Raw genomic sequence first — 57,148 nt, 5'->3', positions numbered from 1 at the left:
ATTGCGCAACCGATCGATCGACAAATTCACACGATGATCGAAGACCTCGAAGCTGCTAAAGATACACTTGAAGAAAAAGTGCAGGAACGCACTCAAGAACTAGAGCAGACCTTACAAGACCTGACTCAAGCCCAACTCCAATTGATTCAAGCTGAGAAAATGTCGAGTCTTGGAGAACTTGTCGCGGGAATCGCTCATGAAATCAATAATCCCGTTTCTTTCATTTACGGAAATTTATCCTACTTGAAAGAATATACTGACAAACTTCTAGATCTTCTAAAAATTTACCAGGAGCATTACCCCGAGCCAGTGGCAGCCATTCATACTGTGGCAGAAGAATCTGACCTAGAATTCATTCAGTCAGATTTGCGAAAAATTTTGGGTTCGATGAAATCGGGAACTGAGCGAATTCGAGAGATTGTCTTATCGTTGCGAAATTTTTCCCGGCTCGACGAAGCTGAATTTAAAGCGGTCGATTTACATGAGGGGATTGAAAGTACGCTACTAATTCTGTGTCATCGTTTGAACGCATCTCCTGATCGCCCAGAAATTCACATTCAGCGCGATTATAGTGAACTCCCGAAAGTTGAGTGTCAAGCTGGGCAACTCAACCAGGCCTTTATGAATATTTTGAGTAATGCGATCGACGCACTCGAATCAACTTCCCAACCTCAAATCACGATCCGCACCTCAGTCGTTGGAGAATCGGTCGAAATTGCGATCAGCGATAACGGCACAGGAATTTCCTCAGAAATCCAGCAGAAAATTTTCAACCCATTTTTTACGACAAAGCCTGTAGGGAAAGGAACAGGAATGGGAATGTCGATTAGTTATCAATTAATTGTTGAGAAGCACCACGGCAAATTAGAGTGTTGCTCAACAGAAGGAGAGGGGACAGAATTTCTGATTCAGATTCCGATTCGACAAACTACATAAGACTCTAGCTTCGACAAGATAGTCAATAGAATTCAGACGCCCTTTAATCAAGTCCATCAGAAGCGGACTCACCATTCTTTGCCTAATACCGTCTGCTACAGATTGCGTTGAAACTCTTCCAACGTATCGATCAAGCTGACTTGGCACTGCATAGGAAGTAGATCGAGCAAGGGAATTTCGCGTTTCCCTCCGCCAACTTTCACCAGAATGCTTTGGACAATGTTCAGCACGTCATCTTCTTGAATCGCTGCCCCACTCGAGACAAGCGGAAAAAGCCGTTCTGCTAAAACCGTATGCAAATGAGCATCGTTGAGATAGAGATGCCATTTTGCAATGTCGATATACACTGATTCACCGATTTCAGCAGCTAAGGCTTCGATTGTTTCTGAAGTTGTGGAGTTTGCCATAAGACTTTTTCAGGGTTCAACTTTCAAACCATACTGAATCTACGATGCCAAATTCTCCTATCTCTTGGGTGATTTTGAGGGTTTCTCTTTAGGTTTAAACCCTTTCGGTTGAGAAGTTGCGACAACAGGTTCAGAGTAGTCTGCGATCGCAAAAATATAAATCGCATGCGCCACTAAGACACTAGCCCAAGCACCTGTCACCCAAACTGACCATGACCAATCGGCTTTTTGTAAAATTCTGAAGAACCACATGCCAGAGTTTGCAGCCGCAAATAAAGCAACATGCGTCGCAAACGTCATACGATCGTCGAGTTGGCGATAGTCTGCGTCTTTACGATCAGGGATTCGAGACCAACGAGGAGGCATAGCAATTCCACAAGCAACGCCTCTATTTTAGCGAGGTGTGCGATCGTATAGCGATCCTGTTTGAGTTGATCAGTGCATTCTACTAATTACTGAGAACTGAGCGACACGCTTCGATCGCATGAATCACCTGATGCAATTTCCGCTCCGCCTGCCCTAATTCTAAAATCGCCCGTGCTTGCGAAAATCCCGCCTCAAGACTTGTGCAAGCTCCTGCTCTCCAAAGGTAAAATCCACAATTCCAAATGGTCGCCTGCATTAATTCCGAAGGCTCACCCCTCATCGCTGCACGCATCTGATCAATCAGATCCGGATTGGGTATTAGCGGCAATTCTTTCGCGGCAAATCCATAATCGCGAGGAACCAAGGTTAAGCGATCGAACTTTTCTCCCTCTGCCATCCCAATGATCGCCGTTCGATCGCGCGGCAAATCACAACTGCCTTCTAATCCTTTGACCGTGGTAAATAATGTGGTTCCTCGCAGCGCAAAGGCATCGCGAAACATGCCTTCAGTCGGCGGATGAACATACCCACAAATCAAATGCGACTCGCCTGCATACGGATTCCACATCAATTCCAGCGTCGAAAACGGCGGACGCTTGCCAATTTGCTCTCGATACTCCACCAATCCTTGAGCCAACGGAAAATGATGCGGCAAGTAGACAAATCCTAATCCAGTTTGCTGCAAAATTGCGTGAATCTGCTCCAGCGACACGGTTTTCCAATTCACGCCTAACCCATCCCAAAGCTCAATCAACGGAACGCCTTCTTTGGTTGGCATGCGATCTCCGCCGTGCAGTACAACTGGAACTCCTGCTGCTGCTAAAACGATCGCAACAAGCGGACTTAAAGGCGCAGTTCTCGATCGACCATCATAGGGGTTACACATCACCATCACTGGGATCTTGGATGCGATCGGGGGCAGCTTTTTACCTAACGCATCATAGGCATCTAACATCCCGGCTAGTTCTTCACCCGTTGGGCGCTTGATGCGATGAGAAATCATAAATGCCCCAATCTGAGCCGGGGTTGCTTCTTGCAGCAGCATCAAGCGAGCCGCAGTTTCTGACTCTTGGCGCGTCAAATTTTCGCTTGTATGCGGCCCACTGCCAACTTTTTTAAGTAACTCCCGGAACTCGTAACTCATAGTGCTTGCCTACAGAATGAATGAACCGCTGCAACCTTCCAAAGGGTTCCACAATACCAGATTGTTTCCTGCTCAAACGCCTTCACACGATCGCACTCGGACTTCGCTTCAGAAATGCAGGATGCATGATTTCCTGCACCAATGCCCGAAATCGTTGAATCGGTGGAATTTGCAATCGATCTTGCGTCGTCACCAACACCACTTGTCGCACTAAAACCGGATCGCTCGTCGATCGAATCACTAAAGTCGAATCTAAATGCACATCCTGAATCGCGCCTTGCGGTAACAAAGCAATCAATTCTCCCTGCCGCACAACACCGCGAAATGCATCTAAAGTATTCAGCTCCAAAGCTGCTTTCAACGTAACTCCTTGACGCTGAAACTGCTCTTGGACAAGCCGTTGCATTCCGTATCCATCTTTGAAAACAACTTGCGGATAGCGAACCAATTCTGACCAAGGCACTTGATCAAATTTCGTCAAAGGATGATCGGCTGCCATCAGAACCCGAACAGGCTCGTCGTAAAGAACATCTACAACCATTTCTGGACTCGCAGTGAGAAAGCGGTTATTCATCACGATCGCCAAATCTACCAAGCCATCTTTCAGGACTTTTAACGCGCGATCGCTCCCTAACGAAGTGACGCGAAGCTGAACGTCAGGATAGTCCTGACAAAATTGCTGCAACACAGGCGGCAAATGAAACGCACAGACCGAATGAATGGCTGCAACACATAGTTCTGGCTGTTTGCCGCATCGCAACTCTTCCAACTCACTGATGGCATTCTGCCATTCCTGGCAAATTTTGCGGGCGTGAGGTAGAAACTGTTCTCCCGCGATCGTTAATTTTGCCTGAGTCGTCCGATGAAACAGCGGCATCCCTAAATCAGCTTCCAATGCCTGGAGTTGACGGCTAATAGTCGATTGAGTGACCGCACATTTTCGGGCAGCCTGTTGAAAACTTCCGGTTTCAACGATCGCCAAAAACGCCTGCAATTGCTCTAGACGCATGACTTCTAACCTGAGTCACAGTTCTGTGACCTTAGCGGATCTAGATACGAAGTTTAGTAAGAGTTGATACCGTAACAAGATTGAATCTGCATTTCTTTTAGTTCTGCTATTTTACCGTTCAAGACGACAAAGAAAGTTGGTGCTTTTGCCAATAAAGACGCTCAACATCTGCACGGCGATACAACGGTGTTCCGGTTCGAGAAATATAGGGTTCAGCACCCGCTTGCTCAAGCCGCGATCGCACTGATTTTTGCGAGCCGCCAATCAGTTTGGCAGCCTCACTCGTCGAAAGAAGCTGCTGTCCAATTTTCGCTAAAACCGCTTCATCATCTTCATTTGCAATCTCTTTCAAGAGCATTTCTGCAAGTAGCCAACATGCCATCGTGTCTGCTTCCGCGCGATGCGATGCGCCAACTGGAAACTGAAAATGTTTAACCAAGTTCGGCAAACTCCGAGAAGGCAACTCTGAGAGCATCAAGCGTGCAAATTGAACAGTGCAAAACTGCTCGGATTGCGATCGATAAAATGGAATCCCCAACCGCGCATATTCTGCTCGAATAAACGGATAGTCAAATCCAATATTGTGAGCCGTTAAAGTTCCCTGCTCGAACAAGGGCAAACACTTGAGCCACACCTCATCCGGCGGCGGTGCACTATCCACCATGTCTTGCGTGATGCCCGTAATATTCGTAATGATCGGCGGAATCAACACGCCAGGATTGATCAAATACGTTTCTTGATTCAGAATGCCGTCTTTCAAATTTGCATTCAGAACCGACACCTCGATCGCTCGACTGCGAGGCGGTTTATGCCCAGAGGTTTCCAGATCAACGACGGTGAGAGTCCGCTGGCTCAGGTCACGATAGAAGGCAAGCAAATCTGTAGAAAGAACAACTGGCATAAAGAAGGTTCAAAAGCTCTAAAACTCCGACTTCTTAAAGAAGTCGGAGTCTTTTATACACAGGAATCTATTGTAGATTACTTCGATCGTGCCGCAGGATGACGACGCTGACCAGAACTACCTGAAGCAGAATGTCCTCCAGAAGGTCTAGAACGCTTCACAGGCTTCTGCTTCGCACCGCCTCTCGAAGAAGCTTCTTCTTCAGGAGTCGGATCAGTCCCGATGGTAATCCAAGCGGGACGAGTGCGATCGTAGATCATCTGCAATGCCGCAGCCGCGATCGTATGCGGTTCGTAATCTTCTGCCAACTGAGACACAATCGGCAAGAACGATGCGACTCGCTCTCCTGCTAGCGTCTCGCGCACTTGAGCTTGCAGCTTATCTAAGTAGCGAGCTTCAATTTCCGCACGAGTCGGAACTGGCTTAATCTCTAAGCGTTGGCGAACGTGATTTTCGATATCGCGCAGTTTGCGACGATCCAGCGGATGCACCAGCGAAATTGCCGTGCCTTCTTTACCCGCACGACCTGTCCGACCAATCCGGTGCACATAGCTTTCAACGCTATCCGGCAAGTCGTAGTTGATCACATGGGTCAAGTTATCCACGTGGATTCCTCGTGCCGCGATGTCGGTCGCGACCACCCATTTGATCTGCTGCTGGCGGAACCGGAGCAATAGCCGTTCACGTTGGCTTTGGCTCAAATCACCGTGGTATTCATCCACACTATGTCCAGCGGCTTGTAATTGGCTGGTCAATTCTGCGGCTGCCCGACGAGTTCTCACGAAGATAATTGCGGCTTCGGGATCTTCCAATTCGAGAATCGGTAGAATTGCCCGAGCTTTTGTCCATCCGCGAGGAATCGTGTAAGCAACTTGATTAATGCGAGAAGGAGCGGCTTTGGGTTGTTCGATCGTCACCGTCACCGGAGAGCGCAAGAACTTGGTGACCAACTTGCGGATCGAAGGTTCCATCGTTGCCGAGAAGAACGTCGTTTGACGTTCAACAGGCGCTTGATTCAAGATCTTCTCAACATCCTGAATAAAGCCCATGTTCAGCATCTCATCTGCTTCGTCGAGAACGAGCCAGCTGAGATTATCGAGTCTTAGATCACCACGACCGAGCAAATCAATCACTCGACCGGGAGTTCCGACGACAATTTGAGCGCCACGACGTAAGCGATCAACTTGTAGATCGATCGATTGTCCGCCATAGATCGTGACGACTTTAACTCGACGATCGTCTGTAAACGTACGAATCGCTTGGCAAACTTGCATCGCCAATTCGCGAGTCGGAGTCAGAATCAGCGCTTGGACTGTGGGGGATTTTGTATCAATCCGCTCCAGAATCGGAAGCCCGAACGCCGCAGTTTTCCCGGTTCCGGTTTGTGCTTGACCGACGACATCACGCCCAGCGAGTAGATGAGGAATGGCTTGGGCTTGGATGGCAGTCGGAGCAGTAAATCCGAGTTCTTCGAGATGGCGAATCCGGTCTTCAGACAGTCCGAGGCTATGAAAAGAAAGGGTCATTGAGTCTCCTGTAAAAGTCATGGTCGTGCGCCATCAGAGGCAACATTCTCGACCTCAAGACGGTCTTTTCATAAACCAAAACCGTCTGAATCGGGTCGCAGTTCGAGCCGAACTACGTGTTAATTGCCAACTTTAAAGGCGCGGGGAAAAGAGATGAAAAGCTAGAAACAGTGAAGGTCTAACATTTCGGTCAGTCTATGCGACAACGGGAACATCGTCGTTTCAACACAGCGATTAAACAGTCATTGCAGGCAGTTGGATCAAGTCCGCAGCCGTGGCAATTCGACCATACAAGTCGTAAATGTCTGCATCCACGATCGTCACTGGCACAATCGTGCCCAACGCCGCTTCGCCTTCGACATATACGAGTCCGTCCACATCAGGAGAAAATCGAGCCGATCGCCCAATTCGTTCTCCGGTCTGCGGATTTTCTTGTTCGATCAAGACATCTACGACTTTGCCAATCTGCGCACGATTCTGTTTAAGAGAAATCGCTTGCTGGAGTTGCATCAAGGCATCTCGACGCGCATCCATTACCTCTTGGGGCAACTGATTGGGCAAGTCGTAGGCGGGAGTACCTTCTTCAGGAGAGAAGGTAAACACTCCAACGTGATCAAATTCGTGACGCTGAATAAACTGCTTGAGATGTTCAAAATGTTCATCGGTTTCTCCAGGAAATCCGACAATCAGAGTAGTTCTCAAAACAGCATTCGGGATCTCAGCTTTGAGCCGCTCAATAATGCCGTCGTTGACCCGACCTTGCCAAGGGCGATTCATGGCTCTGAGCACTTCCGGGTGGGAATGTTGCAGAGGTAAATCGAGGTAAGGGAGAACGTTCGGCGTTTCGCGAATCGCTTCGATAACTTTCGGGGTCAATCCGGTCGGATAAGCGTAGTGCATCCGAATCCAAGGAATGTCCACTTTTCCAAGGGCGCGCAACAGTTCGGCTAACTTTGGCTCACCGTAAAGGTCAAGTCCATAGTTGGTGGTGATCTGCGAGATTAAGATAATCTCTTTCACGCCTTCAGCGGCTAAATGTTCAGCTTCTTGGACAATTGATTCAATCGTGCGCGATCGCTGATTTCCACGCAGATGCGGGATAATACAAAACGCACATCGATAGTCACATCCTTCTGAAATCCGGAGATAAGCAACGCCTTCGGTCGTAGTGCGATAGCGAGGGGTCGTCTCATCTGCGATGTAAGTCGGTTCTTGTGAAACCTCTTTCACACGCTCTCCAGCTTCTGCCCGTGCAATCACATCAACGATTTTGTGATAATCACCTGTCCCAACGAGGGCGACGGCTTCGGGCAGTTCATCTAAAAGTTGTTCCTGAAAGTGCTGCGCCATGCAGCCTGTGATCACAATTTTTTTGTCAGCTTCCGCTAATTCGACCAGTGTCCGCACTGATTCTTCCCGTGCGGCTTGAATAAAACTGCAAGTATTGACAATAACATAATCTGCCAACTCTTCGTCAGCATCAACTTGATATCCGGCCTGAGCCAGTAAGCCAAGCATATGTTCGGTATCAATTCTATTTTTTTCGCAGCCCAAATGAGAGAACGCAATAGTTGGCTTGTTGCCCATGTAACTTCGGAGGGGGTAAGTAAGTCGATCGGAATCCTGAAAAATCGCAGCGATAGCTCCTAGTCGGTTAGCTCGATCGCTCCGGGAGTTTCCTCACGCTACTTCCGCTCGAAGGTTGAGGGGAGTGGTCAGACGCAATCGTTTCGCTACACTATGGTCTATCATAGCGCAGATGTGAAATATTACGTTCTGTTAAATTAAGATTTTTTGCATATGTCTTGAAAAAACCAAAAAATCGAGGATCCAAGCAGATCCCCGATTCCTGAACCAGTCGAGAATTAGCGAACAGAGAAGGCTTCGTTAAACCGCTTCGTGACGGGTTCAGTCAAGAAAGACAGAATCGATTTCTTCCGAGTCACGATATCCGCCGCTCCCGCCATCCCTGGGGAAAGTTCCACATCTTTGCCGCGCACTTGGATCGCCTTACGATCGATTCTCACCTTAGCTGGAAAGACCGGGCCTAGATCTTGCCCATTCGCATCTTTTTCAACGACCGCATCTGGACTCACAGAAACGAGTTCGCCTTCAATGATGCCAAACTCTTGATATGGGAAAGTTGCAAGTTTGACTTTCGCTTTCATTCCCGGACGGATAAAGCCGATATCTCGGTTGAGAATCTTCACTTCCAGAATTAAGTCTTTGTCTTCAGGCACGATCGAGAGCAGTTCCTCACCTTGCTGAATCGGACCTAATGTGGCTTTCTGGTTGTACACCACACCCGTGAAAGGCGCAGTCAGAGCTTCACGATCTTTACGCTGCTGGGCTGCAACTGCGATTTCACCTTGTTTGCGGGTTAATTCTTCTCGACGCTGTTTTAACTGCTCCAAAACTTCTGATTGGCGCTGAGGCACTAAGCCCATTGCGGTACTTTTCGCAGACTCAAAAGCTTGTTGAGCTTGGCGAATTCGGTCTCGCTGCGCGTCGATTTCTTTTTCCAGCGAAACAATCTGTCCTTGGGCTTCATTAATCTGATTAACTGCACTGGTCAACTGTTGACTCGCTTGAGTGACTTGAGCGGCTGCATTCAGAATCTCTAAATGGGGAACGGCTCCCGTATTTTCGAGCGATCGTAAGCGTTGGCGGCGTTCTTGGGCAATCTCCAAATTTGCGCGCGCATCAGCTTTGCTGGCTGTCGCATTGGTCAATGTGGCACGCGCATTAACCAGATTCTCTTGAAACCGCTCTAGACGATTTTGCGCTTCAGAAATCGCTGCATTTTGCCGATTCGCTTCTGCGATCGCTGCATTTTGCTTGTCACTGAATTCACGCTGACGCGATGCGATCAGCTGATCTTGTAATTCGTTTCCAGTCGAAGCTTTCCCTTGGCTTTCTGCCTCTAAGCGGCGAATGTCTTCTTGAATTTTTCTCGCATCGTTCTGCAAACTCGCGACATTGGTTTCAGTCGCACCTGGATCAATCTCCATTAAAGTTTGCCCTTTTTGGACAATCTGTCCAGGCTTCACATTGATCTTCGTAATCGTCCCCACACTGGGAGCGCGGAAGGGTCGAACCTCAGTCGAAGGAATTAATTTACCCTGGGCATTCGCGACTTCTTCCACTTCGCTAAAGTGCGCCCACCCGATCGTGCCTAGCACAAGGACACTAATACTGCCTGCCATGAATCGCGTGTAGACCGGGGGCAGTTCTTGGACGGCTTTGCCCAACTCATAAGAGAGGGAATCTTCAGGGTGAGCAAGCTGGTGACGAAGCTGCTTAGATTGCGCGGGACTGGAGGCAAGAGAAACTCTCATAAGTAGTGTCTGTGAAGGGGCATCGCGGAACTTGGTAAATAACCCTTAAGCCAGGGATAGATGCCAGCAGGCTCTATTAATATTTATCCTAAACTGCCCGAATCGATCAGCTTTATTTTTAACTTATGCTCTTTAATTTTTTGGCGCATCTGATCATCTGGTTTCGTCCGTTTCTGGTTCCGATTTGCTTTGTGGTGGCATGGAGCTTAGTCTTGATGCTGGTCTGGCGAGTGTTCGCAGCGACTCGTGATGCCGTGAATCAAGCTAAACACATGCATCAAATTCCCTGCCCAGACTGTCAATTCTTTACAGGCGATTACAATCTCAAATGCCCAGTTCATCCAATGAGCGCACTGTCTGAAGATGCGATCGATTGCCCGGACTACTTTGAAAAACCTTGGAATTGAGTTTCTCGTCTGCTTCAGAGACACCTCGATTGCAACGAAATGAGGCGCTAAAAAAACTAAAAAGCAAAGAGAGGAAAGATTGCTCTTTCCTCTCTTGCCTTAAATTTGCCGAAGCTGAATTAGTCTTAGTCTTCGCGTTTGTCGAAGGGTGGGTTTGAGAGTTGTTCCGCTTCAGGACAATCATCGGAAACCAGGGGTTCGACACAGCCTTTTGGAACAGAGGCAAGCTTTTGAGTTACCGCCCCAATGCTTTCGAGGCGGACCATTTCTTCCCAAGAGCAATTTTCATCTTCTTCTTCGGTTTCGTAGCGCAGTGTGACCAGATCACCTTCGATATCAAGGATTTTGGCACGTTCGATCCAGCGCTGTTGATCCCGCAAGAAGATCCAGACTTCGCGACCGTCACAACAGAGTTGATAGATCTTGCGGTGTAGCATGTGCTTCTCCTGAGCGAAATAACTCTATGTAATCGAAATTAGACCGCAGTTTGATTTTCTCCGCAGTCTCGTACTGAACAGAACTTTAGGGATTTTTTGGATCGCAGGGATCGCAAGGGAGCTTTCTCATCAAAGATCGAGGATGAAGCGTAAAAAGAGAGAGGCTCGGAAGGCGAGACTGGGGAGGCGACACTCTTAAAGTCATTGTTGAAGCAGTAAAGGGACTAGGCGCAACTCTTGAATCGAGTCAGACTCATTCAAGTGGAAAGAAGACAGTGGCAACATAACATCGGCAATCCGGCAAGATTAAGAGGGGCATCGATGAATTTGCCATCTGTGGTTAGCGTTCCCGATCAGTGATAAATCAAGAGATAGAACTAATCTTTTTGAGTATTAGATTCTACCCTACTATTTTAGCGAACTACTGGTAAATTGCGTAGAACATGATTACTAATCATAAACGATTTCGCGCGTTCCTGGGTTCCTTAATAAACAAACATAGAGGGGTACGGCAATATTGCTACACCGTTTAAGAAAACTTAACTTTTCTAAACTCTGAATCAGGTTGCGAAAAGCGTAACTGAGCGCGGCAAGGATTCAATTCGATGGCACAGTAAAAGGATTCTTACGCAATGGATATTGGTGATGATGAGTTTAGTTCGGAAATCTCAGTGGCTGAGTGCTGTGCCGATCGCAGTTGGAATGATGAGCTTTGCAATGATCAGTCCTGCCTTTGCTCAGGAGAAACTCATGCGGACATTGACGGTTTCGGGTCGTGGATTTGAAGATATCCAGACGACACTGGCACAAGTGCGGTTGGGAGTTGAGGTGCAGGGTAAGACTGCGAATGAAGTACAGCAGGAAGTGGCACGCAAATCGAATTCGGTTGTCAATTTCTTGAAATCGCGTCAGGTTGAGAAGTTGGAAACGACTGGGATTAATTTGAGTCCTCGGTATGACTACGCGAATAATCGTCAGACATTGATTGGTTATACGGCTTCTAATACCGTTTCATTTCGTACGTCAAATGAGCGCGCGGGTGGAATTTTAGATGAAGCAGTGCGCGCAGGGGCGACTCGGATTGATAGCGTGAGTTTTGTGGCTTCGGATGATGCGATCGCAGCAGCCCAGAAAGTGGCGCTACGCAAAGCGACCCAAGACGCGCAGACTCAGGCAGATGCCGTCTTTAGTGCATTGAATCTGACGCGCAAAGACATCGTCAGTGTTCAGATTAATGGCGCAACGCCTCCTACTCCAGTTTTTCGGGAAGCGGCGTTAATGCAGATGCGAGATGCGAAAGTTTCAGCAGCTCCGAGTCCAGTCATCGGTGGAGAACAACGAGTAGAAGGCTCGGTGACATTGCAAATTAGTTATTAAATTCTTGAGAGAGATGAAATATTTCTATCTACATGGGTTTGCGTCGAGTCCGCGATCAACCAAAGCCCAACACCTTCGCGATCGCTTTCAATCCCTTCGTCTCTCTCTAGAAATTCCTGATCTCAATCAAGGGGATTTTCAAAATCTCACGCTGACTCGCCAAATCCGACAAGTTCGAGCCTTGATCGATGAACCTGTCACCCTAATTGGTTCGAGCTTTGGCGGATTAACAGCCGCTTGGATTGCTGAAGGCTGTGATTTCGTCGATCGCATTATTCTGCTTGCCCCAGCATTCAATTACCTCGAACATTGGCTGCCCCGATTTGATCCAAAAGAATTAGAAAAATGGAGATCGGGAAATCCACTGTCGATTTATCACTATGGCGACCAGCGATCGCGCTTCTTGAATTACGGAATTGTCGAAGATTTAGAGCAATACGACGAAGCGCAACTTCAGAAACCGATCCCGACCTTAATTTTGCATGGCATTCGGGATGAAATTATTCCGATCGCGCAGAGTCGAACCTTTGCAGAAACGCGATCGTGGGTGAAATTCATTGAACTGGAGAGCGATCACGGGTTGACGGATCAAGAACCTGAAATTTGGCAAGCCATGCTTGAGTTTTGCGCATCCCCTAATTTCCCCAAACCGATTACAGATGGGGACATACTGTAGTTTTAAGAACTAAAAGCTCGGAAAAAATAAGTGAGAATACGCGCTGAAATTACGATCGCGACATATGATAATGTCAACTGAAGCTGACTAGAACAAATTAACTATATTGTGAAACTTGACCGGACTCGAACCTTCTAGTTCAGATTCAAAATTCATCAAAAGTAGGGTTTACAGAATTCAAATTCTTAAGTCATGATCTATCCTGCTAGTGACAAGTTCCTGTCTGAACTTTCGCTATGTTTGAGAGATAGCGAAAATCAATTTTGAATTCTGCTACTGTCCGTATTACTGGGAGGTCTAGCCCAGCGAGACGAATTTAGGTTATTGTTTCCAAGGAATTTAGTATGGAACCTGAAGTGAAAGAAATGGAAACCCCCACCGCTGTCGAAACACCAACGAAAATCAAAATGGATGAGGCTGGAACTCTAGCGCCTGTGTCATCTGGTGTATCCTCTGAGCAATGGCGCGAGATCGCAGACAAAACTTATACGGTTTTGTCAACTCTGCCAGAATTGTTGGGTAAGTTTTTCTCAGAACAACGCAAACCCCTCGTGGTTGCAGGTTTGATTTTTGGTTCGATCGTGTCTGTGAAATTAACGCTTGCACTGCTTGGGGCAATTAATGAAGTGCCTTTGTTGGAGCCGACGTTTGAATTAATCGGCTTAGGATATAGCGTTTGGTTCATTTATCGCTATCTGCTCAAAGCCTCGAATCGGAGTGAGTTGGGCGAGGAGTTCAACAAGTTGAAAGATCAAGTCGTGGGTCACGTGAACAAGTAAAAACGGCGATTCGGACAAACTATGAAAAAGGAGGGAAATTGATTCTCTCCTTTTTTTTGTAATGCATAAACTTAAGCAATTGTTAAGCGCACGCTTGATCTTTTTCCACCATTCCTCCATAGTTTTTTGAAGCTGAAATTCTGATTCATTTTCTGATCTTCAAGTAAAATACGGTTTGTCGCAGGGTGGCACTTTAATCCAACCAAAATAGTCCTCAGATCCTAATTTCCATTTAATGCAAAACTTTAAAGGCGGTTATGCAATTTTGTAAGCAACTTGTAGCGCGATCAAGCTTTATCGTTGCACTAAGTCTGATCGCTGCACCTGTCTCGGCTCAGATGACGGATGCTCAGATTGTTCGGCTTGTTGAAGCCATGCGCCAAGCTTCTAAGCCAGAAAAACCTGTAACAGGTCTGTACAGTGATTGGCAGGTAAAACCTGAAAATGTCACACGTTGGTCAAAACAATGTGGAGGAAAAGAGTTATCTCCGACTGAGTTTCAAGCCAATGCAGCAGCAGCACGTTCGATTGTCACTTGTGTCATGCGCGATGCGGTTAAACAATACGCAAGAGACACGAATGAGACGACTGCGGTGCAACGCCTGGCAGCTTGGTGGATGACGGGCGACCCAACGAAGTTCAATGCGCGTGAAACGGCTCCCTATGTCCAGAAAGTTGTGAAAGCATATCAGGTGACGGAGCCTGGAAAACCCACTGCCAAGACGTTTTACGATCGCTATATGGCAGCCGGGATTGAGGCAGCGCAGCGCAAAGATCAGAAGACGGCACGGCTCTATTTTCAGCGCGCATTAGATGAGCGTCCGAGAGATCAATCTGCCTTACAAGCGATTCGCAATCTTACGCCTCCCGTGCGCGGAAGCAATCCCAATAGCCCGATTACTGAACAACCGAGTCAAAGATAATGAAAGCTGTTTTGAATTTGGCGATCGCTGGCTTAATTTGTGCAGCGATCGCTCCGGCAGCAAGTGCTGCGGAATGGACAAAAGTGACAGAAAACGAGGCAAAAGATCGGTTTTTCGTCGATACCAGCACGATTCAGCGCAATGGCAATATCGTTTGGTATTGGGAGTATCGAGAATTTCCTGAGCCGAATAATGCGTTTTTGGATACGAAGGTCGATCAACCGGTGCACGGCGCAGTAGTTCGCTGGTCGTTAGATTGTGGAGCGAAGGCGCAACGGTTACGCAAGGTGAATGCCTATACGAAGAATCGCAAACTGATTCAGAAGTTTGATTATGGCGAAGCTGGAATGATGTTTCAGCCAAGGGCGGGAAGTAGTGCTCATACAGTGATGAATTACGTCTGCAATGCACAGAAAACCTAGATCCTAGCTACAGTGCTGAGAACTCCGGGGTTTAGACTTCGGAGTTCTTTGAGTATTGAATTCAGAGCTTGATCACGGTCATGCTCCAGGAAAAGAAAGCGACGATCGCACCTGCCATGACTGCCAGCACAAGACAAGCAGTAATAATTCCAACGACAATCACTAAACCATCGCCCTCAATCAGTCCTAGACTGATAATGACGAGCGCGATCGCAGGCAAGAAATTTCCAAAGGGAATCGGCAGAACAATCACGCAAGCCAGTAGAAAGAAGAAAATTGATAATAACCGTTCTGCGATCGGAGTTGTGATCAATTTCCATCTTGGACGAATGATTTTCTCGAATCGAGCCAGATAACGTAAAACAATGTTTACACCTTTCTCAAAGTCTTTTCGTTTTATCGATCGATTCGCAATCCATTTCGGAAACCACGGGGTTGTATAGCCCAGCATTAACTGAAGCGAAACCAAAACCAAGGGCATCCCGATAAAGGCAGAGACTCCCGCGATCGGTAACGGTAAGGCTTCCGGTAAAGCACAGATCAAGAGTGTCGGTCCAAACGATCGCTTACCCAATCCTCGAATCAGATCGCCTAACCGAATGGTTTCGCCATCATGTTGTCGCAGAAAGTCTTGCAAGAGTTTTGACGTATGGAGTTCGGAACGTCGAGTGGCTAGTCTCATACGGAAATTGGCTCAAGCGATTTTCTTCAACATTACTTTCCTGACATTAAATAGGTTTGTCGGACGTGTGACGTCCCCCGGATTGCGTAATAATGAGCAGACATTGCTTGCTCAAGATTTGAAATGTCTAAACAACGACTGGATACGTTACTTGTCGATCGTGCGTTGTGTACGTCGCGCCAGCAGGCTCAGCGATTAATTCAAGCTGGGGAAGTGCGCGTGAATCAGCAATTGATTGATAAACCGGGAACGGAAGTTGAAGTCAATGCTGAAATTGAGGTAAAAGCGCGATCGCGTTTCGTCTCACGCGGAGGAGAAAAACTGATCAAAGCGCTCGAAGAATTTCAGATTAACGTCAGCGATCGAGTCTGTTTGGACGGCGGAATTTCAACCGGGGGCTTCACAGATTGCCTATTACAATCCGGCGCAAAATTGGTGTATGGAATTGATGTTGGATACGGACAAGTGGCATGGAGTTTGCGTCAAGATCCGCGCGTGATTTTACGAGAAAGAACAAACATTCGACATCTAAAAGCTGAGGAATTATATCAAGCAGATCAACCCATTCCTGATTTAGCTGTGGTTGACGTTTCGTTTATCTCGCTAACAAAAATTCTGCCCGCATTGTGGGAATTATTACAAGTTCCAAGAGAATTAGTGTTGCTGGTGAAACCCCAGTTTGAAGTAGGAAAAGATCGCATTGGTAAAAAAGGTGTCGTGCGAGATTTCAAAGATCAAGCCAGTGCGATCGTGCAAGTTTTAGACGCTGCAACATCTTTGGGTTGGTACTATCAAGGATTAACTTGGTCGCCACTTTTAGGACCTGCTGGAAATATTGAATTTCTTCTCTGGTTACAGTCTGAAACTGTAACGAATGCACCTGAATTTGAACAGGTTAAACAACTTACACAACTCGCACAGAAAACCTTATCCGGTTCTTAACCTTTGAAGCTGGGAAAGTCCGCGATCGCAGTTGTATCTCATTGCAAGGCTAGCGATTTGGGTACTTTAACTCCATCTCAATCAAAAGGTAAAAAAATATGCAATCTATGAGTTTGAATCTGCGATCGAAGATTCCGTTGATTGTTATTGCCGCGCTCCTTGGCATGGGTGGATTGATCACATTACTACGTTCTATCACAGTGATTTCGACTGGAGAAATTGGCATCGTCGATTTCTATGGTCAAGTCTCAGAACAACCGCTTACACCAGGAGTTCACCTCAAGAATCCAACGGCTCGCATGGTCACTTTTTCGACTCAAACCCGCGAATTCAAAGAGACATTACAAACGCCGACAAAAGAAGGCTTAATGCTGAATGTCGATATTAGTGTTTTGTATCGAATTGATCCAGCAAAAGCAAAACAGCTTTATCAAACGGTCGGCATGAACTATGAAGAAATCGTGCTGGTTCCCCAAGTACGATCGCTGATGCGGAGTGCAACCGCAAATTTTGAATCGAAAACGATTTACACCAGCGATCGCCAAGCCTTAGCGCAACAACTTCGGGAGAATCTCAACAAAGCGTTGAGCGATCGCGGCATCATTATCGAAGATGCACTGATCCGCAATGTGAAACTGCCAGACAGCGTAGAGAAATCAGTACAAGAAAAACTGAAAGCAGAACAAGACACACAACGAATGAAATTCGTCTTGGAGCGGGAGCGGCAGGAAGCCGATCGTAAACGCATTGAAGCACAGGGAAATGCGGATGCACAACGAATTTTGTCGCAGGGATTAAGTGAACAAGCGTTGCGCTTTAAGCAAATCGAAGCTATGCAGCAATTAGCCGCTTCGCAAAACTCGAAAGTGATTATTGTCGGAGGAGATCAAAAAGCGCCTGTACTCCTTCAGCCCTAATTCGCACAGACGCTTCATGACTTAAGCGAGACGTTTTTCCAGATACTGACCAATCATCAGTTGTTCACCTGCGCGTGAAATGATGGTCTGTCGGGTGCGGTATTTGTCACCCACCAGTTTGAGTTCTTCTTCAAACACAGAGCCTTTGTACTCTGTTCTCAGACAAAGCGTATCTGGATTGGTGAAGTAAAATCCAGCCGTAATCGGCTTAGAGGTGGCAAAACCGCGATCGCGATACAACACCGAGCCAATCACCCCAAACAGGGTCGAGCCTTTGGACTCTACACGTCCCGAAGCGCTATTTTCGCTTTCCCAACTCACTGCCGCGCCGCAAGTCATCGCGGTTTCATCGGCAAGTCCATGCAGTCGGGCAAGTTCTATCAGATCCGCATCGCCCTGTTCTAAAAAACGGATAGTCAGCAAACTGTTAACCTCTTTGACTTCGCCACCGGGCAACGTGTAATATCGTCGCTCCGATCGCCATTGCCCCTGAGATTGTCGGAAAAAAGCTGAAATCAACTGATCATCAGCCTGAGAAGAGAGTAGTAGCTCCACAGTCACAAAAACTGCTCCTTTGTGAAATGAACAACACGGTATCAGCCAAGAATCTAGACCATTTTTGTGGAATTTAGACAATACCATTTCACAAATATTAATATAATTGGGATTGCCTTATAGAAAAACAAACCAAAGACAGAAGATTGAATCTGTCATCATAGTCACAGAGCCATTTCGATTGAACATTGATGCAAGTTTTAGAAGTTGACCAGTTACAGAAAACCTACCGCAGCGGAGGCAAGACAGTCGAAGCGGTACGAAATGTATCTTTTGGAATCGAAAGCCATGAAGTGCTGGCATTTTTGGGAGCAAATGGTGCGGGCAAAACTACAACAATCAAGATGATTGCTGGGTTAGTTTTGCCCGATCGAGGACAAGTCAAAATTGCAGGACGGGATCCCCACCAACAGTCGATCGCGCTAAAGTCAGTCGGAGCCGTACTCGAAGGCAATCGCAATGTCTATTGGCGCTTAACTCCTGAAGAAAATCTGGAGTATTTTGGAGTGCTGCGCGGATTAAGCGGCTATGTGGCACGACAACGGGCGAAAGTTTTGCTCGAGCGATTTGAACTGATGCATAAGCGATCGACGATCGTGCAAAATCTCTCACGCGGTATGCAGCAAAAATTAGCGATCGCAGTTGCGCTAATTCATGAACCACAATTACTTCTTCTCGACGAACCAACATTAGGACTCGATATTGAAGCGACTCAAACTGTAAAACGATTGGTCAGAGAAATCGCTGGAGAGGGTCGAGCCATTCTCCTTACTACACACCAGCTAGACATCGCAGAAGAATTATCTAATCGAGTTGCGATTATTAAGCAGGGTGAAATTGTCGCTCAAGAACGCACAGAAACTTTGATTCAAAAGTTTTCTGGCGACTCGTATCGAATTGAATTAGAGCAGGAATTAGACCCTGATTGCAGAAGTAAATTAGCCGCGATCGATGCCGTGATTGAAGGAAAAACGATTTATATCCGGCAAATCGACTTGCTGTATCAAGGCTTAGAGATTTTAAAACCAAGCGCGATCGTGCGAATCGAAAAAGATCAAGCCAACCTCGCAGATGTGTTCTTGAAATTGGTAAAGAAATAAATGCTGGAATTATTTGTTGCACAACTCAAATGGAGTTGGATTCAGTACAAGCGCTATGCTCATGAAGTTCTAGGCGGCGTCATCGCACTCAGTATTACCTTCTACGGGCTTTTCCTCAGTGTTGGATACATTGCAGGATCAGGATTTCGATTCGGAGATCGCTTAGATGCTGTAATTGTCGGCTATACCTTGTGGTCGCTGGTCATTTTCATCATGAATGGTATCAATGCAACGTTACAGCGCGAAGCCCAAGTCGGAACCTTAGAGCAGCTATTCATCTCGCCGTTCAATATCACGAAGATCCTGTTGCTCAGAGCAGTTTCAGATCTGTTACTTCAATGCGGTGTCATTACGATCGTCCTTTTCATCATCATGGCACTCACGGGACGATGGCTATCATTCTCAGCAGCGTTGATTCTGCCATTAATCACTGTGATTCTCGGTGCCTATGGATTAGCATTTGCGATCGGAAGTTTGGCACTGATTTTCAAAACAGTTCAGCAGATTGCAGGCATTTTCAATTTCTCACTGCTCTTCGTGTTGACAATTCCTACTGAAACTTGGGCAGGAGCGCAAAAGATTTTAGGCTATTTGATTCCGATGACCACAGGTGCAGGTTTAATGCGGGATATGATGGCGCGGCAAGCAGGATTGAATTGGGGAACTTTCGCGATCGCCTTGATCAATGGACTCATCTATTTTGTGATTGGCATTACTCTCTTTCGCTGGTCAGAACGCGAAACCAAACGCCGCGGCAGACTTAGTGGGTATTAACCAACTTAAAGATTTTGCACTATTAATTTCATTAGTTCAAACATCAGGATTGGTTAACAGAATAATAGGTGGTGCATCAGTTTTGATTGCACTTCTTTAGAAACCACGAATCAGCAGCGCATTCTCACCACCCATTCGAGAACCAGGAGCAATACCCATAATTCCAGTTCTTGTTTCCGGGATACAATTGTCATATCTTCAAGGCGATGAAGCAAAGATGGATAAGCTTGCAGAATCTGAGCAGCAATTACTAGAAAAAATTCGCCAACTTCCCCAAGAGAAACTGGTTGAAGTCGAGGACTTCGTTGATTTTCTGATGCAACGCGCTCAGAAAGTATTACAGCGCTCAGTTTGGGATCAAGAAATTACTGCAATGGCAGATGACCCAGACATTCAGACCGAGCTTGCTGCAATCAATACAGAATTTGCAGTGACCGAAATGGATGGTCTTGCAGATTCATGAGTATCCAGCGAGGGCAAATTTATTTTGTCGATCTCAATCCCGTAAAAGGAAGAGAGCAATCGGGTAAGCGTCCTGTTCTCGTTTTATCGATCAATGCGATTAATCAGGCAAATCTTGTTGCGACAGTCGTAGTTGGAACAAAAGGAGAAAATGTTCGCCGTGATTATCCAACAAATGTTCGTGTTTCCTCAGCAGAAAGCGGACTTCCTCTAGAAACAGTTTTTCTTTGCTTTCAAATGAGATCGATTGATCCAACCCGATTCCCGCCTGAATCATCTGGACAACTCTCTACCGAAAAAATGCAGCAAATTGAAGCTACAGTTCGATATTGTTTAGGTTTATAGAATTTCCAGGCATCTATTATATTTCCTTCCCAAGCAAGATCTAAGACTGCCAAAGCTTAGCTTTCTTTTTTTGCCAATTTCGCTTTTGCCTGCTGCCAGAACTGTTCTAATTCATCCAGCGAATACTCTGATAAAGGTCGATCGACGACCCCTTCCATCTGCACCAAGCGCTGAATAAATCGATCGTTTGTCCCCTGAAGGGCGGCATCTGGATCGAGATTCGCCCATCGCGCCAAATTAATCACGGTAAACAACAGATCGCCCAGTTCTGCCTGCTGATTTTCTTTACTCTCATACTGGAGCGCGTGTTGAAATTCTGCTAATTCTTCTTGAAACTTTTCCCAAACGCCATCCATCGATTCCCATTCAAATCCAGCCTTCGCCGCCTTCTTAGAAATCTTCATGCCAGCGACTAAAGGTGGCAGAGATCGCGCATATTTTTTCAACTGATCGCTCAGCTTCGTCTCGCTCAGAGCTTCTGTTGCTTTGATTTTTTCCCAATTTTGATGCACCTCATCCACGCTCTCGACTGCTAAATTGTCAAAAACATGCGGATGACGACGAATCAGTTTTTCGGTAATGTTTCTTGCCACGATCGCTAAATCAAACTGCTGTTGATCTTGTGCGACTTGCGCCTGGAGAACGACTTGCAGTAAGAGATCACCCAGTTCATCTGCGATCGCAGCTTCATCTCCACTCCGCAACGCATCGACCACTTCATACGCCTCTTCAATCACATACGGAATCAAGGATTGCGGCGTTTGTGCCAAATCCCAGGGACATCCGCCTTCTGGATTTCGTAATTGGGCAACGACTTCGATCAGCTTTTGCAAGGCTTCTAGCGTTTCAGACATTGAAGAATTCATAGGGCTTCCCAGATTTTTCACTCAATCACTTTAGCGCTTTCGTCGCTTGTTCCAGCGTTTGATCCGAGACCCAATCCAATCACTCAAACTGTGACTCATTGCCCCCAGTTCTAATCCAATCCCTAACGCAAGACATTCGATCGGGGCGCGTTGAATAAAACTCACACTCTGCTGCATCACAGTGCTCATCGAAACCTGAACTGTATTTTGCCAATTGGGAATCGCCCCAAAGAACTGTTGTACGATCGCGCTCAAAACAATTCCGACGCTCACAAATAAGACAATCCAAACGCTGAGATACAGAATTCGCCCAATTGTCCCAACAATTGCCCCATGTGACATCAGCGATCGATGACGCAATCCCCGCCGATAAGGCAACCAAATCCATCTCAGAATGCCCCAACGTTTATACTGCTGCGAGTAAATATCCAAATCTGGGCCAAACATCAACCCTGCAAAGAGAAATCCCCCGGAAACGAGCAGCGTCAGATTGCCGCTTTGAGTTAATCCGAACGTGATTCCTGCCACGATCGGTAAGCTCCATAAAGTAATGCTGTCATGTGTCCGACCAGAAGGCATCGCAAATCAAAAAAGAAATCTGGATAAAATCGTAATAGATTTTGAATTATCTGTTATATTAATTAAGCACGCAAAGCGCGGGCGATTAGCTCAGTTGGTAGAGCGCCTCCCTTACAAGGAGGATGTCGGGGGTTCGAGCCCCTCATCGCCCATCATGTTTGAAGGTTGTAAGATTTACCGTCTCCAAAAATAACCAAGATAAGGGGAGCGATTGGTTTTGGAGAAGTTGGGGCGTGTGTTAATAAAAATCGATTCCCGCTAAAACTCGCTTACAACTGGCCATTATTTCCTGTTAAAATAAAATAGTGCCAAAATATTATCCGTTCCTATAGGCTCATTTAAGAAATTGGGAAGATTTTTGGATTGATTAGGTGGCTACAGTGCCTACCTACATGATATTGAGACAAAAACCATAGTAAAGGGAATAGAATCCCAAAACGGGGAGAGCAAGGCGTTGCCTTGTGATATGACTTGCATCTGTGCACATAGGTCAGCAACGATTTTTTCTGCCAACTCATTCTGTGTGCTGTCAATTCAGGCAATTCTGAGTGAGATCCTCATGCAAAAGCAGCAAGACTCAAAGTAGGAATCGAATTTCGCGATATTACTTCTATCCCTTCAGCCATCTAATGGAAAGTGGCGCTCGGTCTCCCCTGCTTCGAGCAGGCTCAAAAAAGTCTCACTAATAATCTTTTGCTCTTCCTCTGTAAAATCCGTTTTGAGGCGAGCTTCAATCTCATCTTCGCTGAGGTTTTCATTGATCAGAGTTTGAAAGCGTTCCAGAATATCAGCAACAAGATCGCTAGAATCGTTTTCTATATTCATAGGTCATTCATTCAATAGAGGATAGGTCATATCGATCAGTCTCTCTTAAAGGTGAGCCTCAATCGGTTGCAATTCATCAAAATTAACTGCGATCGTAGCGCCAGGTTTCATCTCAGTAGAGAAACGATTTAGGCAGATGAGTACTCAAGCAGTTCTAATGTTGTTAACAACCCAACAGTGTCAAATGATTCCTCCTGACCAAGAGGATGTCAGGGATTCGAGTCCCTCATCGCCCATCTTCAGAAGATTGACATTTTCAATTTAGGCTGAGAACCTGAACTTCTGCAGGTAAAACCTGCTGTAAAGACTCAGGAGCGATAGAGCTATGAAAAATCAATGGGACGATACCATTGCTCAGACATTTGCCAGCGATCCATTAGCGATGCGGGTCTACACCTCGCAACTCCTGGGACGAGAACCGGACTTGGTGCTGCACGGAGGAGGCAACACTTCTGTTAAAGTCACGGTTCCCAATTTCTTTGGTGATCTAGAAGAAGTTCTCTACGTCAAAGGCAGCGGTTGGGATCTAGCCACCATCGAATCAGCGGGATTTGCTCCTGTTCGATTAGAAGTATTAAAGCGATTAGCCGAGCGAGAGCACCTGAGCGATTCCGAAATGGTGACTCAGCAGCGAGCAGCAATGCTCAATCCCCACGCTCCAACTCCTTCAGTCGAAGCGATTTTACATGCCATTATCCCGTTCGCTTATGTCGATCACACCCATGCCGATGCAGTCGTCACGATCACAAACAGCCCAAACGGAGAAGCCCGAATTCGAGAATTGTACGGCGATCGTATCTTGGTCATCCCCTACGTCATGCCAGGTTTTATCCTAGCCCGCAAAATTTGGGAAATCACTCACAATCTCAACTGGGACAATTATGACGGCATGATCCTCATGCACCACGGCATCTTTACCTTTGCCGACAAAGCCCGTGATGCCTACGATCAGATGATTCATCTCGTCACCCAAGCTGAAACATACCTCACAGATCAAGGCGTGAGCACACCCGCTACAGCCCCCGCTACAGATCCAAATTGGATCACGCTAGCCACGATTCGCAAAACCATTTCTCAAGTCCAGGGCAAACCAATGCTCGCACAGTTCAATCAAACTGCAGAAGCCGTCGGATTCTCCAGACTGACGAATGTAAACGAGATCGCCACGAGAGGCCCGATCACTCCCGATCACGTCATCCGCACCAAACCTATTCCAGTGATCCTGGGAACAGACCCGGAAACCGACATTCACACCTATGCCGAACAATATCGGAATTACTTCGATCGTCATACCAATGGGTCTTTGACATGTCTCGATCCCGCACCACGTTGGGCAGTCTGGAGTGGTTATGGAACGCTCACATTTGACCGCAGTATCAAAGCAGCTCAAATCACGACTGACATTGTAGACCACACCATTCGAGCCATTCAGGCAGGCGAAACTTTGGGAGGGTGGACAGCCTTACCCGAAAACGATCTATTCGACATGGAGTACTGGGAATTAGAACAAGCCAAACTGGGAAAAGCAAAAGCTGAACCTGAATTTCAGGGAAAAATTGCGCTTGTAACTGGAGCAGCCAGCGGCATTGGTCGGGCTTGTGCAGAATATCTACGATCGCTAGGCGCAGTCGTAATCGGACTCGATCTGAACCCTGCGATCGTTGAACAAATGAACAAACCAGATTTTGTCGGTATTCAAGGCGATGTGACTGAACCGCATATCTTGAATCATGCAGTTACAGAAGCAGTTCGTCGCTTTGGTGGACTCGATATCTTGGTCTCCAACGCAGGCATCTTCCCAAGCAGTCAACTGATTGAGGATCTCTCTGCCGATATCTGGAAACAAAGCTTAGCGGTCAATCTCACCAGCCATCAGCAACTTTTACAAGCCTGCATTCCGATTCTCAAACAGGGTATTGATCCTGCGATCGTAATTATTGCAACTCGCAACGTCCTCGCGCCTGGCCCAGGAGCCGCCGCCTATTCCGTTGCCAAAGCCGGGCTAACCCAACTTGCTCGAATTGCAGCTTTAGAACTCGCTCCCTTTGGAATTCGAGTCAATATGGTACATCCTGACTGCGTATACGATACAAGCATTTGGAGCGAAGAAGTCCTGTCAAGTCGAGCTGCCCGTTATGGACTCACTGTAGACGCTTATAAAACTCGCAATCTCCTAAAAACTGAAATCACCTCGCACGAGGTTGCCATCATGGTTGCAGCAATGGCGGGTAAAACCTTTGCCAAAACGATAGGAGCACAAGTGCCACTGGATGGGGGAAGTGATCGCGTCATTTAGAGAAATCGTTCAGCAGTTTCAGAACATTCTCCAAACTTTGCTTACCGTAACCTTCACGAAATATAGATGTCCGTTTCATGAAATAAAGTCAGCAAACTTCTATCGTAAAGTTCATTCCTTTCCCCACTCCCGAAAGACTTCTATTAATATGTTCTTTTCACCCCAAATTCAAGGATAAAAGCCAGTGAGTCCAGAAACCCTTGTAAAATCCTCCCCCTTCTCCAGCGCAGAATTCGACGAATACGTCATGTCTACTTACGCCCGCTTTCCCCTAACCCTTGTGCGTGGGTCAGGCTGCCGAGTTTGGGACGACCAAGGACGAGAATATCTGGATTTCGTCGCTGGAATTGCCACCTGCACTCTCGGTCACGCTCATTCCGCTATGATTGCAGCCGTCACCGAACAAGCTCAAACTCTTGTCCACATTTCCAATCTCTATTACAACACCCCTCAAGGTGACCTCGCCAAATGGCTCGTTGAGCATTCATGTGCCGATCGTGCTTTCTTCTGCAATTCTGGCGCTGAAGCCAACGAAGCTGCCATCAAACTTGCCCGCAAATACGCTCACACAGTCCGTAACATTACTCATCCCATCATCATCACCGCGAACGCGAGTTTCCACGGGCGCACCCTTGCTACCATTACCGCCACTGGACAGCCCAAATATCAACAAAACTTTGATCCCCTAGTCCCTGGGTTTCATTACGTTCCCTACAATGACGTTGAAGCGCTAAAGAGCGCGATCGCGGAGCGCGATCGCAACGAACCTCAAGTCGCAGCAATCATGCTCGAAGGTTTACAAGGTGAAGGAGGAGTTCGTCCTGGCGATCGCGCCTATTTCCAAACCGTTCGCCAACTCTGCGACGAAAAAGGCATTCTCCTAATCATGGACGAAGTCCAAGTCGGCATGGGTCGCAGCGGTAAACTTTGGGGTTACGAAAATCTCGATATCGAACCTGACATTTTCACATCTGCGAAAGGTCTGGGTGGCGGAGTTCCTATTGGTGCAATGCTCTGCAAATCTCATTGCAATGTTTTCAGCGCAGGGGATCACGCTAGCACTTTTGGCGGTAATCCCTTTGCCTGTGCTGTTGCTCTTGCCGTCTGCCACACACTCGAACGCGAAAATCTTCTGGCAAACGTTCAAGCTCGTGGCGAACAACTGCGTTCAGGACTCATCCAACTCGCCCAAAAATTTCCTCATTTAATCTCCGACGTTCGCGGCTGGGGACTCATTGACGGTCTAGAACTCAGTGCTGACAGCACTTTCACCGCAGCCGATATCGTCAAAATTGCTATCCAAGAAGGCGTTCTTCTCGTCCCTGCGGGTCCAAAAGTCTTGCGGTTCGTCCCGCCGCTTATCGTCACTTCTGAAGAAATCGATCGCGCGATCGCGGCGGTCGATCGTGCCCTAACGACTCTAAACTAATCTCACTTTTGCCAAAAGCCCTCAATTGCATATAATAGAAGGCTGTGAGAAATCCTAATCTAGAATCAATCGGAGACCAAACTATGGCACGTCGATGTCAACTGACTGGCAAGAAAGCCAACAACGCAATGGCAGTATCCCACTCCCACCGTCGCACGAAAAAATTACAAGAAGCAAACCTGCAAGTCAAAAGAATTTGGTGGGAAAGTGGGAAACGCTGGGTCAAACTACGTCTTTCAACTAAGGCAATCAAAACTCTAGAGCACAAGAGCCTAGACGCTTTTGCCAAAGAAGCTGGAATCGATCTCAGCCGCCTGTAATTCATCTGCCAAAACCCGATAGACTAATTCGCAATCGTCAATTCTTGCAAGACAAAAATTGACCCTCCGATCGCTGATTTTAGGTGTTCTTGCGGTAATGTCTATACTTTGTAAACTGGAGTTGAGCAACGAATAGCTCAACTCCAGTTTTATTTTTCATCCACTAATTCTTCAATCCCTGGTAGTCATCCTCAATGAAATGGGTAACATACCTGCATCCACTTCCCTCGCTTTCTTCTTCAACCCAGAATTCGGGACAATCTCCGCAATCTACCTAGGGCTTATCTGAGTTTTTCCGTAGCTTATCGGAACTGTCTCAACTTCGTTCGATTTGAGCGCGTGTCTTCTCGGTTGACTCTGCTTTCAATTATGAAGACAGTAGAGAAAGCTCCACCAAAGTATAGAGTTTTGACAACATTACAAAGCTCTGACTTGACTATTCCACGGGCAAATATTGGACGATATCTAAACTAGTAGGTTTCGTCGATTTAGCATTAGTTGCCCCTGTGAATGCTCATCTGCGATCGTGAATTCCCCTTCCGATCGAGTACCGCACGATCGTCACTTTTTTCTGCCAACTCAGCAGCTATGTCAAATCACAAACTTAATCTCCAGGGTTTCTTTCACCGTCTTGGAAGTCTCTACCGCAAGATTACAAAGACCTTTGTTAATCGCCTTCTCCGCTATGTTTTGCTATATCAACGGCGAGGCAATCTCTCAACAGCAGGCTTCATCTTGCCAACAACAGTTCTGTTGATTTTGGTCGTAGCGCTCACTGTCGGAGCACTGACGTTCCGTGCCTATAATCGCAATGTCCAAGTGATTGGAGAAGCACAACAACGCGTTATCTATAACGCTGCAACTCCAGCAATTGATCGCGCTCGCTCCAAACTGGAGTTCCTCTTTGACTCTACAAAAGATACTCGACTTCCCAGCGGTGTGCCTGCACAAACCGTTTTAGAAGCAATGCTGCTTAACAATGGGAAAGACCGCGATAGCAGAGACTTTAGCACTCTTCGGATAGCAGACAAAGACGGTAAACCAACCATTGATCCTTATACCTTTCCCGATGAGCGTCGCATCTTTAAAGATGGCAAAGCTCAAAACGTTTGGGCTTTTCAAACAGACACTGATGGTGATGGGAAGATTGATAGTTCTAAAGACTCTACTACAATCTATTCAATCATTCTAAACACTCCTCCTGCACAAACAGTTGGCACAGGAAGAACTAGCACAATTGAGACGATTGCAACTCGCTTATTGAAAATGAGCGATGCTGACAAAGCGAAAGATATGTACGTTCGGCAAGCTCCACTCAGAGCCGATGGAGCGCTAGGATGCAGCATTAGTTCTGCAAACACATCCGCATCAGGGCCAGACGGATGGTTTGACGACAAAGTCAGTAGTGCAATTCTGCGTAAAAACTTCCAAGTTGATGCTCTAGTCATTCCTGGCAACTCAAGAGATACCAAGGCGACTTTGGAATTTGTTCAAGATCGCCAAATCGATCGCGGCAACAAATGGGGAGCTTGGTTCCGTCACGATTTGGAGATTTACCCGGGCGCCACATTTAATTGGAACGGTGCGATGCACACCGAAGGCAGCTTAATCGTTGGGAATAAGAACTTTACAGCCTACTTGATTAGCGCGCCTGCATCCTGTTTATACTATCCTGATTCATCGGAAATTACAGTCACAAACGTAGTTCCAGAATCTGGAGAAACGAATCGAGATTTACTGGGTCTAGTTGCTGCTGGAGTCGTGAAAGATGGTCCTAACCAAGGAACTGACGATAGCGCTGTCATCCACCTCCACACTGATACACCAACTAATAGGGCAACCTGGGCAACACTCAACAAAGATACAGCCTCAAGTCAAGCATCAAATCCAATTGATATTACAATTGACCCTGAGGTTGTGCTAACAGAAGATGGATATACGAATGTTGCCCCCCCTACAGGCGTAACCAAAAATGTTCGTAATAATCGAAGCGAGCCATACCTGAATCTTAGAAATAGGGATCTCCCGGCCTTTGGTTTTACTACCGATTCGCCTCCAAAAAAGGTTGATCAGCGTATATATGCTAGTTCTCAACCTGCTCCCTATGTAGACGATTTATATCGTGCTGACGATCGCTGGGGTCCCAAGCCGAAGTATGCAAAAGAAACCGTCCCGTCTGGAGATTTTGGGAAGCCCATCCCATCCAATAAATCAGCACTGCTCAAGAATGAACCAGATGCCGCTGACAAAGATGCAGCCAATGTAGGTCTAGATGGCTATTGGGAGCGTCGGGCACGCTCAGTAGGGATGCGAATTATCGTCGGGCAACGTCTGGAACTTGGTAATTTGTTTACTTGGTATGCTCCAGACGACAAAGATAAAAATGGCTATGTTGGCAATCCTGGTGGTACTTCTGGCAAATTTATCGACCAGAATGTATACGAGCATGAAGGCGATCCCCTTTATCCAGTAACAGTTAAACCATATCCTGCGACATCAACTGGGCGGCTTTCTCACATTGACTTACACCGTCGCACTTTGAGAGATAATCTCTCTTCTGTTCAAAGCACAGCGATTTATCATTCTGCATCTGATGAGAATGGGAAAGACTACCCAGTCGCATGTCTTGCAACAACATCTCATCCTGGTACGCTGCTGACTCTCCGCCAGTCGCTCATCTTTAAACCTTTTGGATTTAAAGGTACAGATGAAACAACTGATGGCTCTCTCCTGACCAATTTCTTTACAGGTATGGGCACAAACGGTTGGGAATTTGATACTCCAGGCGGAAGTGCTAGTGGATTTAAAGCAGCGATCGAGAATACAGATAGTCCTCTGCGCAAAGCACTAGACAACCTCGCAAATTTTGCAGGAGACTACAATCCAAACGAAAAAGATTCCAGCGGCAATCCCAAAACTGGAGCATTTCCACCAACACCGAATGACACAATCATTCACCCCTATCCAAAATTATCAATGTGGGGGGATTTCTCAAGTTTGAAACGAGCGCTAGCTGATGTTGGAACTAAGGGATATGACGGTTTAAGCATCGCAGATAAAACTTATTTGCAAACAGCAGCTTGTACGATCGGGATGTTGGCTTACAACATTAATGAAATTCAGAAATTTGATCCCAGCAACCCGTCAAATGATAGATCGCTTTCTGGATCCACGAGAAGGGTGATGGCAGTATTGGCAGATGATCTACGGCTGCTCATGGATGGAGAAATAGCCCGTAATAATCCAGAAGTTCTTCCTAAAGAACGCCTGAGAACTTACGACTATTCAGCAGCCACGAACACCGCTAAACTCGAACAATATCGTCTTAAGGACTATCAATCAGTTCCTCCAGAAGCTTTTATTGGTGCTTTGCGAGCATATCTACTGTCTTCAAGCGGGAAAAATCTTGCGCCTGATAGCCAACAATTCATGGACGAGATGCGTATGGCAGAAATGATTATGCTGAATCATCAAATCCGCCGCGATCGTACTTTTGGATTCCAAGAATCGCCAATATTTGGGGAGTACGCTGTCATTACTCCAGGTTTCGCGGCAGATCCAGATGCGACTAGCAATAAATTCCAACGTTTGCCCGCTGCTTGCGACCCTGATCAATTTACACTTAACGGTGATGACCTAGTTCTAAGCATTGACAGAACTTCGTCCTCACTCCAGCAGAAAGCTTCAACTGTTCTAGCCGCAGGCAGGCTGAGTTCTGCACCATCTACCGATTTTCCTACTTATGCTCGTTCAACCGACGACCTTACACGAACTCGTTTTTCTCAATATCGGCTAGCTCTGTCACGACTTTGTGGAACAATTAGCGACAGTGGGAATACCGTTCTACCCAAGTTTCCATCACTTTACTATCTCTTCCCAGAAGTGACTCATGATCACGATGGAGAAACAACTACAGGATACAACCACGCGCAACCTCTTCGAGAACCTTACATTGGAAATGGAGAAGCTTCTCCAGCGCAGGATCAGTATATTGCAAGCATGAAATCTCAGTTCAAGCGCATCAGCGATACGAAAGCTCTGGGAAGAGCAGGTCATCCAAGTGTCTCTTTCCCAGCAACGCCATCTGATAGTCTCCTCAGTCGGAGACCTAGCACACAGCAAGTTTTTCCGATTGAAGATTACTCGGTTGCAGATGTCGCGCTAACACCTAGAGCATTAGACAAGTGGAAACTTCCCTATCTTCCGCCCAGTAGTGTTCGTTCTCTGGAAGCTTCTCCTAATAGTAATACTCGAGCGAATTACTCAACGAACCTAGTTCTAATTCCCAAAGCAGGTAATGTGAATGAGTTAGATACAATTGCAGTTCCATTCCTTGATCGCGCCTTTTTCGATGGTCGTCAGTTAATGCTAGCTCGAACTCTGGATATCGATTTGGGAATGCTTCGGAGCACAAGAGTTAGTTCAAAGAATAATACTTGGCTACCACTTAGCGGCATCGTTTACGCTTTCCGTGAGGATGCAGTTCGAGAAGATGCTATCTCTCGACCATCATGCACAGGGACAAACTGCAAAATGGATTTACGCGATCCTGCAAACCCTGTTGATCCACCTATCAAGAGCAATGGAAAGTCTATCAAAACGATTGATGAATACCCTGATCCTGATCGTCGTGTCCACGGCTTCCGCTTACGGAATGGTGTGCAGCTTATGCGAAACCGCAGTTTTGAAGGAGTCATTGTGGATGCAGTAGATAACAATCGTGGTCTATCTCTGTTTACAGATCAACCTACTTACATTGAAGGAGACTTTAACCTCCATCAAGATGGAGCAGACGATACGCTGGGTACAAGATTAGAAGAGTTTGACGTACCATTACCCAACAGTGCGACGTACAACCCGAACCAGTTCTACTCTACTCGCGCTAAGCGCGATTCCCGATTCGCAGCTCCCAATACTGATCGCTGGCGACCCACAGAGATTTTGGCAGATAGTATTTCGTTTTTGTCAGATAACTTCTGCGATGGTACGATTTCGGATATGTTTGTGCAGTTCATTCCAAACAGCATCAGAAACTCAGGCTTTACAGGGTCTTCTTATCCAGTTCCTGATTTTGATAGCGCTAGCTTTAGTCAGATGAGTTCAGATCGCTCGTACTATCATCAACCTAACAGAGGATTATTCGATCCCGGTTGTCAAAGCGCAAGATTTACCTCTTTCCATAATCAGAATCGTCCTTCAGCCAATCTAGGTAGAAAGATAGACGGAACTCGTGACAGTGGATGGGACTGGGTACGAGAAAACTCGCGATACAATGCAACCGCCCCTCGTCGAAGCAGTTCAAACGACTATAGCGATGGTAACTGGGTCGATTTTGCAGCTCCAGTCAAGATTTCGCGAGCTGGTCAACCTCTTGTAGCTCGTCCTAGAGACACCACTGGTGCACCAAGAGATCCGAAAGACTCTTCACTTCCAGAGCTAACCCCAGTACAAAACTCAACTCCGAAACGTGATGAACTGCTGCCGCCTGTTCCGTACAACGTCGCGTTTTCTAATCCATATTTCAGATATGGCACTGATAGCTCCGGTAGAGCGCTCATTCCAGCAGCGGCATCTCGCATCAATTCGATTATTGTCAGTGGAATTAGCCCTTCTCGTCTAAAGCAAGGCTATGGGGGTTTGCAGAACTTCCCGCGATTCCTTGAGAGTTGGGATAAGACAGCCCTAAATTTTGCAGGCTCTTTCATTCAGCTCCAGTATACGAACTATGCCACTGCCCCCTTTGAACTCGAAAATCTAGAGCCGTCAGATACGACTAATGTGGATAGAGAGAACATAGCTTACTATGTCCCTCCCAACCGTTTTTGGGGCTATGATGTAGGTCTTCAATTCAGCGCTGCGGGACCAGCAGCATCTCGCTTCGTAAGCCCAAGCAGTAGTCGCAGTGAGTTTTACGTTGAGCCACCTGCAAATGATCCCTACATTACATCTCTTTGCGATGCAGCAAAAACGGCTTTTAGCCTTTCAACGAACTGTCCTAAATAATGAGGAGAGACCAAAATGCTGCAGAATTACCAGCTGATCAAGCATTGCTCATTCAGTTCCGTACAGCTAAGGCAAATGCTAAGGTTGTATCGAAAAAATCTACAGCACTCAAATGCTGAGCAAGGCTTGACTCTCATTGAAGGATTACTTGCAATTGTAATTATTTCAATTACGGTTGTTAGCATCTCACCTCCTATTTTTTGGGCAGTTGCAACGCGTGTTCAAACTCAGCGTGCAGAGCAAGCTCTAAAGGTTGCTCAAGGAGAGGTTGATCGAGTCCGCGTCCTAGTGGAGAGGAATGAAGTGAAAATTGCTCAATTTAATCTACTTCCTCCCTACTCAGCAGGTGCAACAGAATCAGATGTAAGAAAGCGAACTTCGAGTAATTTTCCTGCTGCACCTAATACAGAAGCATCAGGCAAAAAAGTTATCTCGACCCGTGATTGTGGTACTGGAACGAGCGGCAATGATGACGTAACTTCAAATGGATCTACTTGGAACGGCACTCCATCTCGTTCAATCAATGCTTTCATCCGAGTAGATACCAACGGCGACTGTATTGCAGATTATCTGATGCAGACTTTTCGTAGCCAAGGTCTAGATCAGCAGGGAAATCAGTTCCAGGGTAGAAGCACTCAAAATCTTGCTGCATTTGTCATGGGAGTTCGCGTATACGCTGCTGTGGCAGAGCCAGCATTACTTGCTGGAAGAGGCAAAACTGAGCCTGCTGCGTTGCGAGCAACGAACGGATTGGGGAATCAACTAGATCGCCCCTTAGCAGTCTTATACTCAACAGTCGTTCGGAGTACTGAAGGCAGTCATTTGGAACTCTATCAAAAACTGTGTCAACCAGCAGACGGTCAACTCACTGGCATTTGCTAGAAATTGTCAACCCTGGGTAGATAAACTATGTCTAGAGGATTCTTTCAACAGCACACCTGGCTACGTTTTTTCTATCGCCAAACTCAACGCAGTGGGTTTACATTGCTAGAGCTGCTCGTTGCGATGGTGATTGGAGGCATAATTTCGGCTGGTCTGCTTGTTCTGGTCGTTCAATTAATTCAGGCTAACTCACGAGAAGCTGCCCGAAGCGATACCCAGAGAGATTTGCAGGCAGCTATTGATTACATTGCACGAGATGTACGAGAAGCAGTTTATGTATATGACGGTAACTGCCTTCTTGAGCGCCCTACAGGCAGTACTTTAGAGTGTCCTGGATTAAGGAGGTATTTACCCGAGAATATTTCTGAAAACGCTAGTAATACTCCGGTATTGGCATTTTGGCGAGTTGATGCATTACCTCAAATATTGAGAGATCGCTGCAAAAATAATGCAGATAGATTTGCTAATCCACGAGATCTTCCAGCAGAGGTTCGGGGAGTTCCCTGTCTGTCAGGGCGAATGTATAGTCTTGTTGTTTATTCTCTAAATTCGGAACAGACAACAGGTGCAGTCGGTCGTGCTAGGATTAGGCGCTATGAGCTACCGCAGTTTACTGCTCAAGGTGGTGCTCAAATTCCTCCTCAGATCAACACGGGATGGGTCGATCCGGTTAGTAAAGAAACGAATTTCTTTAGCTGGCCACTCAATATATCCACATTAACGGCATCTTCACCTTTGTCTCTACAAGCTAGTAGACCTGGTAGAACGACAAGTAATTTTGTGCTCACAGATTTTGTCGATCGAATTGGATTGTATGACGGAGCAGGCAACAAGGCGCAGCCCCCAATTCTGAATGGATATGAAGTAACTCCAAGGCGAGAAAGTTCGGCAAGTAACGAACCGCCCCGTGGTTTTTACGTCTATGTAAAAGGAACTGAGAATAAAGGCGCACTCAACCAGGAAGTGGTCATTCGGATTCAAGGTGATGCTGCTGGGAGACCAGGTGTTGCTGGGGTAAATCTGGCTCGTCCGGTTATCCCCATCTCTTTGGAAACTCGTGTGCTGACTCGTGGTGTAACAGATAAAGCAGCAGAATAGTTCGCTCACTAAATCAATGGTGATTAAAGGTATGAAAAGGCGAAGAGTATTGAATTCACGATCGAGTACAGATGGATTTACATTGATTGAGATTTTAGTGGTCGTCATCATCACTGGCATATTGTTTGCGATCGCTGCACCCAATTGGGTCGCCTTTGTTAACCAACAGCGTGTCAGCGCCGCTCGAACTCAGGTTTCCCAAGCAATTCGGAACGCTCAATCTAAAGCGAGCCGTACAAAAGTGGCTCAAGCAATCGTGTTTGAGAATCGAATTGGGCAATCACTTAGATATGCTATTGTTCCTATCTCCGACACTAACGCTCCGGTGGTCGATCGTACAAAAATTAAGACATGGGAAAATATAGGAGATGCTTCTGCACTCAGGCTTTCAGTGGCGCAGGGCGATTTTGCTTCTCCACCTCCATTAATATTTAATATCTATGGCAGTGTTATCACTACTAATCTGCCAACGGCAGCGCTAGATCAACCACTCTATACAGTGACAATTGGGACAACTCGCAGCGCGAATCCAAGACGCTGTGTTAGAGTCACAACTTTGCTAGGTGCAACTGAAGAAGCATCAGACAGTGCGTGCCCGCCTAATAGAACATCGTGACCATCAATATTAAATAAATTTAAGGGCAATTATTTATGATGACTAGCCTAAATTTAGCTGTATTTCAAGATTTTAAGAATTAAATTGCTTTCATGAAGAGTAGGAATAAGATTTCTAGGCATGGTTTTACATTGCTTGAAGCAGTTATAGTCCTAGTGATTGCTGGTATTCTAGCTGTAATTGGAGCGCCAGCTTTGCTGGCATGGCTGAGCAATCAACAGTTAACCTCAGCACAAAGCCAGGTGGAAAGCGTTTTTCGGCAAGCACAGAGTACAGCCAAACAGAAGCATATTGATTACCAAATAAGTTTTAAGCGACAAGACTATCCGGTTGAATGGGCGATACATCCGGCGAATTCCAGTCCTATGGCACAAACTTGGCAGACTCTTAATCATGGTGTCAAGCTCTCGCTTGCGGATGCAGACACCACATTGATCAAAGATGGCAATGTCTACAAGATGGTCTTCAATCATCGTGGCGAGTTGTCAGCAGCGAATGGGCGCCTCGGTGGACGTGTAACACTGTTGCCTATATCTGGTGGCTCACGCAAACGGTGCGTATTTGTTTCTAACTTACTTGGGACGACTCGGTTAGGAGAGAATCGTCCCAATCGGCAAGGAAACCCTTGTGAATGAGCTGTTTATCAGGAGCTTAGGGTTCGTGATTTTTGGCGATCGAGTTTAAGAATCAGGGTGGATAGGGGTGGAAGACAAAGATCGATTGAATAAGGGTGATTATGATAAGCCCATTCGTCTGACCATTTACCGCCTAGATTCCCCATATTGCTCCCCCCAAAATCACGAGCGTCGCTATTTAAGAGTTCAGTGTAGAATCCCGCTTCAGGCACACCGACTCGATAGTGACTGTGAGGTTGAGGAGTAAAGTTGCAAACAGCAACGATGAAATCGCCTGAATCTTTATCTCGGCGAATGAAAGATATTACACTGTGACGGTTGTCACTACAGTCAATCCACTCGAAGCCTGCTTCAGAAAAGTCTTGGGCATAGAGAGAGGGTTCAGATTGGTAGAGAGAGTTGAGAACAGTAAAAAATTGCTTGAGTTTGCGATGGGGTTCGTATTGAAGGAGATGCCAGTCTAGATCACCCCAAACATTCCACTCGTTCCATTGAGCAAATTCCATGCTCATGAATAGCGTCTTTTTACCAGGGTGGGCAAACATATAACCATAGAGGCAGCGAAGATTGGCAAATTTTTGCCATTCGTCTCCAGGCATTTTGCCGATCATATTACTTTTGCCATGAACGACTTCATCATGGGAAAGCGCCAGCATGAAGTTTTCGCTGTGGTGATACCAAATACTGAACGTTAGATTGTTCTGATGAAATTGGCGGAACCAGGGATCCATGTGGAAGTAGTCCAACATGTCATGCATCCAGCCCATATTCCATTTGAGATTGAATCCTAGACCGCCGACGTAGGTTGGCCAGGAAACCATCGGCCAAGACGTAGATTCTTCAGCGATCGATAATGCACCCGGGAAGTAGCTGAAGAGAAGATGATTCATCTGACGCAGGAAGTCCGCGGCTTCGATATTCTCGCGTCCACCGTATTGGTTTGCAACCCATTCTCCGTCTTTGCGGCAGTAGTCGAGGTAGAGCATTGAGGCAACAGCATCAACTCGCACTCCGTCAATATGATATTTGTCGAACCAGAAGAGTGCATTGGCAACCAGATAGTTGCGAACTTCGTTACGACCGTAATTGAAGACGAGAGTGCCCCATTCTTTATGTTCACCTTTGCGGGGGTCGGCATGCTCGTAGAGGTGAGTTCCATCAAAGAAGGCAAGTCCATGTCCGTCTTTGGGAAAGTGACCGGGAACCCAATCAACGATGACACCGATGCCGTTGAGATGGCATTGATCAACAAAATACATGAAATCTTGGGGGGTTCCGAAGCGGGAAGTGCAGGCATAGTGTCCGACGACCTGGTAACCCCACGAGCCGTCGAAGGGATGTTCGGCTATGGGTAGGAGTTCGATGTGGGTAAAGCCAAGTTCCTTGACGTAAGGAATAAGTTTGTCTGCGAGTTCGCGATAGGTCAGGAACCGTGCCCCAGGCTTGAGGTCGGTGACGATGACAGGGGGAGAGGATTCGCCATTCGGTAAAAGAGCAGGTTCGGCAGAGGAGGCATGGAGCCAAGAGCCGAGATGCACTTCGTAGACGGAGATTGGGTTGGTTAAGGGGTCAGTGTGGCGACGTTTTTCGAGCCAGTCTTCGTCGTGCCAGGTGTAGTCATCGAGATCAGTCACGATCGAGGCAGTTTTGGGACGGACTTCTTGTTGGAAACCGTGAGGATCGGATTTTTCGTAGATGTGACCGTTTTGGTTTTTGATCTCGTACTTGTAGTGAGCGCCAACAGTCAGTTCGGGAATGAAGAGTTCCCATACTCCGGTCGAGCCACGACGCATTTGATGTTGTCGTCCGTCCCAGTTGTTGAAGTCGCCGAGAACAGAGACGTTGCGGGCGTTAGGTGCCCAGACGGCAAAGTAGACTCCAGCGATCCCATTTTGGGTCGTCAGGTGTGCGCCGAGTTTTTCGTAGATGCGGTGGTGATTGCCTTCGGTGAAGAGGTGAAGGTCGAATTCAGTCAAGAAAGGAGAGCGGAAGGCGTAGGGATCGTAGATGACGCGATCGTGCTCGCTGGATTTGAGGCGAAGCTGATAGTTGACGAGTTCGGGCACATCGATCGTACATTCAAAAAAATGCGGATGATGCAGCGATTGCATCGGGTATTCGGTGCGAGATTCAGGCAGGATGACTGAAACAGAATCTGCATTCGGCTGATAGGCTCTCACGACCCAGACGGTTTTGCCATCTTGCTCAATCGCATGAGGACCAAGCACCTCGAAGGGGTCGTGATGCTGGTTCCATACAATCCGCTCTACCTGGTCTGGGGCGATCGTCATTGACATGAAGCTACCTGCCTTAAATTAAAATTGTGTATAACCGTGAGAAATCAGCGCTGTGAAACTCTATATGTAAAGGTTCTGTAATAAACGGTAGCAAATCATTGTAAAACTCACAATTCTTTTGTCACAAGCTTCTTCTGAATCATAGACAGAATTGTTGCATTTGCGGCGATTTCTAAAAATAACTCCTAACTTGCGAAATTGAAGTTAGGAGTTATTTTCTTACAAAGCTAGGTTTAGAGATAGCTCAGCTCAGGCGCTACCCGTGAAGGTGACTTCTGGGAATTTCGATTGGGCTTCCGCCATGGGGCGGTTTTTGCCTTCTTCTTGCCAGTAGTTGATCACTTCAGTTGCTTTATTCAGCAATTCAACGCGATCGACTTCTGAGATCCAGTGCTTTTTCTCTAATTCAGTCTTGAGTTGTTCCCATGCGTCGTTCCGGGGCCAGAAGAAATAAGAGGTGAGCGGGCTTGTGCCTTTTCCAACCACTTGATCGACTGCCAGCGCAACGTTTTCGTCGAGCCACAGAACTTTTAGAATAAACTTTGTCAAATCCGACCTCCAGCGCAGTCCCAAGCGTAAATTACTACGATCAGCTATTCTACCGTACTGTTTTGATAGATGATAAGAAATCTCTTGAGAAGAATTCTGGGGGATGAAAACTGTGGTGGCTGTGGTATTCGATATTGATGGGGTTGTGCGAGATGTCAGCGGGTCGTATCGGCGAGCATTGGCAGATACGGTGGAGCATTTTACCGATGGGGCATTTCGTCCATCGTCACAGGAGATTGATGCGCTGAAGGGCGAGGGGGTCTGGAATAATGATTGGGAAGCGTCACAAGAGTTAATTTTTCGGCATTTTGAGGCGCAAGGACAGGCGCGCGAGCAAGTGACATTAGCGTATTCGACGATCGTGCAATTTTTTCAGTCTCGGTATCGAGGTACAGATCCGGTGAACTGGAATGGATACATTTGCGGGGAGCCTTTGTTGCTAGAAGCCGCTTATTTGGAGTCGCTGACGAAGGCAGGGATCGCTTGGGGGTTTTTTAGTGGGGCAACCCAGGGATCGGCTCGGTATGTGCTTGAGCAGCGATTGGAGTTGGTAGAGCCTGTGTTGATTGCGATGGAGGATGCACCCGGCAAGCCAGATCCGACGGGGTTGTTTTTGACCCTAGAACGACTGGATTGTGGTGAGTGCCCGGTGATTTATGTCGGGGATACGGTGGCGGATATGTACACGATCTCGCAGGCGAGGGAAAGAGATCATGCGCGATCGTGGTTTGCCGTGGGCGTTTTGCCGCCACATGTGCAGGAGACGGAGACACGAAAGAATGATTATCGCGAGACATTGAGGCAGGCAGGAGCGCACATCGTTTTGGATAACGTTCAGGATTTGAAACCGGAAGTTGTAGGGGAGTTAGTTGGTGAAGTGTGAACGCACTCTGACAATGTGCAGTCCACTCGCTGATGCAGAACAGCTAGGCAGTCTTATGTCGCTCTTTGAACAATTTCAAGGGCAGCAAGAGAAAAAATAGCCATCGAGAATTAGCGGGTGGTTCCAACCTGATTGAACGTTGGAGCTTTGAAAGGTTCGCCTCTCATCCAGAGAACACCAATGTTGAGAATAAGGGCAGAGAAGACGATCGCGAATGCCACCTTAAAATAAGTCGGGGGGGCATCGGATTCTTCTATATCTTCTTCGAGTTCGGGAACCGAATTTCTTTCTGTTAATGGATCTGCCTCGAATGGAGTGGGAGAAGCTTCAACGTCAACAGGAATTGAAAGCAGCCAACTGCGTGCAGCTTTTGCACCAGAGAAAGTGGAAGATTCTGAGCCAATCAGTTGTTGAATGAATTGCTTTAAGGGGTCGTGGGGGATGTCTTGCCAACGCGGATCGTTTAGCGGATTCCAAGCTTCTGGGAGATCAAGTTCTCCGAGCAACAGTTGAGCCGCAATTTTACCCAGATCTTGCAAATCCTTTTGTTTTTTGATTTTGAAGGCGGGTTGGCTTTGAGGTTGAGTCGTATGCCAAATTGCCGCTTCCCAAAGTTGTAAATCCTGTAGATACACTTGAAACTGCGAGATTTGAGTATTCTGAATCGCGGGATCAATCGCAATCAGAATGCTATCTAAGTTTAAATTGCCGTGAGCGATGCCTTTCTGTACCTCATCACTGTCTTCCAGATAAAGAGGCAGACTATGTAGAAACCAGAGGCTTTGTAAAACTTGAGAGAGGAAATGGTGAACGACTTTCGGCGGGAGATAGTCTTGTGTTTCTAGATAACTTCGCAGCGATCGCGGTCGATATTGGGGCGATTTCAGAACTAAATAGCAACGATGATCTTTTGAAGACGCAATACTTTCTTGAGGAACCAATAGTCGAAAATCTTGAACGCCCCCACTGTGAAAGTCGATCGCTTCTAGCTGTTCAAGTTGTAATTCGATTTGCTGAATGTCGGAAATCGTCCACCAGAAGGAGTAGTACTCTTTGATAATGACTGGAGTTTGTGTCTGTAAATCTTTACCTGTATAAGTTCGCACGCCAGGACGAGTTTGAAGTTGATGCTGAATAGCATATTGTCCTTCTCTACCACTCAGCATCTTTCCCTCAAGCGAGGTGGAACCATTCTCGATCTGCTCGGTTTGAGATTGGACGGGAGCGGATCGAGAATGGTTGAGGTTATCGTTGCTCATAACAAGTGGGATCTATATGACGAAACTGCTTGGAGACGGGTCATCAGAATTCAGGTGCGGAATGTCAATCCCTAGCATGGTTCCTGATGGTATGGCTATTTATTGTAAACAGAATTAGCGATCGTATTTCCGGGTGTTATGCCATGTTCTTGAGACAGATTCACTTGATTTTGGTAGGAATAGAGTTAAACCGCATTGCTTCTGATTCGACGTTGAGCACGGAGGAAATCACGTGATGAAAAGACAACCTTCTCAGCGCCATCGTCTGCTAAAGCAAGCTTTGAGTTTCACGATCGCGCCTGAAACAACTTCTGAAGCACCCTATCAACTTCAACCGGGAAAATCTGTCGTTTTTAAGATCCAAGTCACGAATCAATCTGCGAGTGCAGATCTAATTTTCTTAAAATGTTCGGAACTTCCGACGAATTGGTTCACGATCGAGTATCTAAGCCAAGCGACTGAGGATGCCCCTGGAATTATTCAACTGACTGAGAAGCTGGCGCTGAATCCTCAAGCCCATGGAGAGATTCACTTCACATTGCATCCACCCGCTGATGCAGCCATTGGAAATTACTTTCCGACCTTACAACTCATCTCAATGGGTGCGCCGGATCTGGTCATGTTGGATGTGATTTATATTCAGTTGTTACCGGATACGCATCTCGATATTCGGTTGACTCCTGAAAGTCGAACCATTCCGAACCAATCTGCCATCTTCGATTTTATGGTTCGGAATCGAGGCAATGTGACTCGAACTTTGAGACTTGAAGTAAAAGATTCACGCAACCTATTTCGAGTTGAAACGGATTTAGTAGACAACGTTTTGAAACTTGCACCAGGTCAAGAGAAGACGATCACATTAAAAGTTTTTCCTCATCATTCATGGCAGCGTCCACTCCGAGGAAAGCCAGTGCGATCGCTTGTTGGAGTGACGTTAATTCCAGTGGATGGGTTAGCCGATGCAGGTTCTCGCTATTTGACTCAATCCAAGCTAGTTTGGCTCCCGCAACCGAAATGGGTGCTCGCTCTCTTGACATTGATGGGAGCAGTTCCTGCTCTGTTTGCCTTAGGTGTGTTGTATCGATTTAATCGTCCCGCGATCGCAGCACCAGAAATCTTGAGTTTCAATGCGACCGGGCAAAGTGATACCGTGCGATTAAATTGGAAGTTGAACAATCCTGAAAGGCTCGGTAGAGTTGTCATTTCCCAGTTAAATGAAGGGGCAGAAGTTCAGACGGTTCGCTATGATTTCTCAACTTCGATTCCGCAAGAGTTGAAAGTCAAAGCTGACTCGAAGCAGGGATGTCGCACTGCTGCTGCGAAAAATAATTCTTCTGCATTGTGGCAGTTGCCATTGCCCAATTTGCCGTGGTTTGCGTCTCTCCAGCAAGTTCCTACTCCAACGACGATTACTTGTCAGAATATCCCCTTTGTCTCAAATCAGGCGGGAACTTTGAGATATAAGCTGAAGCTGTTCTCAAAATCAGCAGCCGATGCTCAAGTGCCGATCGCAGAATATACAACCAACGCGATCGCAATTAAGCCAGGAAGTAATGAGCCTCAGTTTGAACCGAGCTTTCCCTCTGCACAGCCTGCACAAATTTCGCTGGCATTTTCGATCAATGGCGTACCTGCCACCAGTCAACCTACACATAGTTTTTCAGTGCGAGAAGGAGAATCAGCACAGATTGTTGTGTCTTGGGCAGTTCAAGGGAGCACCGATGTCCAGCTTTTGCCTGGTTCGGGAAATGTTGAGCCAAGTGGTTCTACCTCCTATACGCTACGTGCAGGAGAAAGTAAAACTGTGACCTTGACTGCTCAAAACGCAGCCGGAGAGAGAGTCACCCAGTCAGCGGTGATGAGCGCGATCGGGGTTGGTTCTAGCGATCGTTCTCCCTTCCGTTCTGGCTCTCCGTTTCAGCCTCAACGGGTTCCGAAAGCAAGTCCTAATTCTGGAGATCCTGCTCCGCCAGAATCAGAAAACACTCAATCCAGCCCAGAGCCAAACAATACTGCACCTGAACAAAGCAGCCCAACTCCATCTACATCTGACGCTCCAACACCTGATGCTTCTCCAACTGCAAGCCCTTGAATGCAATGGAACTAAAATGTAACGGGACTGGCGGGATTCGAACCCTCGACCTAGCGCTTCAGATTTGTGTGAGTTTCCCCACTCTCTGGACTATACCTTCACCTTAAGCAAAAATGCTCTTAGGTGGTGATCGTCTAGTCTCTACACCTTCCTAACTTTCGATTAGGCTTGGCTCGGTATTCCCATGAATTGCAAACATTGCGATCGCATAACTACCAATCCAGCATTTTGTAGTCTTTCGTGTGCTGCTTCCTTCAACAATCGGAAATTTCCGAAGAAGAAAACCGCAAAGGCAAAAAGCTGCAAACATTGTAGGATTCAGATTTTCGGTAGAAGAACTACCTGCGATGACTGTAACCCTTCATATGTAGATTGGACGCGCTTAACTCTCAGCGAACTGAAAGCAAGAGCGAAGTACCAGCATTCCGCTAGGGTTCGTCAAGTCGCTAGACATATTTACCGCCAGTCTAATAGACCAAAATGCTGTGTTGTCTGTGAATATGACAAACACTACGAAGTTTGCCACATTAAACCTATTCAGGAATTTTCAGACCTCACACCTATTGCTATCATCAATGACCTCAACAATCTAGTGGCTCTCTGTCCTAACCATCACTGGGAGTTTGACCACGGTTTGCTTACCCTTTAGGGTTCACCGACTTTGACCACATTCACGCGCAGAGTTTCCTCTACGGTGCCCGATGTTTCAGGAGGCGCTCGCTCTATCCAGCTGAGCTACAGCCCCGGATAAGTCGAGATTATAGCAAGATAATTTTGAGATGCACATGAAATCTTTTAGAAAACTTGACCGCATCCCGAAGCCCAAGTCTCATCCCACGGTGAGCCGCCCGTTTCAAGTCCGGCGAGAGAACTGGTTGCTTCTAGAATTAAGCGATCGCTTTTATCCCATAGCGAGATCGTCACTTGTCCTCGCATCGTATCGCGACAAACAAACTGCATTCCATCGATCGTCGGTGCGCGGAGTGGAGTTCCAGGTAGATCAGTTGTCGCAATAACCGTCACACGATAATCCCGAGTGCGCGCATCCATCCGCCAATAGCCCCAAGGACGAATCACCCAATTGACCTCGGCATTCCAGGGCGCAAATTCGTAAAATTGACCTCGGTAGTGAATGCCGACCATTGCAACCGACTCCGTCCACCACAGCACGCCGCGCCGCCCACCACCCGCTGTGAGTGCTAAATCTGGTTCGTTATCAAAAGCATTGCAGTTTAGCCAAAACCATTTACTTGGAAATGCGCCACCCCAATTCTTCTCTCCATATGCTGGAGCATTGACAAATTTATAGTCTTTCCCATTCCAATTGATCCATCCGGTGGCATACCCATGCGCCATGAGAATCTGCCAGCCCGGTTCAAAAATCTGAAGTGAAGAGAGCCAGCTAGCGGTCGATTGACGATCGCCCCAACCGTAAATCGGCGAAATTGAATACTGCCATTCCGCAAACTTGCCGTCCGGTGATTTCAGCCGACCTTGATGCCAGGTATTCGTCGCCTGATAGCCTTCGGAAATCGTGCGATCGAACTGATCTGGAGCTAGCAATCCGGTGGGCTGTCTCGCATGTCCGAGCGCCAGACAATCTTTTGCTGCCCAGAAATCATGCGGATTCGAGAAAGTGCGCCATAGATGTTCGTCATCAATGCCTAAAATTTGCGCCATGCCGCCGCTAGTTGGTTGCCCCCCTTGCGGATCTTCGATCGAATACATAAAGGCAAACGTTTGCCCAATTTCAGGCAGCGTTACACGGTAGTACCAGCCCTCAAAAAAGCGGCGGGAACTGCCATCCCAGTGATAACCACTGTGAGGCGTGGGAAGCGGGCTAGAGTTTCGATTCATACAATCGGCATGTTTCACAAGGACCTGTGGGATTGACCGCGCAGCGAATATACGGCGATCGCGCATTATAAATGCAGGTAAAATCGCCAATCAGCGCGCCCACACCTTCAACATAATGATAATCAGGCGGAAGTCGTAGCAGAGATTGAAGCTGCTGTCGTTCGGCTGCTGCCATTGCGGCTTGGAGACGTTCTTGAGCTTGCAGTTCCAGTCGATGCCGGAGCAGAAACGTCAGAATCGTCGGAAGAAGCGCGATCGCGAGAATCAAGAGGACTGAAAGCATAAGTCTATTCTGAGGGATCAATCTAGAGACGGCTAGCGCTTTTCATAAAATCTTTGATGACGATCGCTGAAATTTTGGCAGAGTCTATGTCGGAACAAGTGGACGCGGTATTCTATACGGGCAACCCCAATCGAAAAATTGAATGGATTTTAGCCTGATCATTTCCAATTTTCTCAACCCGCCTGTTTTGTTCTTTTTTCTAGGAATGCTGGCAGTGTTGGTGAAATCTGACCTCGACATTCCAGCACCGATTCCAAAGTTATTTTCGCTTTATTTGCTGTTGTCAATCGGGTTTAAAGGCGGTGTCGAGCTAGCGAGAAGCGGAATTACACAGCCAATTGTGATCACATTGGCAGCCGCGATCGCCATGTCAATTCTGGTTCCGATCTATACGTTTTTTATTTTAAGAACTCGTTTAGATCCTTACAATGCAGCCGCGATCGCAGCCACTTACGGTTCGATTAGCGCCGTTACTTTTATTACGGCTGGTTCATTTTTGGATCAATTGCAGATTCCATATGATGGCTATATGGTTGCAGCGTTAGCATTAATGGAGTCGCCAGCAATCATTATTGGATTAATCTTAGTGAATGTGTTTACCGATCGCAGCGGGGATTCTGAATCGATTCAATGGTCGGAAGTCCTACAAGAAGCATTCTTGAATGGCTCAGTTTTTCTGTTAATTGGCAGTGTTGCGATCGGGTTTATCACGGGCGAACAGGGCTGGCACACGTTGAAGCCTTTTACTCAAGATATGTTTTACGGAGTGCTGACGTTTTTCTTATTGGATATGGGATTGGTCGCCGCAAAGCGAATCCAGGATTTACAGAAGTCGGGCTTCTTTCTGGTTTCGTTTGGCGTGTTGATTCCTTTGTTGAATGCCACGATCGGGCTTTTCTTAGCAAAAGCGATCGCGCTTTCTGCGGGTGATGCACTTTTATTTGCCGTTCTTTGTGCCAGTGCATCTTATATTGCAGTTCCCGCAGCGATGCGACTCACGGTTCCTGAAGCGAATCCTAGCTTTTACATTTCTGCTGCGCTTGCAATCACATTTCCATTTAATATTTTGCTCGGCATTCCCCTGTACGAATACGGAATTACATTACTTTGGTAAACCTATGCACGCTGTCAAACGGATTGAGATTCTTTCAGATTCGATCGAGCTTCCTAAAATCCTCAAAAGCCTGAAACAGTCAGAAATTCATCGCTACACTGTGATCCGAAATGTTGAAAGTAGTGGGGTTTCTGGCACAAATGAAACTGATGCCACTCTAATTGATATGGCGTATATCATTGCATTTTGTACGCCGGAACAGGTGAAAGGCGCGATCGAAAAAATCCGACCCATCTTGAATCGATTCGGCGGATCTTGCTATGTTTCTGATGCGATGGAAGTGCGATCGCTCAACTGTACTGCTCATCTATGACCATTTTGAGTACGGAGTTGACTGAGGTGCTGCTCTACGATTTGCAACGCTTGATCGAGTGCAGGCACAACATCGGACTGAGATTGATCGGTTATGAATGAACTTGCCGCTTGAGCATTGAGCAATTCATCCATTTTCTCGTAGAGTTTTTGAGCGATCGTGTGAGCGTCGCGGTTAAAGTTCGTGACCTGTTGGCGTTGATGGAATTTCAACGCGGCTCCACGTAATACTTGTAGGGTTGCTTGCTCTCCCATTTCAGTTGGCATCAGCCGCAGTCGTAGCAAAACGCGATCGCGCTGATAGAGCCGTTCAATTTCCACTTCTCGAACTTGAGTCACCAATTTCGGGGGAAGGTGGGTTAATTCTTTCAATTCGTCTAATAAAGCTTGGAATTTGGGAAGAGGAACACCCTCGATCGAAGCCTGTAAAATTCCATTTTGGCTCCAAAGAATGCGCCCATGTCTTGCTTGTCGCTCAAAGTACAGCCGTCCAATACCTTCACACAACACTCGTCCAAGTAATTCTTGTAACAGCCGTGCGGGCGGAAGCTGGCTAAGCAGCGCGATCGGTTCTTCTGAATATCGAGTACTGACGGCTAAATCAGGCAATGGATTCGAGGAAAGATTAGAAATAGGAACTTGGCTCGGTTCCGGCTCGGTTTCAAATTCAGCCGGATCTTCTTCAAGCACTAGCGTTTCTTTCTCGTGAAGATTTGGCTTTTCGAGTTCTAGCACTGGAGTGGGGAGCGGTTCTTGAGCGTGAGAACTTGGCGTTTCGGGTTCCGGAGCCTTGGTGAATCGTTCAGTCTTGGGATGAGTTTGATTGTAGTTTAAGTAAGCCGTGAGCGTTTTATGATGCGCCTCTGACGAAATGCTTTGAGGGACAAGCGAGTAATTTTGGTAGCCGATCATGCGTCGAGCGTATTCTAGGGCAGCCACATCATCTAACATCACCATCCCCAAATGAAGTTTGCCCTCCTCGATCGAGAGGGGCAAAATCTGGTGAAAGAGGCACGCTTCAAAGGGCAAAACGCGATCGACAAGCTGAAAAACCTGGTCTGTATTCATGGATGTGTCAACATGAGGGGATCAACTGCTGGTAAGCGATCCTGCTTCGAGCTAGGTTTTAATATTGTTCCCCAGAAGTTTACAGAAATGCTGCTGAATTTCACGTCTGCGTCAAGCCAACCTGCTGTCTTGTTTTTACATGGGTTTCTTGGGAACCATACAGAGTTTCATTCCGTAAGTTCGCGGCTGGAGCAGTTTAACTGCATGGCGATCGATCTCCCCGGTCATGGCAAAACTCAAGAAACGTGGGAGTATAGTCTGCCGAACACTGCTGAAGCGATCGTTGAGCTTTTAACACAGGCACAAATTGATCAAGCCAATTTGGTCGGATACTCAATGGGCGGACGCTTAGCGCTCTATTTGGCGTTGACTTATCCTGATCGATTTCCGAAGGTTGTGATCGAATCAGGTTCACCAGGGCTGAAAACAGACAGAGAGCGATCGCAGAGAATCCAGCACGATCACGAATTAGCCAATCGATTAGAAGCAGATTTCCAGCAGTTCTTAAGAGATTGGTACAACATGCCGCTGTTTCGATCATTTGCTGCGCATCCGAACTTCGAGCAAATCGTACAAGAGAGAGCAAAGAATAATCCGCTTGAACTTGCGCGATCGCTCAGAGAAATGGGAACGGGAATGCAGCCGAGTTTATGGAAGACATTAGAATCGCATCGGCAGCCGATTTTGTTGATTGTGGGAGAATGCGATCGTAAGTTCATCGAAATCAATCAAGAAATGGCAGAACTCTGTCCAACGGCAGAACTCGCAATCGTTTCAGATTGCGGTCATAACGTTCATTTTGAAAAACCAGAAGAATTTGTCGATCGGCTTCAACACTTTCTACTCGATTCGCAATCCAACCTCTAGCGCCCAAAATAAAAGCGGCTTCATCGCTGAAACCGCCCATGACCACACAGTAAACTTTTCTGACGCACTAACTCCAAATCTCCTCAAGCGCATTCAAATCTGTTTCGGAGAGCAGAATCATTGTTTCGTAGCCGATTCTACCCATCTCAGGCTCCTCGCCCAATTCCATCTCAACCAAGTACGACCAGTTTCCTGCTTCTGCTCGATACTCTTTCACCTTTCCTTCACCACCAATAAACCGCACGGATTGATCGGGGCTAAATTTTGGGACTGACTTCACGGCGATCATGTTCTTCACCTCTATACAACCTTGCAACCTTGCTTCCTTCTTCAACCGTTTCCGATGCGATTGCTGAAAGAATATCTAAAGCTTTAATAAAGATGTCTCTCCCGTATGGGTAAACGTTATCATTCGATAGCTCTTTCCTGGGAGCGAGAGCAATATCATCTTTACGGTTAGGATAACGCTACGACGAATGCTAACAACCCTGATCTGGCTCATTCATCCTGCAACACTTGGCGTATTCGTAAAAACAAGCGGCACTTGGATCAATGTTGCAACCGTGCTCATTGGAAGCGGACTCGGCATTGTGCTAAAAGGCAATCTGCCCACCCGAATGCAGCGCATCATTACTCAAGCGCTCGGATTGCTGACTTTGTTTCTCGGTGTAACGATGGCAGGAAGTTTGCTCAAGGTCAAGCTTGGCATTTTCGATGGCGTGATTATTGGGTTAATTGCGATCGTCATCGGCGGCTTACTCGGTGAATGGTGGCGAATTGATGCTCGACTTCGTACGATCGGGGATGCGTTGAAACATCGCTTTCAAGGAGGCGGAAGTTTTACAGAAGGATTTGTGGCGGCAAGTTTACTGTTTTGCGTTGGCCCGATGGCAATGATTGGGAGTTTGAACAATGGCTTGTCAGGAGACAATACACTCCTTTCGATCAAATCTGCAATGGATGGCTTAGCCTCAATCGCATTGAGCAGCAGCTATGGCATTGGAGTCGCGTTCTCGATCTTGCCGATCGTGGTTTATCAAGGCGGACTCTCGATCGCCGCTAGTTTTTTAGCGCAATCCCTATCTGAGCCAGCGACAAATCCATCCGTTTTACTCACCTCTGGAGTCGGCGGATTAATTGTGATGGGACTTGGCTTAAACCTTTTAGAGGTCGCAGAATTAAGCATTGCTGCATTTCTGCCAGGACTGCTGCTTGCGCCATTACTTTGTGCAATCATCGAGTGGTTGGCGTAACCGAAATCGATAATATATCCGTACATATAAACGATGCATGACTGCAGCTTGATCAAGGTTTTTTAAGATTTGCTACCAAATTCAAAAATGTCTCTATAATTGACGACGATAGTGATAACAGGATTGTTACTACTTCAAACCGACCCGGAAGAGCATCAGATCGATCAGCACTTCGATCACGATCGAATGCTTGAAAAATTTTATCTGAACTCTAAACTTGTGTCCCATTTACGAATTAGGAAGAACACAATGGTTGCAACGAAAAGAAGATCGCCGACCTCAACACTTGTATCTAAAGATTCGATCAGCGGAGCTTCCAGTGCGCTCAAGGATCTGCCTGAAAAGCCCAAAGAAATTTGGTCACTGAGAGAAGCCATTAGCCTGCTGAAAGATCAAATCATTTTGGCACTCGATCGTGGGTATACCTATACCGAGGTTTCGCAGATGCTTTCCTCGAAAGGTGTTGAGATTAGCCCTTCTACGTTGAAGTACTATCTCTCTTCTGCTCGTAAAGAAGATGGAAGTAGCACCAAAGGTCGTCGTCGTAGAACATTGTCGATGACAGCCGAAACTTTGCAAAACGGATCGGATGCTTTAGACAGCGAAGCAGGAGCTTCTGAAGAGAAGCCCAAGCGCGAAAAAGCTGCCCCAAAAGCAACCAAATCGGCTCCTAAAACGCCTGCGAAGCAACCTGCTAAAGCTGCAACTAAACCCGCAGCAAAAGCAAAAACCACGTCCACAAAAACGACGAAGACGACCACTCGCAAAAAATCAGCCAGTTAACGGATCGTTGTCGTTCAGCTTCCGCGATCGACATTCAGCAAGAACCTGTCTTATCGCTGAATGTCGATCGTTCATTCCCTAGAAGAATTTAGCCATGTTAGATATCTCTCTACCAGAGAGCCTTGATGCTTTCTGGATGCCTTTTACTGCAAATCGACAGTTCAAAGCTAATCCTCGTCTGATGGCATCTGCCAAAGATATGCACTACATCACAGTCGATGGGCGGCAGGTTTTAGACGGGACTGCGGGGCTGTGGTGTGTGAATGCAGGACATTGCCGCGATCGCATTGTCGATGCCATTCATCAGCAAGCCGCAACTTTAGATTTTTCGCCCACGTTTCAGATGGGACATCCTGGTCCATTTGCCTTAGCCGATCGCTTAGCCAAAATGCTTCCCGGCGATTTGGATCATGTGTTTTTTGCAAATTCTGGCTCAGAGGCAGTCGATACTGCGCTGAAGATTGCGCTGGCGTATCATCGGGTGCGGGGTGAGGCAAGCCGAACTCGGTTAATTGGACGAGAGCGAGGCTATCACGGGGTCGGATTTGGGGGCGTTTCCGTGGGAGGAATTGCTCCAAATCGTAAGTTCTTTGGCAGTTTACTTCCAGGCGTTGATCATCTTCCGCATACGCATAATTTAGAACAGAATGCCTTTAGTAAAGGACAGCCGACTTGGGGGGCACATTTAGCTGATGAGCTAGAGCGGATTGTGACCTTGCATGATCCATCCACGATCGCGGCTGTGATTGTTGAGCCTGTTGCTGGATCGACGGGTGTGCTGATTCCGCCTGTCGGGTATTTAGAGAAACTGCGATCGATCTGCGACAAGTACGGCATTCTCTTGATCTTTGATGAAGTGATCACAGGCTTTGGGCGCTTGGGCAAAGCGTTTGCGGTTGATTACTTTGGAGTCATGCCAGATTTGGTTTGTGTCGCAAAAGGCATTACAAATGCTGCGGTTCCGATGGGGGCTGTGTTTGCACGATCGTATATTTATGATGCGTTTATGCATGGGCAGGAAAGTGCGATCGAGCTATTTCATGGATATACCTATTCAGGACATCCCTTAGCCTGTGCAGCAGCAATGGCGACGCTGGATATTTATGAAGAGGAGCAGTTATTCGATCGGGCTGCCAGTCTTGCTTCATATTGGGAAGAAGCAATGCATTCGCTCAAAGGCGTGCCGCATGTGATTGATGTGCGGAATTTAGGATTAGTGGCAGGAATTGAGTTGGAATCCATTCCAGGACAACCCGGAGTTCGAGCTTACAATGCGCTAGTCAATTGTTTTGAGCAAGGCTTGCTGATTAGAACCACCGGAGACATTATTGCGCTGTCCCCGCCCTTGATTCTGGAAAAACATCATATCGATGAGATGGTGGAACGATTGAGCCACGTATTACGATCGATGTAATGTCCGAGAAGTCGGAGCGTTCTAAACTCCGACTTCTGAGATTGTGGAGTCGATTGCAATGATTTACTACCAATGGTTCACAAGTCCTTTAGGTCAAGTGCTGCTGACTTCAAATGGTCAATCGCTGACCGGGTTGCATCTGCACGGACAAAAATATTTCCCTAATCGAACTGAAGACTGGCAAGAATCAACGCTCGATCTGTTTGTGCAAGTTCAAGAACAACTGACAGAATACTTTGCACATCAGCGCCAGCAGTTTGATCTGCCACTTGAGCCTCAAGGAACCCCATTTCAAAAACAAGTTTGGCAATTGCTCACAGAGATTCCCTTTGGTCAGACTATCTCTTATGGCACATTAGCCAAACAAACTGGCAATCCTACTGCATCTCGCGCGGTCGGTGCAGCGAACGGTCGAAATCCGATCGCGATCGTCGTTCCCTGCCACCGAGTCATCGCAGCCAATGGAGCTTTAACAGGGTATGCAGGAGGAGTCGATCGTAAACAATGGCTCCTTCGGCATGAACAAGCAGAAGTGGGAAATTTATTGGGAAGCGTTGTTTGATTAAAGACTCCCCACTCCCCACAATCTCTACCTCCCGATAGAAGTTCCCCCTGCGCTACCCTCCGTAGCCTAATCTGTGATTGAATTTAGGCGGGGAAACAAAACGAATTTTGATCGAGTCGCATGTTTCAAGTCTTGAAACCGCCTCCACACTGTCAAAGTTCTCCCATACGCTGAATATATGACATCGATCGTGCAGCCAACCGCCTCCTCTCCCTCAAATTGGGAAGACCTCAACCTCTCAGCCCAGCCAAGCCCCGATCAGTTGGACAACATCAAAGCCCAACTCGATCTCATTCTGCTGGCACTCGAAGCGATCGCGAATCTCTCCTCGGAAGCCATGCTGCAAGCTGCAACCGAATTGAATCTCGAATCGATGATCAGCGATCGTGTCTCACTTTGGCGGTTGAGGCAATCGAGTCCTTTACGTAAAGGACAAGGCGGACGCAAAAAGCTCGATGTCGATGAAGCTCGCGCTTTAACTCTAATCATCTGTCATCTGGCAAAACAGCACAGTGAGCTGATTCGGCGCGCTGTTGCACTTCTCGAACAATTGACCGAACAGAATCGCGAACCCCATCAAGCTGCCCTTCTAGGCAACTATCTAGATGCATTTCACAATACCTATCAAGAGCGAATGGAAGAAGGCGAAAAAGCTTCGACTGATTCACTCACCAATCTGGCGTTAAAATTGCTGATTGACCTGCTGTTTTATGGCAATCCGCAAGGTGTACGCCGCCTGTGGTTAACCCTGCTCGATCGCTCATTGCCCACGGTTCCAAATTAACCTGTCCCGACCTGACCTGACGCGCTCAACTTTGAACTCATGTCCTCACCCAACTCTGTGATTCGACGTTACACACCGCCCACCTGCACTTTAGAAATCGCTGCGAAGGATTCGCCGCTTTCGCGTTGGATGGGTCAATCTGTTCTCAAACATCTGCGCTTCAAACTCAGCTTTGACGATCCACGAGTCAGTGAAGAACAGTGGACAACCATTAGAGGCGATCGCAATCAGCTCGAAGCCCTTTGCAATGCGGTCAGCCACTACGTCCAAAATTTTCTCAGCCAGTCCAGCCGATTTGGAAATCGTGACTCTGCAACAGCGACAGAACCTAACACCGCTGTCATGCCTGAAACTGAGCAAAATTCGGCCGGAATTCACCTGCAACCGAGAGGATTAATCTCGCACGAATTACATTTAGGCACGCTTGCCAACGAATCAACCGGATCAACGTTGCAATTGAGTGCGGTTCAACTCGCAGATCTTGCCTCTGCACTCGATGAATATTCTGCTGATGTCACTGCACTTCCCAATCTTGAAAAACCGAGTTGGGTGCAGGTCGCTCCTGCATGGGGCACGATCGCAGCAGGTTTCATTGTCGCCATTGGCGTAATGGCAGCCTTTAGACCTCTATTTGACTCATCTCCTGCACCCCAAACCGCCCAATCTCCGAGCAGCAACGATCAGCGCCTTCCAGTACAACCCCTTCCAAGCACTCCTGCACCCAATACGATTGGAGCGCTCCCCACTTCCCCAGTGCCCTTGCCTTCTGGTTCTCCTGGAACCCAAACCGCTCCTAATCTAAATCCTGGTAGTCTCCCAGCACAGCCTGGTCAGCCGCCCCAACTGAGAATTGCTCAAGAACCCGCTGTTGAAGCTCCTCCTCAACAGCAAATCCAAATTCAAACGCCTCCGCTACAAGATGTTCCAGTAGCTTCGATTCCTGACCAAACTAAGCCATCGCCCGCCCAAGGAAATACTACTGGCAACCAAGCTGCTCGATCAAGAGATCCTAACGAAGCACCAACCCCTCCTGAAAATGCGGGTGATGCCGCGATCGCAAGCGCTGCACGTGAAGCATCTCCATCTGCTGAGAGCGCGCCACAACCTTCCTCTCTGTCTCGTGCTGCTGCTCCTCCTGCCGCTGTGCAGATTCCTCAAGCGAAGGAAGCAGAGCAGAGACTACAAAAGGCTTGGCAACCGCCAGCCGATCTTAAGAGCAATTTTGAATTTGTGATTTTTGTGGATGAGAACGGAAATATTACAGACAGACAGCCATTAGACGATACTGCAAGAAAGTTTGCGAATGTCGCTGGAATTCCGAAAATTGGAGAGAATCTAGTTTCTCCGCTCAAGGGAAGAGGTTCAGCCACTTTCCGAGTGTTGTACAAACCGGATGGAACCGTTCAAGCCTTCTTGCAGTAATCGTTGAATCGCCTAGACGTTGGAGTTGCTGCACTCCGTTAGAATGGAGAATGCACAAAAAACTCTGGGCGATTTACTCATGACCGTTCGCGTTCGTATTGCACCCAGTCCTACTGGCAATCTCCACATCGGAACGGCTAGAACTGCGGTATTTAATTGGCTATTTGCCCGCCATCATGGCGGCAAGTTTATCCTACGGATTGAAGACACTGATTTAGAGCGATCGAAACCTGAATTCACGCAAAATATTTTCGAGGGATTAACCTGGCTCGGTTTGACGTGGGACGAAGAACCCGTTTATCAAACGGCTCGGATGCATCTCTATCGCGAGAAGATTCAGCAGTTGCTCGATCGAGGATTGGCGTATCGCGCTTATGATACGCCGGAAGAACTCGACGCAATGCGAGAAGCTCAAAAAGCGAGAAATGAAGCACCGCGCTATGACAATCGCCATCGCAACCTCACCCCCGAACAGGAAGCAGCGTTTCTAGCAGAAGGGCGTAAACCTGTAATTCGATTCAAAATCGAAGACGATCGAGAAATTTCCTGGACAGATCTCGTGCGCGGCACGGTGACTTGGAAAGGTCGCGATCTAGGCGGTGACATGGTGATTGCCCGTGCAGCAGAAGGTCAAGAAGTCGGACAACCCCTCTATAACTTTGTAGTGGTGGTTGACGATATTGATATGAACATCAGCCATGTGATTCGAGGCGAAGATCATATCGGAAATACTCCAAAGCAAATTCTGCTGTATGAAGCTTTAGGCGCAACTCTGCCTGAATTTGGACATACCCCGCTGATTCTCAACCAAGCAGGCGCGAAACTTTCCAAGCGGGACGGCGTGACCTCAATTTCTGACTTTAAAGAGATGGGATACACCGCAGAAGCGATCGCGAATTATATGACCCTGCTCGGCTGGTCGCCCCCTGAACCGATGACTGAAATTTTTACCTTGGCTGAAGCGGCTGAGCAATTTAGCTTCGATCGCGTCAACAAAGCCGGTGCAAAATTCGATTGGGACAAACTCAACTGGATTAATGGGCAATACATTCATGCCATGCCAGTTTCTGAGGCAACAAATTTATTAATTCCGGTTTGGAAATCAGCAGGATATGAATTTGATGCAGAGCGCGATCGCGCTTGGCTCGAACAGATTACCGCGCTCGTTGCACCCAGTCTGGCTCGATTAAACGAAGCAGCCGACATGACCCGCTACTTATTCCAATCGTTGGACTACACCGACGATGCCAAGGCACAAATGCAACAAGACGGCGCTGCAACTGCTATCCAAGCCATTTTGGATGCCATGCCTGCTGAACTCACCGAGACTGCAACTCAAGATGTCATCAAACAAGTGGTCAAAGAGCAAAACTTGAAAAAAGGCATCGTGATGAAATCTCTCAGAGCCGCTCTAACTGGAGCATTACAAGGTCCTGACCTCGTTCAATCCTGGCTGTTACTCAATCAGAAAGGACTCGATCGATCTCGCTTTGAGCAAGCGTTATCGATCGCGAATGCTGGATAGGGGAATGGGGGAATGGGGGAATAAAGAGAAAATTGCTTCTTGCCTCCACTCCCCATCTCCCCACTCTCCCATCTCCCACCTTCATTGCCTGAATCTCACAATTTCTGTTAAATTTAGTTAAGATTCTTCTCATTAATCACTTGATAGAGAATCCGTCATAGTACTTGGGACGCAACTGAGCCTCATTCTCAAGCTAAATCCCAAGCTGTATGGAAAATCCCATACTTGAAGCACGATCGATAAAATTACCGTTGTAGCCATATCACGAGGTTGCCAATTTATGAAATCTTCTTGGAGAACCATCCTGCTATGGGCGATTCCCGCGCTAGTCGTTGGGTTCTTCCTGTGGCAAGGATCAATCGCTCCAGCCGCACCCAACACTGGGAAAAATACTGCTAGTACACGCATGACCTACGGGCGATTCCTAGAGTATTTGGATGCCAATCGAATTACTAGCGTTGACTTATATGATGGCGGTCGTACCGCGATCGTCGAAGCCGTCGATCCAGACTTGGACAATCGGCTACAACGGTTACGGGTCGATCTTCCAGGCGACACTCCCCAACTCATCACACGCTTACGTTCCTCGAACATTAACCTAGATTCGCACCCAGTTCGCAACGATGGGGCAGTCTGGGGTTTACTCGGTAACTTGGTCTTCCCGATTCTCTTATTAGGTGGATTGTTCTTCTTGTTCCGTCGCTCTGGTAATGTTCCGGGCGGTCCTGGACAAGCGATGAACTTCGGCAAGTCTCGCGCTCGGTTCCAAATGGAAGCCAAAACAGGGGTCTTGTTTGATGATGTCGCGGGCATCGAAGAAGCCAAAGAGGAACTTCAAGAAGTTGTC

56 protein-coding genes and 1 tRNA gene (2 of these 57 running past the window's edge) are annotated in these 57,148 nt (G+C 47.1%); 36 read left to right on the top strand and 21 right to left on the bottom strand.

Annotation, left to right across the window (positions count from 1 at the left end; translation table 11 throughout):
* Window positions 1-936, top strand: the 3' portion of a protein-coding gene (locus OU814_RS13400; protein WP_268183484.1) for a sensor histidine kinase. Its footprint begins 735 nt before the window's first position; only the last 936 of its 1,671 coding nucleotides appear in the window; its start codon lies beyond the left edge, outside the window; the stop codon is at window positions 934-936.
* Window positions 937-1,031: 95 nt separating this feature from the next.
* On the opposite strand, the gene OU814_RS13395 is transcribed toward OU814_RS13400, so the two are convergent.
* The 8 genes from OU814_RS13395 to OU814_RS13360 form a co-directional block, all read right to left on the bottom strand.
* Entirely contained in the window at window positions 1,032-1,343 is a 312-nt protein-coding gene (locus tag OU814_RS13395) for a DUF3181 family protein (protein WP_190647226.1), read from the bottom strand.
* 57 nt (window positions 1,344-1,400) lie between these two features.
* Entirely contained in the window at window positions 1,401-1,709 is a 309-nt protein-coding gene (locus OU814_RS13390) for a 2TM domain-containing protein (RefSeq protein ID WP_017286463.1), read from the bottom strand.
* Window positions 1,710-1,791: 82 nt separating this feature from the next.
* Window positions 1,792-2,853: an anthranilate phosphoribosyltransferase family protein gene (locus OU814_RS13385; RefSeq protein ID WP_268183481.1), complete on the bottom strand. Its 1,062-nt coding sequence runs from the start codon at window positions 2,851-2,853 to the stop codon at window positions 1,792-1,794.
* A gap of 82 nt (window positions 2,854-2,935) precedes the next feature.
* Window positions 2,936-3,862 carry a LysR family transcriptional regulator gene (locus OU814_RS13380; protein WP_017286461.1) on the bottom strand — a complete coding sequence of 309 codons (927 nt, stop codon included), beginning with the start codon at window positions 3,860-3,862 and terminating at the stop codon, window positions 2,936-2,938.
* A gap of 118 nt (window positions 3,863-3,980) precedes the next feature.
* A complete protein-coding gene (locus tag OU814_RS13375; protein ID WP_268183477.1) occupies window positions 3,981-4,763 on the bottom strand; it encodes a 3'-5' exonuclease in 783 nt (260 codons plus the stop codon).
* Window positions 4,764-4,840: 77 nt separating this feature from the next.
* Window positions 4,841-6,289, bottom strand: coding sequence for a DEAD/DEAH box helicase (locus OU814_RS13370; protein WP_036045359.1), 1,449 nt, complete (start codon window positions 6,287-6,289; stop codon window positions 4,841-4,843).
* A 234-nt stretch (window positions 6,290-6,523) separates the two neighbouring features.
* A complete protein-coding gene (gene rimO, locus OU814_RS13365) occupies window positions 6,524-7,876 on the bottom strand; it encodes a 30S ribosomal protein S12 methylthiotransferase RimO (RefSeq protein WP_017286458.1) in 1,353 nt (450 codons plus the stop codon).
* Between the two features lie 278 nt (window positions 7,877-8,154).
* Entirely contained in the window at window positions 8,155-9,627 is a 1,473-nt protein-coding gene (locus OU814_RS13360; protein ID WP_268183475.1) for an HlyD family efflux transporter periplasmic adaptor subunit, read from the bottom strand.
* 125 nt (window positions 9,628-9,752) lie between these two features.
* Here OU814_RS13360 and OU814_RS13355 point away from each other — a divergent pair, with 125 nt between their 5' ends.
* On the top strand, window positions 9,753-10,034 hold the full coding sequence (locus tag OU814_RS13355; protein WP_190647220.1) for a hypothetical protein: 282 nt from the start codon (window positions 9,753-9,755) through the stop codon (window positions 10,032-10,034).
* A 125-nt stretch (window positions 10,035-10,159) separates the two neighbouring features.
* Here OU814_RS13355 and OU814_RS13350 read toward each other — a convergent pair whose 3' ends face one another.
* The gene (locus tag OU814_RS13350) at window positions 10,160-10,471 is read right to left on the bottom strand and encodes a DUF6679 family protein (protein WP_017286455.1); all 312 of its coding nucleotides are present in this window, start codon (window positions 10,469-10,471) and stop codon (window positions 10,160-10,162) included.
* A gap of 645 nt (window positions 10,472-11,116) precedes the next feature.
* Between OU814_RS13350 and OU814_RS13345 the strand changes: the two genes are divergently transcribed.
* From OU814_RS13345 to OU814_RS13325, 5 genes are all read left to right on the top strand, one after another.
* The gene (locus tag OU814_RS13345) at window positions 11,117-11,848 is read left to right on the top strand and encodes an SIMPL domain-containing protein (protein WP_268183472.1); all 732 of its coding nucleotides are present in this window, start codon (window positions 11,117-11,119) and stop codon (window positions 11,846-11,848) included.
* 13 nt (window positions 11,849-11,861) lie between these two features.
* The gene (locus OU814_RS13340; protein WP_268183470.1) at window positions 11,862-12,524 is read left to right on the top strand and encodes a YqiA/YcfP family alpha/beta fold hydrolase; all 663 of its coding nucleotides are present in this window, start codon (window positions 11,862-11,864) and stop codon (window positions 12,522-12,524) included.
* A 344-nt stretch (window positions 12,525-12,868) separates the two neighbouring features.
* Window positions 12,869-13,303, top strand: coding sequence for a CAAD domain-containing protein (locus tag OU814_RS13335; protein WP_017286452.1), 435 nt, complete (start codon window positions 12,869-12,871; stop codon window positions 13,301-13,303).
* Window positions 13,304-13,560: 257 nt separating this feature from the next.
* The gene (locus tag OU814_RS13330) at window positions 13,561-14,226 is read left to right on the top strand and encodes a hypothetical protein (RefSeq protein ID WP_268183465.1); all 666 of its coding nucleotides are present in this window, start codon (window positions 13,561-13,563) and stop codon (window positions 14,224-14,226) included.
* Window positions 14,226-14,648 carry a surface-adhesin E family protein gene (locus tag OU814_RS13325; RefSeq protein WP_017286450.1) on the top strand — a complete coding sequence of 141 codons (423 nt, stop codon included), beginning with the start codon at window positions 14,226-14,228 and terminating at the stop codon, window positions 14,646-14,648. The genes OU814_RS13330 and OU814_RS13325 overlap by 1 nt, the downstream gene beginning before the upstream one ends.
* A 61-nt stretch (window positions 14,649-14,709) precedes the next feature.
* Here OU814_RS13325 and OU814_RS13320 read toward each other — a convergent pair whose 3' ends face one another.
* The gene (locus tag OU814_RS13320; protein WP_017286449.1) at window positions 14,710-15,330 is read right to left on the bottom strand and encodes an exopolysaccharide biosynthesis protein; all 621 of its coding nucleotides are present in this window, start codon (window positions 15,328-15,330) and stop codon (window positions 14,710-14,712) included.
* Between the two features lie 123 nt (window positions 15,331-15,453).
* Between OU814_RS13320 and OU814_RS13315 the strand changes: the two genes are divergently transcribed.
* Entirely contained in the window at window positions 15,454-16,272 is an 819-nt protein-coding gene (locus OU814_RS13315) for a TlyA family RNA methyltransferase (RefSeq protein ID WP_268183462.1), read from the top strand.
* Between the two features lie 98 nt (window positions 16,273-16,370).
* On the top strand, window positions 16,371-17,189 hold the full coding sequence (locus OU814_RS13310; protein ID WP_268183460.1) for a prohibitin family protein: 819 nt from the start codon (window positions 16,371-16,373) through the stop codon (window positions 17,187-17,189).
* Window positions 17,190-17,210: 21 nt separating this feature from the next.
* On the opposite strand, the gene OU814_RS13305 is transcribed toward OU814_RS13310, so the two are convergent.
* Entirely contained in the window at window positions 17,211-17,750 is a 540-nt protein-coding gene (locus OU814_RS13305) for a phycobiliprotein lyase (RefSeq protein ID WP_268183458.1), read from the bottom strand.
* Window positions 17,751-17,935: 185 nt separating this feature from the next.
* Between OU814_RS13305 and OU814_RS13300 the strand changes: the two genes are divergently transcribed.
* From OU814_RS13300 to OU814_RS13285, 4 genes are all read left to right on the top strand, one after another.
* Complete coding sequence (locus OU814_RS13300) at window positions 17,936-18,844, top strand: ABC transporter ATP-binding protein (protein ID WP_268183455.1); 909 nt, start codon at window positions 17,936-17,938, stop codon at window positions 18,842-18,844.
* A complete protein-coding gene (locus tag OU814_RS13295; RefSeq protein WP_017286444.1) occupies window positions 18,845-19,618 on the top strand; it encodes an ABC transporter permease in 774 nt (257 codons plus the stop codon).
* Between the two features lie 217 nt (window positions 19,619-19,835).
* Entirely contained in the window at window positions 19,836-20,081 is a 246-nt protein-coding gene (locus OU814_RS13290; protein ID WP_017286443.1) for a DUF2281 domain-containing protein, read from the top strand.
* Entirely contained in the window at window positions 20,078-20,425 is a 348-nt protein-coding gene (locus tag OU814_RS13285; protein ID WP_017286442.1) for a type II toxin-antitoxin system PemK/MazF family toxin, read from the top strand. The genes OU814_RS13290 and OU814_RS13285 overlap by 4 nt, the downstream gene beginning before the upstream one ends.
* A gap of 56 nt (window positions 20,426-20,481) precedes the next feature.
* Here OU814_RS13285 and mazG read toward each other — a convergent pair whose 3' ends face one another.
* Together mazG and OU814_RS13275 are read right to left on the bottom strand one after the other, a co-directional pair.
* Entirely contained in the window at window positions 20,482-21,291 is an 810-nt protein-coding gene (gene mazG, locus OU814_RS13280) for a nucleoside triphosphate pyrophosphohydrolase (protein ID WP_026148431.1), read from the bottom strand.
* A 30-nt stretch (window positions 21,292-21,321) separates the two neighbouring features.
* Window positions 21,322-21,870, bottom strand: coding sequence for a metal-binding protein (locus OU814_RS13275; protein ID WP_017286440.1), 549 nt, complete (start codon window positions 21,868-21,870; stop codon window positions 21,322-21,324).
* A gap of 79 nt (window positions 21,871-21,949) precedes the next feature.
* Between OU814_RS13275 and OU814_RS13270 the strand changes: the two genes are divergently transcribed.
* Window positions 21,950-22,022, top strand: a tRNA-Val gene (locus OU814_RS13270).
* A 466-nt stretch (window positions 22,023-22,488) separates the two neighbouring features.
* Here OU814_RS13270 and OU814_RS13265 read toward each other — a convergent pair.
* On the bottom strand, window positions 22,489-22,695 hold the full coding sequence (locus tag OU814_RS13265) for a hypothetical protein (protein WP_017286439.1): 207 nt from the start codon (window positions 22,693-22,695) through the stop codon (window positions 22,489-22,491).
* Window positions 22,696-23,020: 325 nt separating this feature from the next.
* Between OU814_RS13265 and OU814_RS13260 the strand changes: the two genes are divergently transcribed.
* The 8 genes from OU814_RS13260 to OU814_RS13225 all read left to right on the top strand — a co-directional run bounded on the left by OU814_RS13260 (window position 23,021) and on the right by OU814_RS13225 (window position 35,974).
* Window positions 23,021-24,991: a bifunctional aldolase/short-chain dehydrogenase gene (locus OU814_RS13260; RefSeq protein WP_017286438.1), complete on the top strand. Its 1,971-nt coding sequence runs from the start codon at window positions 23,021-23,023 to the stop codon at window positions 24,989-24,991.
* A gap of 247 nt (window positions 24,992-25,238) precedes the next feature.
* Window positions 25,239-26,420 (top strand): aspartate aminotransferase family protein, encoded by a 1,182-nt coding sequence (locus OU814_RS13255; RefSeq protein WP_268183448.1) that lies wholly within the window; start codon window positions 25,239-25,241, stop codon window positions 26,418-26,420.
* A gap of 83 nt (window positions 26,421-26,503) precedes the next feature.
* On the top strand, window positions 26,504-26,740 hold the full coding sequence (rpmB, locus tag OU814_RS13250; protein WP_017286436.1) for a 50S ribosomal protein L28: 237 nt from the start codon (window positions 26,504-26,506) through the stop codon (window positions 26,738-26,740).
* A 588-nt stretch (window positions 26,741-27,328) separates the two neighbouring features.
* Window positions 27,329-32,743, top strand: coding sequence for a hormogonium polysaccharide biosynthesis protein HpsA (gene hpsA, locus OU814_RS13245; RefSeq protein ID WP_268183446.1), 5,415 nt, complete (start codon window positions 27,329-27,331; stop codon window positions 32,741-32,743).
* 126 nt (window positions 32,744-32,869) lie between these two features.
* Window positions 32,870-33,625 carry a type IV pilus modification PilV family protein gene (locus tag OU814_RS13240; RefSeq protein WP_148668932.1) on the top strand — a complete coding sequence of 252 codons (756 nt, stop codon included), beginning with the start codon at window positions 32,870-32,872 and terminating at the stop codon, window positions 33,623-33,625.
* Between the two features lie 27 nt (window positions 33,626-33,652).
* A complete protein-coding gene (locus OU814_RS13235) occupies window positions 33,653-34,723 on the top strand; it encodes a PilW family protein (protein WP_017286433.1) in 1,071 nt (356 codons plus the stop codon).
* Between the two features lie 31 nt (window positions 34,724-34,754).
* Window positions 34,755-35,339 carry a prepilin-type N-terminal cleavage/methylation domain-containing protein gene (locus OU814_RS13230; protein ID WP_268183440.1) on the top strand — a complete coding sequence of 195 codons (585 nt, stop codon included), beginning with the start codon at window positions 34,755-34,757 and terminating at the stop codon, window positions 35,337-35,339.
* A gap of 92 nt (window positions 35,340-35,431) precedes the next feature.
* Window positions 35,432-35,974: a pilus assembly FimT family protein gene (locus tag OU814_RS13225; RefSeq protein ID WP_017286431.1), complete on the top strand. Its 543-nt coding sequence runs from the start codon at window positions 35,432-35,434 to the stop codon at window positions 35,972-35,974.
* Window positions 35,975-35,982: 8 nt separating this feature from the next.
* Here OU814_RS13225 and glgB read toward each other — a convergent pair whose 3' ends face one another.
* The gene (glgB, locus tag OU814_RS13220) at window positions 35,983-38,271 is read right to left on the bottom strand and encodes a 1,4-alpha-glucan branching enzyme (protein ID WP_268183437.1); all 2,289 of its coding nucleotides are present in this window, start codon (window positions 38,269-38,271) and stop codon (window positions 35,983-35,985) included.
* Window positions 38,272-38,520: 249 nt separating this feature from the next.
* On the bottom strand, window positions 38,521-38,868 hold the full coding sequence (locus OU814_RS13215) for a 30S ribosomal protein PSRP-3 (protein WP_071596143.1): 348 nt from the start codon (window positions 38,866-38,868) through the stop codon (window positions 38,521-38,523).
* A 55-nt stretch (window positions 38,869-38,923) separates the two neighbouring features.
* On the opposite strand from OU814_RS13215, the gene OU814_RS13210 reads away from it, so the two are divergent.
* Window positions 38,924-39,703 (top strand): TIGR01548 family HAD-type hydrolase, encoded by a 780-nt coding sequence (locus OU814_RS13210; RefSeq protein ID WP_268183435.1) that lies wholly within the window; start codon window positions 38,924-38,926, stop codon window positions 39,701-39,703.
* Window positions 39,704-39,813: 110 nt separating this feature from the next.
* Here OU814_RS13210 and OU814_RS13205 read toward each other — a convergent pair whose 3' ends face one another.
* Window positions 39,814-40,962 (bottom strand): hypothetical protein, encoded by a 1,149-nt coding sequence (locus tag OU814_RS13205; RefSeq protein WP_017286427.1) that lies wholly within the window; start codon window positions 40,960-40,962, stop codon window positions 39,814-39,816.
* Window positions 40,963-41,197: 235 nt separating this feature from the next.
* Here OU814_RS13205 and OU814_RS13200 point away from each other — a divergent pair, with 235 nt between their 5' ends.
* Together OU814_RS13200 and OU814_RS31370 are read left to right on the top strand one after the other, a co-directional pair.
* The gene (locus tag OU814_RS13200; protein ID WP_268183433.1) at window positions 41,198-43,054 is read left to right on the top strand and encodes a COG1470 family protein; all 1,857 of its coding nucleotides are present in this window, start codon (window positions 41,198-41,200) and stop codon (window positions 43,052-43,054) included.
* Between the two features lie 184 nt (window positions 43,055-43,238).
* Window positions 43,239-43,703 carry an HNH endonuclease signature motif containing protein gene (locus OU814_RS31370; protein ID WP_071596142.1) on the top strand — a complete coding sequence of 155 codons (465 nt, stop codon included), beginning with the start codon at window positions 43,239-43,241 and terminating at the stop codon, window positions 43,701-43,703.
* 146 nt (window positions 43,704-43,849) lie between these two features.
* Here the strand turns inward: OU814_RS31370 and OU814_RS13195 are convergent, their stop codons facing one another.
* Window positions 43,850-44,911: a tocopherol cyclase family protein gene (locus OU814_RS13195; RefSeq protein WP_268183431.1), complete on the bottom strand. Its 1,062-nt coding sequence runs from the start codon at window positions 44,909-44,911 to the stop codon at window positions 43,850-43,852.
* Window positions 44,895-45,194: a DUF6464 family protein gene (locus tag OU814_RS13190; RefSeq protein ID WP_017286423.1), complete on the bottom strand. Its 300-nt coding sequence runs from the start codon at window positions 45,192-45,194 to the stop codon at window positions 44,895-44,897. Before OU814_RS13190 ends, OU814_RS13195 begins: the two co-directional genes overlap by 17 nt.
* Before the next feature lie 142 nt (window positions 45,195-45,336).
* On the opposite strand from OU814_RS13190, the gene OU814_RS13185 reads away from it, so the two are divergent.
* Entirely contained in the window at window positions 45,337-46,308 is a 972-nt protein-coding gene (locus tag OU814_RS13185; RefSeq protein ID WP_017286422.1) for a sodium-dependent bicarbonate transport family permease, read from the top strand.
* A 4-nt stretch (window positions 46,309-46,312) separates the two neighbouring features.
* Complete coding sequence (locus tag OU814_RS13180; protein ID WP_017286421.1) at window positions 46,313-46,621, top strand: P-II family nitrogen regulator; 309 nt, start codon at window positions 46,313-46,315, stop codon at window positions 46,619-46,621.
* Here the strand turns inward: OU814_RS13180 and OU814_RS13175 are convergent.
* Entirely contained in the window at window positions 46,612-47,688 is a 1,077-nt protein-coding gene (locus OU814_RS13175; RefSeq protein ID WP_190647180.1) for a hypothetical protein, read from the bottom strand. The genes OU814_RS13180 and OU814_RS13175 overlap by 10 nt on opposite strands.
* Window positions 47,689-47,700: 12 nt before the next feature.
* On the opposite strand from OU814_RS13175, the gene menH reads away from it, so the two are divergent.
* Complete coding sequence (menH, locus tag OU814_RS13170; RefSeq protein WP_268183428.1) at window positions 47,701-48,555, top strand: 2-succinyl-6-hydroxy-2,4-cyclohexadiene-1-carboxylate synthase; 855 nt, start codon at window positions 47,701-47,703, stop codon at window positions 48,553-48,555.
* 67 nt (window positions 48,556-48,622) lie between these two features.
* On the opposite strand, the gene OU814_RS13165 is transcribed toward menH, so the two are convergent.
* Window positions 48,623-48,844 (bottom strand): hypothetical protein, encoded by a 222-nt coding sequence (locus OU814_RS13165; RefSeq protein WP_017286418.1) that lies wholly within the window; start codon window positions 48,842-48,844, stop codon window positions 48,623-48,625.
* A gap of 187 nt (window positions 48,845-49,031) precedes the next feature.
* Here OU814_RS13165 and OU814_RS13160 point away from each other — a divergent pair, with 187 nt between their 5' ends.
* The 8 genes from OU814_RS13160 to ftsH2 form a co-directional block, all read left to right on the top strand.
* A complete protein-coding gene (locus tag OU814_RS13160; protein WP_190647179.1) occupies window positions 49,032-49,808 on the top strand; it encodes a DUF554 domain-containing protein in 777 nt (258 codons plus the stop codon).
* A 249-nt stretch (window positions 49,809-50,057) separates the two neighbouring features.
* The gene (locus OU814_RS13155; protein ID WP_144056144.1) at window positions 50,058-50,591 is read left to right on the top strand and encodes a sigma-70 family RNA polymerase sigma factor; all 534 of its coding nucleotides are present in this window, start codon (window positions 50,058-50,060) and stop codon (window positions 50,589-50,591) included.
* A gap of 94 nt (window positions 50,592-50,685) precedes the next feature.
* Window positions 50,686-52,005, top strand: a complete 1,320-nt coding sequence (locus OU814_RS13150; protein ID WP_268183424.1) for an aspartate aminotransferase family protein — start codon at window positions 50,686-50,688, stop codon at window positions 52,003-52,005.
* A 58-nt stretch (window positions 52,006-52,063) separates the two neighbouring features.
* Window positions 52,064-52,567 (top strand): methylated-DNA--[protein]-cysteine S-methyltransferase, encoded by a 504-nt coding sequence (locus OU814_RS13145; RefSeq protein ID WP_036045338.1) that lies wholly within the window; start codon window positions 52,064-52,066, stop codon window positions 52,565-52,567.
* A gap of 181 nt (window positions 52,568-52,748) precedes the next feature.
* Window positions 52,749-53,354, top strand: coding sequence for a DUF3038 domain-containing protein (locus OU814_RS13140; protein WP_268183421.1), 606 nt, complete (start codon window positions 52,749-52,751; stop codon window positions 53,352-53,354).
* Between the two features lie 39 nt (window positions 53,355-53,393).
* Window positions 53,394-54,776, top strand: coding sequence for a DUF4335 domain-containing protein (locus tag OU814_RS13135; protein ID WP_268183419.1), 1,383 nt, complete (start codon window positions 53,394-53,396; stop codon window positions 54,774-54,776).
* Between the two features lie 79 nt (window positions 54,777-54,855).
* Window positions 54,856-56,301 carry a glutamate--tRNA ligase gene (gltX, locus tag OU814_RS13130; protein ID WP_026148425.1) on the top strand — a complete coding sequence of 482 codons (1,446 nt, stop codon included), beginning with the start codon at window positions 54,856-54,858 and terminating at the stop codon, window positions 56,299-56,301.
* Window positions 56,302-56,581: 280 nt separating this feature from the next.
* Window positions 56,582-57,148, top strand: the beginning of a protein-coding gene (gene ftsH2 / locus OU814_RS13125; RefSeq protein ID WP_017286410.1) for an ATP-dependent zinc metalloprotease FtsH2. Its footprint extends 1,320 nt past the window's final position; 567 of the gene's 1,887 nt are visible here — the first part of the coding sequence; the start codon lies at window positions 56,582-56,584; the stop codon falls past the right edge of the window.

It is taken from the genome of Leptolyngbya sp. GGD, assembly GCF_026735145.1.
GTDB classification, from domain to species: Bacteria; Cyanobacteriota; Cyanobacteriia; order Leptolyngbyales; family Leptolyngbyaceae; genus Leptolyngbya; species Leptolyngbya boryana.
This window is presented reverse-complemented; position numbering and strand designations above follow the sequence as displayed.

What these genes read in the sequence shown, in the direction of transcription:
- OU814_RS13135 (WP_268183419.1), top strand. Translation starts at nt 53,394, where the DNA reads ATGTCCTCACCCAACTCTGTGATTCGACGTTACACACCGCCCACCTGC.
- OU814_RS13285 (WP_017286442.1), top strand. Translation starts at nt 20,078, where the DNA reads ATGAGTATCCAGCGAGGGCAAATTTATTTTGTCGATCTCAATCCCGTA.
- OU814_RS13225 (WP_017286431.1), top strand. Translation starts at nt 35,432, where the DNA reads ATGAAGAGTAGGAATAAGATTTCTAGGCATGGTTTTACATTGCTTGAA.
- OU814_RS13370 (WP_036045359.1), bottom strand. Translation starts at nt 6,289, where the DNA reads ATGACCCTTTCTTTTCATAGCCTCGGACTGTCTGAAGACCGGATTCGC.
- OU814_RS13330 (WP_268183465.1), top strand. Translation starts at nt 13,561, where the DNA reads ATGCAATTTTGTAAGCAACTTGTAGCGCGATCAAGCTTTATCGTTGCA.
- OU814_RS13210 (WP_268183435.1), top strand. Translation starts at nt 38,924, where the DNA reads ATGAAAACTGTGGTGGCTGTGGTATTCGATATTGATGGGGTTGTGCGA.
- OU814_RS13375 (WP_268183477.1), bottom strand. Translation starts at nt 4,763, where the DNA reads ATGCCAGTTGTTCTTTCTACAGATTTGCTTGCCTTCTATCGTGACCTG.
- OU814_RS13235 (WP_017286433.1), top strand. Translation starts at nt 33,653, where the DNA reads ATGTCTAGAGGATTCTTTCAACAGCACACCTGGCTACGTTTTTTCTAT.
- OU814_RS13315 (WP_268183462.1), top strand. Translation starts at nt 15,454, where the DNA reads ATGTCTAAACAACGACTGGATACGTTACTTGTCGATCGTGCGTTGTGT.
- OU814_RS13185 (WP_017286422.1), top strand. Translation starts at nt 45,337, where the DNA reads ATGGATTTTAGCCTGATCATTTCCAATTTTCTCAACCCGCCTGTTTTG.
- OU814_RS13175 (WP_190647180.1), bottom strand. Translation starts at nt 47,688, where the DNA reads ATGAATACAGACCAGGTTTTTCAGCTTGTCGATCGCGTTTTGCCCTTT.
- OU814_RS13325 (WP_017286450.1), top strand. Translation starts at nt 14,226, where the DNA reads ATGAAAGCTGTTTTGAATTTGGCGATCGCTGGCTTAATTTGTGCAGCG.
- OU814_RS13385 (WP_268183481.1), bottom strand. Translation starts at nt 2,853, where the DNA reads ATGAGTTACGAGTTCCGGGAGTTACTTAAAAAAGTTGGCAGTGGGCCG.
- OU814_RS13255 (WP_268183448.1), top strand. Translation starts at nt 25,239, where the DNA reads ATGTCTACTTACGCCCGCTTTCCCCTAACCCTTGTGCGTGGGTCAGGC.
- OU814_RS13310 (WP_268183460.1), top strand. Translation starts at nt 16,371, where the DNA reads ATGCAATCTATGAGTTTGAATCTGCGATCGAAGATTCCGTTGATTGTT.
- menH (WP_268183428.1), top strand. Translation starts at nt 47,701, where the DNA reads ATGAGGGGATCAACTGCTGGTAAGCGATCCTGCTTCGAGCTAGGTTTT.
- OU814_RS13275 (WP_017286440.1), bottom strand. Translation starts at nt 21,870, where the DNA reads ATGCCTTCTGGTCGGACACATGACAGCATTACTTTATGGAGCTTACCG.
- OU814_RS13190 (WP_017286423.1), bottom strand. Translation starts at nt 45,194, where the DNA reads ATGCTTTCAGTCCTCTTGATTCTCGCGATCGCGCTTCTTCCGACGATT.
- rpmB (WP_017286436.1), top strand. Translation starts at nt 26,504, where the DNA reads ATGGCACGTCGATGTCAACTGACTGGCAAGAAAGCCAACAACGCAATG.
- OU814_RS13230 (WP_268183440.1), top strand. Translation starts at nt 34,755, where the DNA reads ATGAAAAGGCGAAGAGTATTGAATTCACGATCGAGTACAGATGGATTT.
- OU814_RS13265 (WP_017286439.1), bottom strand. Translation starts at nt 22,695, where the DNA reads ATGAATATAGAAAACGATTCTAGCGATCTTGTTGCTGATATTCTGGAA.
- OU814_RS13180 (WP_017286421.1), top strand. Translation starts at nt 46,313, where the DNA reads ATGCACGCTGTCAAACGGATTGAGATTCTTTCAGATTCGATCGAGCTT.
- hpsA (WP_268183446.1), top strand. Translation starts at nt 27,329, where the DNA reads ATGTCAAATCACAAACTTAATCTCCAGGGTTTCTTTCACCGTCTTGGA.
- OU814_RS13300 (WP_268183455.1), top strand. Translation starts at nt 17,936, where the DNA reads ATGCAAGTTTTAGAAGTTGACCAGTTACAGAAAACCTACCGCAGCGGA.
- rimO (WP_017286458.1), bottom strand. Translation starts at nt 7,876, where the DNA reads ATGGGCAACAAGCCAACTATTGCGTTCTCTCATTTGGGCTGCGAAAAA.
- OU814_RS13340 (WP_268183470.1), top strand. Translation starts at nt 11,862, where the DNA reads ATGAAATATTTCTATCTACATGGGTTTGCGTCGAGTCCGCGATCAACC.
- OU814_RS13150 (WP_268183424.1), top strand. Translation starts at nt 50,686, where the DNA reads ATGTTAGATATCTCTCTACCAGAGAGCCTTGATGCTTTCTGGATGCCT.
- OU814_RS13380 (WP_017286461.1), bottom strand. Translation starts at nt 3,862, where the DNA reads ATGCGTCTAGAGCAATTGCAGGCGTTTTTGGCGATCGTTGAAACCGGA.
- OU814_RS13395 (WP_190647226.1), bottom strand. Translation starts at nt 1,343, where the DNA reads ATGGCAAACTCCACAACTTCAGAAACAATCGAAGCCTTAGCTGCTGAA.
- OU814_RS13160 (WP_190647179.1), top strand. Translation starts at nt 49,032, where the DNA reads ATGCTAACAACCCTGATCTGGCTCATTCATCCTGCAACACTTGGCGTA.
- OU814_RS13350 (WP_017286455.1), bottom strand. Translation starts at nt 10,471, where the DNA reads ATGCTACACCGCAAGATCTATCAACTCTGTTGTGACGGTCGCGAAGTC.
- OU814_RS13290 (WP_017286443.1), top strand. Translation starts at nt 19,836, where the DNA reads ATGGATAAGCTTGCAGAATCTGAGCAGCAATTACTAGAAAAAATTCGC.
- OU814_RS13260 (WP_017286438.1), top strand. Translation starts at nt 23,021, where the DNA reads ATGAAAAATCAATGGGACGATACCATTGCTCAGACATTTGCCAGCGAT.
- OU814_RS13345 (WP_268183472.1), top strand. Translation starts at nt 11,117, where the DNA reads ATGATGAGTTTAGTTCGGAAATCTCAGTGGCTGAGTGCTGTGCCGATC.
- OU814_RS13335 (WP_017286452.1), top strand. Translation starts at nt 12,869, where the DNA reads ATGGAACCTGAAGTGAAAGAAATGGAAACCCCCACCGCTGTCGAAACA.
- OU814_RS13205 (WP_017286427.1), bottom strand. Translation starts at nt 40,962, where the DNA reads ATGAGCAACGATAACCTCAACCATTCTCGATCCGCTCCCGTCCAATCT.
- glgB (WP_268183437.1), bottom strand. Translation starts at nt 38,271, where the DNA reads ATGTCAATGACGATCGCCCCAGACCAGGTAGAGCGGATTGTATGGAAC.
- OU814_RS13200 (WP_268183433.1), top strand. Translation starts at nt 41,198, where the DNA reads ATGAAAAGACAACCTTCTCAGCGCCATCGTCTGCTAAAGCAAGCTTTG.
- gltX (WP_026148425.1), top strand. Translation starts at nt 54,856, where the DNA reads ATGACCGTTCGCGTTCGTATTGCACCCAGTCCTACTGGCAATCTCCAC.
- OU814_RS13390 (WP_017286463.1), bottom strand. Translation starts at nt 1,709, where the DNA reads ATGCCTCCTCGTTGGTCTCGAATCCCTGATCGTAAAGACGCAGACTAT.
- OU814_RS31370 (WP_071596142.1), top strand. Translation starts at nt 43,239, where the DNA reads ATGAATTGCAAACATTGCGATCGCATAACTACCAATCCAGCATTTTGT.
- OU814_RS13320 (WP_017286449.1), bottom strand. Translation starts at nt 15,330, where the DNA reads ATGAGACTAGCCACTCGACGTTCCGAACTCCATACGTCAAAACTCTTG.
- OU814_RS13355 (WP_190647220.1), top strand. Translation starts at nt 9,753, where the DNA reads ATGCTCTTTAATTTTTTGGCGCATCTGATCATCTGGTTTCGTCCGTTT.
- OU814_RS13155 (WP_144056144.1), top strand. Translation starts at nt 50,058, where the DNA reads ATGGTTGCAACGAAAAGAAGATCGCCGACCTCAACACTTGTATCTAAA.
- OU814_RS13195 (WP_268183431.1), bottom strand. Translation starts at nt 44,911, where the DNA reads ATGAATCGAAACTCTAGCCCGCTTCCCACGCCTCACAGTGGTTATCAC.
- mazG (WP_026148431.1), bottom strand. Translation starts at nt 21,291, where the DNA reads ATGAATTCTTCAATGTCTGAAACGCTAGAAGCCTTGCAAAAGCTGATC.
- OU814_RS13295 (WP_017286444.1), top strand. Translation starts at nt 18,845, where the DNA reads ATGCTGGAATTATTTGTTGCACAACTCAAATGGAGTTGGATTCAGTAC.
- OU814_RS13360 (WP_268183475.1), bottom strand. Translation starts at nt 9,627, where the DNA reads ATGAGAGTTTCTCTTGCCTCCAGTCCCGCGCAATCTAAGCAGCTTCGT.
- OU814_RS13145 (WP_036045338.1), top strand. Translation starts at nt 52,064, where the DNA reads ATGATTTACTACCAATGGTTCACAAGTCCTTTAGGTCAAGTGCTGCTG.
- OU814_RS13140 (WP_268183421.1), top strand. Translation starts at nt 52,749, where the DNA reads ATGACATCGATCGTGCAGCCAACCGCCTCCTCTCCCTCAAATTGGGAA.
- OU814_RS13165 (WP_017286418.1), bottom strand. Translation starts at nt 48,844, where the DNA reads ATGATCGCCGTGAAGTCAGTCCCAAAATTTAGCCCCGATCAATCCGTG.